The sequence below is a fragment of the Pseudomonas fluvialis genome, from assembly GCF_002835605.1.
GTDB classification, from domain to species: domain Bacteria; phylum Pseudomonadota; class Gammaproteobacteria; order Pseudomonadales; family Pseudomonadaceae; genus Aquipseudomonas; species Aquipseudomonas fluvialis.
The window spans coordinates 165,345-218,982 of record NZ_PIYS01000018.1 but is presented as its reverse complement, the minus strand read 5'-3'; the positions used below and the strand labels follow the sequence as shown (position 1 = coordinate 218,982).

The 53,638-nt window shown below is 64.7% G+C and carries 58 protein-coding genes and 3 pseudogenes (2 of these 61 only partly in view); 28 read left to right on the top strand and 33 right to left on the bottom strand.

Annotated elements, in window-relative coordinates; translation table 11 throughout:
- Both CW360_RS10780 and CW360_RS10775 read left to right on the top strand, forming a co-directional pair.
- Positions 1-138 carry the end of a SulP family inorganic anion transporter gene (locus tag CW360_RS10780; protein WP_093984448.1) on the top strand. 1,593 nt of this gene lie to the left of the window's left edge, so only the last 138 of its 1,731 coding nucleotides appear in the window; its start codon lies beyond the left edge, outside the window; the stop codon is at positions 136-138.
- Between the two features lie 87 nt (positions 139-225).
- Positions 226-1,218 carry a cytochrome-c peroxidase gene (locus CW360_RS10775; protein ID WP_101193705.1) on the top strand — a complete coding sequence of 331 codons (993 nt, stop codon included), beginning with the start codon at positions 226-228 and terminating at the stop codon, positions 1,216-1,218.
- 248 nt (positions 1,219-1,466) lie between these two features.
- Here CW360_RS10775 and CW360_RS17340 read toward each other — a convergent pair.
- From CW360_RS17340 to CW360_RS10755, 5 genes and pseudogenes are all read right to left on the bottom strand, one after another.
- A pseudogene (locus tag CW360_RS17340) lies at positions 1,467-1,904 on the bottom strand (methyl-accepting chemotaxis protein); the annotation flags it as partial.
- 105 nt (positions 1,905-2,009) lie between these two features.
- Positions 2,010-2,783, bottom strand: a pseudogene (locus CW360_RS17335) (PAS domain-containing protein); the annotation flags it as partial.
- A 201-nt stretch (positions 2,784-2,984) separates the two neighbouring features.
- On the bottom strand, positions 2,985-4,085 hold the full coding sequence (gene aguA / locus CW360_RS10765; protein ID WP_101193703.1) for an agmatine deiminase: 1,101 nt from the start codon (positions 4,083-4,085) through the stop codon (positions 2,985-2,987).
- Positions 4,086-4,157: 72 nt separating this feature from the next.
- Positions 4,158-5,039 (bottom strand): N-carbamoylputrescine amidase, encoded by an 882-nt coding sequence (aguB, locus tag CW360_RS10760; protein ID WP_101193702.1) that lies wholly within the window; start codon positions 5,037-5,039, stop codon positions 4,158-4,160.
- Positions 5,040-5,136: 97 nt separating this feature from the next.
- Positions 5,137-6,555 (bottom strand): NorM family multidrug efflux MATE transporter, encoded by a 1,419-nt coding sequence (locus CW360_RS10755; protein ID WP_101193701.1) that lies wholly within the window; start codon positions 6,553-6,555, stop codon positions 5,137-5,139.
- A gap of 115 nt (positions 6,556-6,670) precedes the next feature.
- Here CW360_RS10755 and CW360_RS10750 point away from each other — a divergent pair, with 115 nt between their 5' ends.
- Positions 6,671-7,591: a LysR substrate-binding domain-containing protein gene (locus CW360_RS10750; protein WP_101193700.1), complete on the top strand. Its 921-nt coding sequence runs from the start codon at positions 6,671-6,673 to the stop codon at positions 7,589-7,591.
- 11 nt (positions 7,592-7,602) lie between these two features.
- Here the strand turns inward: CW360_RS10750 and CW360_RS10745 are convergent, their stop codons facing one another.
- Both CW360_RS10745 and CW360_RS10740 read right to left on the bottom strand, forming a co-directional pair.
- Complete coding sequence (locus CW360_RS10745) at positions 7,603-9,087, bottom strand: YifB family Mg chelatase-like AAA ATPase (RefSeq protein WP_101193699.1); 1,485 nt, start codon at positions 9,085-9,087, stop codon at positions 7,603-7,605.
- A gap of 57 nt (positions 9,088-9,144) precedes the next feature.
- Positions 9,145-9,405, bottom strand: coding sequence for an accessory factor UbiK family protein (locus CW360_RS10740; RefSeq protein WP_101193794.1), 261 nt, complete (start codon positions 9,403-9,405; stop codon positions 9,145-9,147).
- Between the two features lie 380 nt (positions 9,406-9,785).
- Here CW360_RS10740 and glnK point away from each other — a divergent pair, with 380 nt between their 5' ends.
- From glnK to sutA, 4 genes are all read left to right on the top strand, one after another.
- A complete protein-coding gene (gene glnK, locus CW360_RS10735) occupies positions 9,786-10,124 on the top strand; it encodes a P-II family nitrogen regulator (RefSeq protein WP_093984456.1) in 339 nt (112 codons plus the stop codon).
- Between the two features lie 40 nt (positions 10,125-10,164).
- Positions 10,165-10,347, top strand: coding sequence for a hypothetical protein (locus tag CW360_RS10730; RefSeq protein ID WP_093984457.1), 183 nt, complete (start codon positions 10,165-10,167; stop codon positions 10,345-10,347).
- A gap of 67 nt (positions 10,348-10,414) precedes the next feature.
- Positions 10,415-11,665, top strand: a complete 1,251-nt coding sequence (locus CW360_RS10725; RefSeq protein WP_101193698.1) for an ammonium transporter — start codon at positions 10,415-10,417, stop codon at positions 11,663-11,665.
- A gap of 211 nt (positions 11,666-11,876) precedes the next feature.
- The gene (sutA, locus tag CW360_RS10720) at positions 11,877-12,209 is read left to right on the top strand and encodes a transcriptional regulator SutA (RefSeq protein ID WP_093984459.1); all 333 of its coding nucleotides are present in this window, start codon (positions 11,877-11,879) and stop codon (positions 12,207-12,209) included.
- Positions 12,210-12,270: 61 nt separating this feature from the next.
- Here the strand turns inward: sutA and CW360_RS10715 are convergent, their stop codons facing one another.
- The 6 genes from CW360_RS10715 to lptM all read right to left on the bottom strand — a co-directional run bounded on the left by CW360_RS10715 (position 12,271) and on the right by lptM (position 16,900).
- Positions 12,271-12,978 carry an HAD family hydrolase gene (locus CW360_RS10715; RefSeq protein WP_093984460.1) on the bottom strand — a complete coding sequence of 236 codons (708 nt, stop codon included), beginning with the start codon at positions 12,976-12,978 and terminating at the stop codon, positions 12,271-12,273.
- A complete protein-coding gene (gene xerC / locus CW360_RS10710; protein ID WP_101193697.1) occupies positions 12,975-13,880 on the bottom strand; it encodes a tyrosine recombinase XerC in 906 nt (301 codons plus the stop codon). The genes CW360_RS10715 and xerC overlap by 4 nt, the downstream gene beginning before the upstream one ends.
- A gap of 68 nt (positions 13,881-13,948) precedes the next feature.
- On the bottom strand, positions 13,949-14,644 hold the full coding sequence (locus CW360_RS10705) for a DUF484 family protein (protein WP_101193696.1): 696 nt from the start codon (positions 14,642-14,644) through the stop codon (positions 13,949-13,951).
- A gap of 20 nt (positions 14,645-14,664) precedes the next feature.
- Complete coding sequence (dapF, locus tag CW360_RS10700) at positions 14,665-15,495, bottom strand: diaminopimelate epimerase (protein WP_093984463.1); 831 nt, start codon at positions 15,493-15,495, stop codon at positions 14,665-14,667.
- A 10-nt stretch (positions 15,496-15,505) separates the two neighbouring features.
- Positions 15,506-16,753 carry a diaminopimelate decarboxylase gene (gene lysA, locus CW360_RS10695; RefSeq protein WP_101193695.1) on the bottom strand — a complete coding sequence of 416 codons (1,248 nt, stop codon included), beginning with the start codon at positions 16,751-16,753 and terminating at the stop codon, positions 15,506-15,508.
- A gap of 9 nt (positions 16,754-16,762) precedes the next feature.
- On the bottom strand, positions 16,763-16,900 hold the full coding sequence (gene lptM / locus CW360_RS10690) for an LPS translocon maturation chaperone LptM (protein ID WP_093984465.1): 138 nt from the start codon (positions 16,898-16,900) through the stop codon (positions 16,763-16,765).
- 135 nt (positions 16,901-17,035) lie between these two features.
- Here lptM and cyaY point away from each other — a divergent pair, with 135 nt between their 5' ends.
- The 3 genes from cyaY to rnk all read left to right on the top strand — a co-directional run bounded on the left by cyaY (position 17,036) and on the right by rnk (position 18,353).
- Positions 17,036-17,368: an iron donor protein CyaY gene (gene cyaY, locus CW360_RS10685; RefSeq protein ID WP_101193694.1), complete on the top strand. Its 333-nt coding sequence runs from the start codon at positions 17,036-17,038 to the stop codon at positions 17,366-17,368.
- A 144-nt stretch (positions 17,369-17,512) separates the two neighbouring features.
- Positions 17,513-17,773 (top strand): hypothetical protein, encoded by a 261-nt coding sequence (locus CW360_RS10680; RefSeq protein ID WP_101193693.1) that lies wholly within the window; start codon positions 17,513-17,515, stop codon positions 17,771-17,773.
- A 175-nt stretch (positions 17,774-17,948) separates the two neighbouring features.
- A complete protein-coding gene (gene rnk / locus CW360_RS10675; RefSeq protein WP_093984468.1) occupies positions 17,949-18,353 on the top strand; it encodes a nucleoside diphosphate kinase regulator in 405 nt (134 codons plus the stop codon).
- Positions 18,354-18,398: 45 nt separating this feature from the next.
- Here rnk and CW360_RS10670 read toward each other — a convergent pair whose 3' ends face one another.
- The 7 genes from CW360_RS10670 to CW360_RS10640 form a co-directional block, all read right to left on the bottom strand.
- Positions 18,399-18,803, bottom strand: coding sequence for an HPF/RaiA family ribosome-associated protein (locus CW360_RS10670; RefSeq protein WP_101193692.1), 405 nt, complete (start codon positions 18,801-18,803; stop codon positions 18,399-18,401).
- 145 nt (positions 18,804-18,948) lie between these two features.
- Positions 18,949-21,798, bottom strand: a complete 2,850-nt coding sequence (locus CW360_RS10665; RefSeq protein ID WP_101193691.1) for a class I adenylate cyclase — start codon at positions 21,796-21,798, stop codon at positions 18,949-18,951.
- Between the two features lie 50 nt (positions 21,799-21,848).
- Positions 21,849-22,742 (bottom strand): EamA family transporter, encoded by an 894-nt coding sequence (locus CW360_RS10660; RefSeq protein WP_101193690.1) that lies wholly within the window; start codon positions 22,740-22,742, stop codon positions 21,849-21,851.
- Between the two features lie 7 nt (positions 22,743-22,749).
- Positions 22,750-24,435: a putative 2-aminoethylphosphonate ABC transporter permease subunit gene (locus tag CW360_RS10655; protein WP_212633293.1), complete on the bottom strand. Its 1,686-nt coding sequence runs from the start codon at positions 24,433-24,435 to the stop codon at positions 22,750-22,752.
- A gap of 57 nt (positions 24,436-24,492) precedes the next feature.
- Positions 24,493-25,557: a putative 2-aminoethylphosphonate ABC transporter ATP-binding protein gene (locus CW360_RS10650; protein WP_101193688.1), complete on the bottom strand. Its 1,065-nt coding sequence runs from the start codon at positions 25,555-25,557 to the stop codon at positions 24,493-24,495.
- Positions 25,558-25,608: 51 nt separating this feature from the next.
- Positions 25,609-26,631, bottom strand: coding sequence for a putative 2-aminoethylphosphonate ABC transporter substrate-binding protein (locus CW360_RS10645; RefSeq protein ID WP_425439763.1), 1,023 nt, complete (start codon positions 26,629-26,631; stop codon positions 25,609-25,611).
- 210 nt (positions 26,632-26,841) lie between these two features.
- Positions 26,842-27,744, bottom strand: a complete 903-nt coding sequence (locus CW360_RS10640) for a LysR substrate-binding domain-containing protein (protein WP_093984476.1) — start codon at positions 27,742-27,744, stop codon at positions 26,842-26,844.
- A gap of 177 nt (positions 27,745-27,921) precedes the next feature.
- Between CW360_RS10640 and CW360_RS10635 the strand changes: the two genes are divergently transcribed.
- The 3 genes from CW360_RS10635 to phnX are packed head-to-tail and all read left to right on the top strand — an operon-like array spanning position 27,922 to position 30,613.
- The gene (locus CW360_RS10635) at positions 27,922-28,605 is read left to right on the top strand and encodes an HAD family hydrolase (protein WP_101193687.1); all 684 of its coding nucleotides are present in this window, start codon (positions 27,922-27,924) and stop codon (positions 28,603-28,605) included.
- 59 nt (positions 28,606-28,664) lie between these two features.
- Positions 28,665-29,783 (top strand): 2-aminoethylphosphonate--pyruvate transaminase, encoded by a 1,119-nt coding sequence (locus CW360_RS10630; protein WP_101193686.1) that lies wholly within the window; start codon positions 28,665-28,667, stop codon positions 29,781-29,783.
- Positions 29,780-30,613 carry a phosphonoacetaldehyde hydrolase gene (gene phnX / locus CW360_RS10625; RefSeq protein WP_101193685.1) on the top strand — a complete coding sequence of 278 codons (834 nt, stop codon included), beginning with the start codon at positions 29,780-29,782 and terminating at the stop codon, positions 30,611-30,613. The genes CW360_RS10630 and phnX overlap by 4 nt, the downstream gene beginning before the upstream one ends.
- Positions 30,614-30,621: 8 nt before the next feature.
- On the opposite strand, the gene CW360_RS10620 is transcribed toward phnX, so the two are convergent.
- The 6 genes from CW360_RS10620 to argH all read right to left on the bottom strand — a co-directional run bounded on the left by CW360_RS10620 (position 30,622) and on the right by argH (position 35,646).
- On the bottom strand, positions 30,622-30,864 hold the full coding sequence (locus CW360_RS10620) for a TIGR02647 family protein (RefSeq protein ID WP_093984480.1): 243 nt from the start codon (positions 30,862-30,864) through the stop codon (positions 30,622-30,624).
- A gap of 82 nt (positions 30,865-30,946) precedes the next feature.
- Entirely contained in the window at positions 30,947-31,741 is a 795-nt protein-coding gene (locus CW360_RS10615) for a substrate-binding periplasmic protein (RefSeq protein ID WP_101193684.1), read from the bottom strand.
- Complete coding sequence (locus CW360_RS10610) at positions 31,725-32,192, bottom strand: hypothetical protein (RefSeq protein WP_229727142.1); 468 nt, start codon at positions 32,190-32,192, stop codon at positions 31,725-31,727. The genes CW360_RS10615 and CW360_RS10610 overlap by 17 nt, the downstream gene beginning before the upstream one ends.
- A 50-nt stretch (positions 32,193-32,242) precedes the next feature.
- On the bottom strand, positions 32,243-33,385 hold the full coding sequence (locus CW360_RS10605; protein WP_101193683.1) for an NnrS family protein: 1,143 nt from the start codon (positions 33,383-33,385) through the stop codon (positions 32,243-32,245).
- Between the two features lies 1 nt (position 33,386).
- Positions 33,387-34,136, bottom strand: coding sequence for an endo alpha-1,4 polygalactosaminidase (locus CW360_RS10600; protein ID WP_170307382.1), 750 nt, complete (start codon positions 34,134-34,136; stop codon positions 33,387-33,389).
- A 115-nt stretch (positions 34,137-34,251) separates the two neighbouring features.
- Positions 34,252-35,646 (bottom strand): argininosuccinate lyase, encoded by a 1,395-nt coding sequence (gene argH, locus CW360_RS10595; protein ID WP_101193682.1) that lies wholly within the window; start codon positions 35,644-35,646, stop codon positions 34,252-34,254.
- Between the two features lie 200 nt (positions 35,647-35,846).
- Here argH and CW360_RS10590 point away from each other — a divergent pair, with 200 nt between their 5' ends.
- From CW360_RS10590 to CW360_RS10550, 9 genes and pseudogenes are all read left to right on the top strand, one after another.
- Entirely contained in the window at positions 35,847-36,914 is a 1,068-nt protein-coding gene (locus CW360_RS10590) for a sensor histidine kinase (protein ID WP_101193681.1), read from the top strand.
- Entirely contained in the window at positions 36,911-37,657 is a 747-nt protein-coding gene (locus CW360_RS10585) for a LytR/AlgR family response regulator transcription factor (RefSeq protein WP_093984485.1), read from the top strand. Before CW360_RS10590 ends, CW360_RS10585 begins: the two co-directional genes overlap by 4 nt.
- 89 nt (positions 37,658-37,746) lie before the next feature.
- Positions 37,747-38,685 (top strand): hydroxymethylbilane synthase, encoded by a 939-nt coding sequence (gene hemC, locus CW360_RS10580; protein ID WP_093984486.1) that lies wholly within the window; start codon positions 37,747-37,749, stop codon positions 38,683-38,685.
- Positions 38,682-39,464, top strand: coding sequence for a uroporphyrinogen-III synthase (locus tag CW360_RS10575; RefSeq protein ID WP_101193680.1), 783 nt, complete (start codon positions 38,682-38,684; stop codon positions 39,462-39,464). The genes hemC and CW360_RS10575 overlap by 4 nt, the downstream gene beginning before the upstream one ends.
- Positions 39,465-39,468: 4 nt before the next feature.
- Positions 39,469-40,575: a uroporphyrinogen-III C-methyltransferase gene (locus tag CW360_RS10570; RefSeq protein WP_093984488.1), complete on the top strand. Its 1,107-nt coding sequence runs from the start codon at positions 39,469-39,471 to the stop codon at positions 40,573-40,575.
- A complete protein-coding gene (locus CW360_RS10565) occupies positions 40,572-41,807 on the top strand; it encodes a heme biosynthesis HemY N-terminal domain-containing protein (RefSeq protein WP_101193679.1) in 1,236 nt (411 codons plus the stop codon). The genes CW360_RS10570 and CW360_RS10565 overlap by 4 nt, the downstream gene beginning before the upstream one ends.
- A gap of 85 nt (positions 41,808-41,892) precedes the next feature.
- Positions 41,893-42,384: a disulfide bond formation protein B gene (locus CW360_RS10560; RefSeq protein WP_101193678.1), complete on the top strand. Its 492-nt coding sequence runs from the start codon at positions 41,893-41,895 to the stop codon at positions 42,382-42,384.
- A 223-nt stretch (positions 42,385-42,607) separates the two neighbouring features.
- Positions 42,608-43,078, top strand: coding sequence for a sigma D regulator (rsd, locus tag CW360_RS10555; protein WP_093984491.1), 471 nt, complete (start codon positions 42,608-42,610; stop codon positions 43,076-43,078).
- A 76-nt stretch (positions 43,079-43,154) separates the two neighbouring features.
- Positions 43,155-43,757, top strand: a pseudogene (locus tag CW360_RS10550) (AlgP family protein); the annotation flags it as partial.
- Between the two features lies 1 nt (position 43,758).
- Here the strand turns inward: CW360_RS10550 and CW360_RS10545 are convergent.
- Positions 43,759-44,223, bottom strand: a complete 465-nt coding sequence (locus CW360_RS10545; RefSeq protein WP_101193676.1) for a TIGR02444 family protein — start codon at positions 44,221-44,223, stop codon at positions 43,759-43,761.
- A gap of 38 nt (positions 44,224-44,261) precedes the next feature.
- Between CW360_RS10545 and CW360_RS10540 the strand changes: the two genes are divergently transcribed.
- The 4 genes from CW360_RS10540 to CW360_RS10525 are packed head-to-tail and all read left to right on the top strand — an operon-like array spanning position 44,262 to position 48,133.
- Complete coding sequence (locus CW360_RS10540; RefSeq protein ID WP_093984494.1) at positions 44,262-46,172, top strand: ATP-binding cassette domain-containing protein; 1,911 nt, start codon at positions 44,262-44,264, stop codon at positions 46,170-46,172.
- Positions 46,172-46,711 (top strand): mechanosensitive ion channel family protein, encoded by a 540-nt coding sequence (locus tag CW360_RS10535; protein ID WP_101193675.1) that lies wholly within the window; start codon positions 46,172-46,174, stop codon positions 46,709-46,711. Before CW360_RS10540 ends, CW360_RS10535 begins: the two co-directional genes overlap by 1 nt.
- A 24-nt stretch (positions 46,712-46,735) precedes the next feature.
- Positions 46,736-47,485, top strand: coding sequence for a TerC family protein (locus tag CW360_RS10530; protein ID WP_101193674.1), 750 nt, complete (start codon positions 46,736-46,738; stop codon positions 47,483-47,485).
- 18 nt (positions 47,486-47,503) lie between these two features.
- Complete coding sequence (locus CW360_RS10525) at positions 47,504-48,133, top strand: LysE family transporter (protein ID WP_101193673.1); 630 nt, start codon at positions 47,504-47,506, stop codon at positions 48,131-48,133.
- A gap of 50 nt (positions 48,134-48,183) precedes the next feature.
- Here CW360_RS10525 and CW360_RS10520 read toward each other — a convergent pair whose 3' ends face one another.
- From CW360_RS10520 to CW360_RS10505, 4 genes are read right to left on the bottom strand one after another with little or no spacing between them, the layout of a single operon-like run.
- The gene (locus tag CW360_RS10520) at positions 48,184-48,921 is read right to left on the bottom strand and encodes a penicillin-binding protein activator LpoB (RefSeq protein WP_245874697.1); all 738 of its coding nucleotides are present in this window, start codon (positions 48,919-48,921) and stop codon (positions 48,184-48,186) included.
- A 1-nt stretch (position 48,922) separates the two neighbouring features.
- Positions 48,923-49,516 (bottom strand): penicillin-binding protein activator LpoB, encoded by a 594-nt coding sequence (gene lpoB / locus CW360_RS10515; protein ID WP_101193672.1) that lies wholly within the window; start codon positions 49,514-49,516, stop codon positions 48,923-48,925.
- An 11-nt stretch (positions 49,517-49,527) separates the two neighbouring features.
- The gene (locus tag CW360_RS10510) at positions 49,528-49,920 is read right to left on the bottom strand and encodes a YcfL family putative periplasmic lipoprotein (protein WP_101193671.1); all 393 of its coding nucleotides are present in this window, start codon (positions 49,918-49,920) and stop codon (positions 49,528-49,530) included.
- A 13-nt stretch (positions 49,921-49,933) separates the two neighbouring features.
- Entirely contained in the window at positions 49,934-51,322 is a 1,389-nt protein-coding gene (locus tag CW360_RS10505; RefSeq protein ID WP_101193670.1) for a COG3014 family protein, read from the bottom strand.
- A gap of 288 nt (positions 51,323-51,610) precedes the next feature.
- Between CW360_RS10505 and CW360_RS10500 the strand changes: the two genes are divergently transcribed.
- Positions 51,611-52,063 carry a YaiI/YqxD family protein gene (locus CW360_RS10500; protein ID WP_101193669.1) on the top strand — a complete coding sequence of 151 codons (453 nt, stop codon included), beginning with the start codon at positions 51,611-51,613 and terminating at the stop codon, positions 52,061-52,063.
- Positions 52,064-52,115: 52 nt separating this feature from the next.
- On the opposite strand, the gene CW360_RS10495 is transcribed toward CW360_RS10500, so the two are convergent.
- On the bottom strand, positions 52,116-52,586 hold the full coding sequence (locus CW360_RS10495; RefSeq protein ID WP_093984499.1) for a thioesterase family protein: 471 nt from the start codon (positions 52,584-52,586) through the stop codon (positions 52,116-52,118).
- A 39-nt stretch (positions 52,587-52,625) separates the two neighbouring features.
- A complete protein-coding gene (gene elbB / locus CW360_RS10490) occupies positions 52,626-53,285 on the bottom strand; it encodes an isoprenoid biosynthesis glyoxalase ElbB (RefSeq protein WP_101193668.1) in 660 nt (219 codons plus the stop codon).
- A 186-nt stretch (positions 53,286-53,471) separates the two neighbouring features.
- On the opposite strand from elbB, the gene hemB reads away from it, so the two are divergent.
- Positions 53,472-53,638, top strand: the start of a protein-coding gene (gene hemB, locus CW360_RS10485) for a porphobilinogen synthase (protein ID WP_093984501.1). The gene runs 850 nt beyond the window's last position; 167 of the gene's 1,017 nt are visible here — the first part of the coding sequence; it begins with the start codon at positions 53,472-53,474; the stop codon falls past the right edge of the window.

Genomic DNA, 53,638 nt, shown 5'->3' with positions numbered 1-53,638 from the left:
GACCGCCTGCAGCGTAGCCAGCTGCTGGAGCAGTTGGGCGGGCAGGTATTCGTCAGCCATTTCCAGGCGCTGCAGTGCCTTGACCCGCAGAGCGTGGCAAGGGCGGCACACAGCGCGGCAAAACCGCACGGGGAGTAATGACATTGATCGATGTCAATAACGCCCTGCGTCAGTGGGGCAAGCTGCAGTAACTAACCGTGTGCACAAGAAATGAGGAACAACACCATGCATAAATTGCCACTCCTCGCCGGCGGGCTCGCCTTGAGCTTCACCCTGATGGCCGCCGTACCCAACAACGAACCGGTGCAGCCGATCGAAGCAGCCAAGGCCACTGATCCGGCCAAGGTCGAACTGGGCAAGCAGCTGTTCTTCGATCCGCGCCTGTCGCGCTCGGGCTTCATTTCCTGTAACTCCTGCCACAACCTGAGCATGGGCGGTAGCGACAATCTGCCCACCTCGATTGGTCACAACTGGCAGCAGGGGCCGATCAATTCGCCCACGGTACTCAACTCCAGTCTCAACCTGGCGCAGTTCTGGGACGGCCGTGCCGCCGACCTCAAGGAGCAGGCAGCCGGGCCGATCGCCAATCCCAAGGAAATGGCCTTCACGCATACGCTGGCGCTGGACGTGCTCAACTCGATCCCGCAATACCGCGAGGCGTTCCGCAGCATCTACCAGAAGGATGAGATCACCCTGGATGCGGTCACCGATGCCATTGCCCAGTTCGAGGAAACCCTGGTCACGCCCAATTCGCGTTTCGACCAGTGGCTGAACGGCGATGCCAAGGCGCTGACGGCTACTGAGCTGGAAGGCTATCAGCTGTTCAAGAACACCGGCTGCGTGGCCTGCCATAACGGCCCGGCACTGGGCGGCAACTCGTTCCAGAAAATGGGCGTGGTCGAGGCCTACCAGACCGATAACCCGGCCGAAGGCGTAGCGGGGCTGACCGGTGCCGATGCCGATCGCTTCAAGTTCAAGGTGCCGACCCTGCGTAACGTCGAGCTGACCTATCCCTACTTCCACGATGGTGCCTACTGGAACCTCGAGGAAGCCGTCGATGTCATGGCGCGCCTGCAGTTGGGACGCAAGCTGCAGGATGAGGAAATCGCCAAGATCGTGGCCTTCCTCAAGACCCTGACGGGCGAGCAGCCGAGCTTCCAGCTGCCCATCCTGCCGCCCTCCACCGCGGCCACACCGCGCCCGCAGCCTTTCGAATAAACCGTCCGGGTGCTGCAGCAAGCGGCTGTGCGGGGTAACCCGCCCAGCCGCTTGTGCGTTGCGCAGGTTATAAGACGCCTGAGTGGGCATCGCCACTGCTTGAACGTGCTTGCGTAAGGCCCTGAAGGGGTGGGCGAAGCGAGTCAGCTACCCAGACAGCCCGGATAAACGGCGTTTCTGACTCGCGACGTTCGCCCTGCAGCCAGCCTGCGGCGGTTGCTGTGCTGCGCTGCGTTTTGCAGCGCCCGTTAGCGTTGCAGGGTCTCGGCGAAGTGACTGATCGCTTCGACGACCTGGCGCGCTTCACCCTGAATGGCCTGGATCAGCTGGCCAGCGTCCTGCACAAGATCCACACCCTGTTCGGCGCGCTGACGGTTATTGTCCATGCCGCTGACGGCCGTTTGTGCCAGTTCGTGGTTGCGCTTGACCACCTCGACGATTTCCTCGGTGGCCTGGCTGGTGCGTGCCGCGAGACTGCGCACTTCGTCGGCGACCACGGCAAAGCCGCGCCCCTGCTCGCCGGCCCGCGCTGCTTCGATCGCGGCGTTGAGGGCCAGTAGGTTGGTCTGGTCGGCAATGCCGCGGATGGTCCCGACAATGCTGCTGATCATGTCCGATTGCTGGCTGAGCGCGGAAATGTCGGCTGCGGCCTGCTGCAGTTCGCCGGCAATGCCCTGCATCACGCTCACCGTGCGCTGCACGACGCTGGCGCCTTTTTGTGCGCTGGCATCGGTTTGCTGGGCAATCTGGTAGGCCAGTTGGGCGGCCTCGCGCTCGGCGCGGGCTTTCTCCACCTGTTCGGTGACATCGGTAGCCAGCTTGATGATCTTGTAGGGGCGATTGTCGGCATCCACCACCGGGTTGTAGCTGGCGCGTAGCCACAGGGTTCGCCCGTGCTTGTCGACACGCTGGAACAGGCCGCTGATGAACTCGCCGCGATTCAGGCGCTTCCAGAAAGCCTGATAGTCGCTGTGTTCGCTGATCTCGCGCGAGCAGAACAAGCGGTGATGCTTGCCATGGATTTCTTCCAGGCGATAACCCACGGCATGCAGGAAGGTGTCGTTGGCGTGCAACACCTCGCCCTGCAGGTTGAACTCAATCAGTGCGGTGGAGCGGTTGATGGCGCTCATCAGGTCGCGTAGTCGCTGGGCCGCCTCGACGCGTTCGGTAATGTCCTGGGCCAGTTTGATGACCTTGTACACCTGGCCCTGAGCATCGCGTACCGGAATGTAGCTGGCCTCCAGCCAGATGTCCTGGCCTTGCTTGGTGAGGCGCGGAAACTTGTCACTGATGCTCTCGCCGCGCGCCAGGCGCTGCCAGAACTGTCCGTAGGCCGGGCTGTTGCTCAGTTCGCTGCGGCAGAGCAGGTTGTGTGGCTGGCCCTGGAGCTCCTCCAGGCGATACCCCACTACGCGCAGGAACAGCGGATTGGCATCGAGTATCCGGCCTTCCGGGCTGAATTCGATGAGTGCCATGGACTGGCTGAGTGCCTTGAGGATGTTCTGCAGTTGGTCGCGTTCCTGGCGACAGCTGGCGAGTTCACGCTTGATCCGGGTGTCAAACATGGCGCAATTCTCACTGTCAGGGGTGGCGCGTGGATGCCCGGCGGGCACACACGCGGATCTTGCCGAAGCTCCGGCAGGAAGTCATTGGCTATCGGCAAGGGGTGAAGAAACCTTAGCCTGATCAGGGCTTCTGGCTGGCCAGTCGCTCACGCTCACCGGCCAGTTGTGTGCAGTGTAGTGGCCGGCGAGCGATCTGCGCGTTTAGCGGGCGGCGGGTTGCTGCTGGGTGATGCAATGGATGTTGCCGCCACCCAGGAGGATCTCCCGGCCCGGCAGCATGACCACGCGATGCGCGGGAAACAGCTGCTGCAGCAGGGCCTGTGCTTCAGCATCGCGCGGGTCGTCGAAGCACGGTGCGATGATGCCGCCGTTGACGATAAGGAAGTTCACATAGGAGCCGGCCAGGCGAATCGACGGGCCACGCGGCTGGCTGCCTTCGGCGCGGTCGACTCCGGCGCATTCCTCGGGCGTGGCGTATAGCGGGCCGGGAATCGGCATCTTGTGTACCTGCAGGCGCCGTCCGCGGGCATCGCGGGCTTCGCTGAGTACCGCCATGGCAGCCTGGCAGCGTGGGTAGTTGGGGTCTGCGGGGTCGTCGGTCCAGGCCAGCAGGACCTCGCCAGGGCGGACAAAACAGCAGAAGTTGTCGACGTGACCGTCGGTTTCGTCGTTGTACAGACCCTGCGGTAGCCAGATCACCCGTTCCACGGCCAGGTGGCGGGCCAACTGGACTTCGATATCCGCCCGGCTGAGGCGCGGGTTGCGGTTGCGGTTGAGCAGACACTCCTCGGTCGTGATCAGCGTGCCCTGGCCGTCCACGTGGATTGAGCCGCCTTCCAGCACGAAGTCGGCGGTGCGATAGCGCGGGCAGCGCTCGATCTCGAGAATCTTGCGGGCCACCTGATCGTCGCGCTGCCAGGGCCAGTACAGGCCGCCGTCGAAGCCGCCCCAGGCGTTGAAGGACCAGTCCACTCCGCGCAGTTCGCCCTGTGCGTTGACCACGAAGGTGGGGCCGGTGTCGCGTACCCAGGCATCATCGTTGCTGATTTCCAGCAAACGGATCTGCGTGTGGTCGAGGTGCGCACGGGCGTTGTCGAACTGTGCGGCAGACACGCCGACACTCACCGGCTCGAACTCGGCGATGGCCTTGGCTACGGCCGCGAAGGCCGCTTGTGCGGGCTTGCCGCCGAGTCGCCAGTTGTCCGGACGCTCGGGCCAGATCATCCAGGTCTGGCTGTGCGGCTCCCATTCGGCCGGCATGTGGAAGCCGTCGTCGCGCGGGGTGCTGCTCAGGGTGGTCATCGCGTGTTCTCCCAGGGTGGCCTGGCGTAGCGCTCAGGTGGCACGCCGCCGGTTGCCGTACTGACGTGAGGGTTAGGCAGAGGGTGTTTCGCCGTCGAGGGTGGCGAGCGGCCAGTACAGGTTGGGCCGGCGATCACGGAATACCCCCCAGGCACTGCGGGTTTTCTCCAGGGCGTCGAGGTCGAAGCTGTGCACCAGGATGCCTTCCTCGCTCTGGTTCAGTTCGGCGACCTTGGCACCGAACTGATCGGCAATGAACGAGCTGCCGTAGAAGGTGATGTCGTAGCCGTCCTGTTCTTCCTTGCCGATGCGGTTGGAGGCAACCAGCGGCATCAGGTTGGCACCGGCATGGCCCTGCTGTACGCGCTGCCAGTGCTCGCGCGAGGTGATGCTCGGGTCATGCGGCTCACTGCCGATGGCTGTCGGGTAAAGGAGGATTTCCGCGCCCATCAGCGCCATGCTGCGCGCGCACTCGGGGAACCACTGGTCCCAGCAGATGCCGACGCCGATTTTGGCGTAGGCGGTATCCCATACCTGGAAGCCGGTATCGCCGGGGTTGAAGTAGTACTTCTCGTGGTAACCGGGGCCGTCGGGGATATGGCTTTTCCGATAAATGCCGAGGTTGCGCCCATCGGCGTCGATGATCGCGATGCTGTTGAAGCGTGCCCGTCCGGCGCGTTCGAAGAAGCTGATCGGCAGGACCACCTGGAGTTCCGCGGCGATCTTCTGGAAGTGCGCAATGGCGGCGTTCTCGTCCACCGTGCTGGCCAGCTGGGTGTAGTCGGCGTTGGGCTTCTGGCAGAAATAGGGAGTTTCGAACAGTTCCTGAATAAGGATGATCTGCGCACCCTGGGCTGCGGCCTGGCGTACCAGCTTCTCGGCCGTGGCGATATTGGCGGCGCGATCCCAGGAGCAGGCCATCTGGGTGGCGGCGACGGTAACGATACGCGACATGGAGCACCTCGCTGTGCCCGCTAGGGGCGTGGGGGAGTGAATGTTGTTCTTTATAGTCGATATAAATCGATATTTGAAGGGTGCGGATTCCTATTGATTAGCCTTTTAACGCTTTTCCCGAATAAAAATCGGTTTTTTGTCTGTGGGACAGTGCCGGGCGTAGGCGGCGTTCAAAGGCTAGCACCAGGCCGAGGGCCGTGCCGGCCAGTCCGGCCGCCATGCCCCACCACACACCGCTGGCACCCCACGGGGTACTGAAGGCCAGGTACCAGGCAAGTGGCGCTCCCAGCCCGAGGTAACCGAGCAGGCCAATCAGCAGGGTGCTGCGCCCTTCGCCAAGGCCGCGCAGACAGCCCATGGCGATGGTCTGCAAGCCATCGAACAGTTCGAACCAGGCGGCGATGGCCAGCAATGCCACGGCCTGACTGAGCAGCGCGGCGTGTTGCGTGGCATGCCGGTCGATATACAGGCCGACCAGCCAGGCCGGCGCCAGCCAGAACAGCAGCGCTATACCCAGCATGCACAGAGCGCCCAGGGCCAGGCCCAGGCGTCCGCTCAGGCGTGCCAGATGCAGCTGGCCGGCCCCCTGGTGCAGGCCGATCCGGAAGGTGCAGGCATAGGCAATGCCGGTGGGCAGCATGAAGGCCACATAGACCGTCTGTACGGCAATCTGGTGTGCGGCCAATTGCAGGTCGCCGAGGGCGCCCATGCACAGCGCGGCGACCACGAACAGTAGGGACTCCAGCGCATAGATGGCGCCGATCGGCAGGCCCAGGCGCAGGTTGGCGCGTAGCGCTGCCCAGCCGGGGCGCAGGATGCCGCGCAGCAAGGCGTAGCGCCGATAGAAGGGTTGCCAGGCGATGTACAGCGCCATCAGCAGGGCCATGCCGTTCATCACCAGCGCGGTGGCCAGGCCTATGCCGAACAGGCCCAGACGGGGTAGGCCGGCCAGGCCATGGAGCAGTGCATAGTTCAAGGCGATGTTGGCCAGGCTGCCGCACAGGGTGATGGCCAGTACCGGGCCGGGCTTGCCGAGGGCCGCGCTGTAGCCGCGCAGCACCGTGAACAGCAGGTAGCCGGGCAAGGCGAATCGCAGGGCTTGCAGGTACTGCATGGCGGCCGCCACATTGTGAGCCTGTTGACCCAGACCCAGCAGCAGGGGGGCCAGCATGGACAGCAGCAAGCCGGCCAGCAGGCCCATGACCAGCGCCAGCCAAAGCCCGGCCTGGGTGACCTGGCGAACGCCGCGCTGATCGCCGGCGCCCAGGCGCATGGCCACCAGGCTGCCGGCGGCCACGCTGACCCCTACGCAACTGATGGAGATGAACGAATAGCTGGCGGCACCCAGGCCGCCGCCGGCCAGGGCGGCGGGGCCGAGCAGGCCCATCATCAGGGTGTCGGTGAACACCATCAGCACCTGCACCAGTTGCGTGGCCATCAGGGGCACGGCCAGGCGCAGCAGGGCGCTCAGTTCGTTGCGCCAGCCTATGGGCTGGTGTTGTTGCGTTACAGGCATGTTTAGCGAGTATCCCCGGGAGACTAGGCAGACGATCAGACTCGCGTATTCTCTGGGCTTTCCCGGAGTACGGGAAAAGGATAAAAGCCAGCCATTACATGAGTTTTAGTCATCCATGAGTGACCGCCTGCCTGCCCTGTATGCCTTGCGCGCCTTTGAAGCGGCGGCCCGCCATCGTTCCTTCACCCTGGCGGCCCGCGAGTTGTCATTGACGCAAAGTGCGGTCAGCCGGCATATCCGCACCCTGGAAGCCGACTTTGCCTGCCGGTTGTTCGAACGCGAGGGGCGCGGCCTACGCCTGACCGATGCCGGTGAGCAATTGCTGCCGGGGCTCACGGCGGGGTTTACCGCCTTGCAGCGCGCCTGCGCCGACCTGCGCGGCAGTGAAGGCGTGTTGCGCCTGAAGGCGCCTTCGACGCTGACCGTGCGCTGGCTGCTGGCCTGCCTGTCGCGCTTTCGTCAGGCTCATCCGACGCTGGACGTGCAGCTGACCAGTGCCTGGATGAATGTCGATCGGGTAGATTTCCAGCAGGAGCCCTTCGATTGCGCAGTGCTGCTCAGCGATGGCCAGTTTCCTGGCGACTGGCACAGTGTGCGGCTCTTCGAGGAATGGCTGATCCCGGTGTGTGCGCCTTCTGCAGTGGCTGCGGGCCCCTGGGATCTGGCGCGCCTGCGCGCGGCGCAACAGCTGCACCCGACACCGGACCGCCGCGACTGGCGGCGCTGGCTGGCGGCCATGCAGCTGGAAGAGCAGGTGCCGCTACAGAGTGGCCAGCTGTTCGACATGCTGGAACTGGGCATCGTGGCCGCCGCGCGTGGTTATGGCGTGTCGATTGGCGATCTGCTGCTGGTCGCCGAAGACGTCGCGGCTGGCCGCCTGGGCCTGCCCTGGCCGGAGGCGGTGGCCAGTGGTGATAGCTACTACCTGGTATGGCTGCGCGCACGACGTGGCCAGCAGCGCTTCAGCCAGCTGGCGGCGTTTCTCCAGGCCGAAGTAGCAAGCCTGCCGTTGCCGGCGGTGGGTTACCGGCGCTGAAGACGGCCGCTTCAGGCCGGACGGTATTGCAGGGCCTCGGCCAGGTGCACCCTGGCGATGGCGTCGAGCTGCTCCAGGTCGGCCAGGGTGCGCGCCACCTTGAGCAGGCGGTGGGCGGCGCGCAGGCTCAGGCCAAGGCGCTCGCAAGCCTGTTCCAGCCAGAGACGGTCGCCTGACTCAAGGACGCAATGGCGCTGCACGCCGGCCAGATCGAGGCGTGCATTGCTACAGCCCTGGCGTTGCAGCTGGCGTTGCCGGGCCGCGGCGACCTGCGCGGCCAGCTCGGCGCTGCCCTGTGAGGGCGCGCCCGGCTGCAAGGCGGTTTGCTCGCGGGCCACGCTGACATGCAGGTCGATGCGGTCGAGCAGTGGTCCGGACAGCTTGCTGCGATAACGCTGCACCTGATCGCTACTGCAGCGGCAGCGGCCCGAAGGGTCGCCCAGGTAGCCGCAGGGACAGGGGTTCATCGCGGCCACCAGCTGAAAACGTGCTGGAAAGCGGATCTTGTCCTGGGCGCGGGCGATGACAATTTCTCCCGACTCCAGCGGTTCGCGGAGCACCTCCAGAACCTTGCGGTCGAACTCGGGCAGCTCGTCGAGAAACAGCACACCCTGATGAGCGAGGGTGATTTCGCCAGGCCGCGGGCGACTGCCGCCCCCCACCAGGGCGGGTCCCGAGGCGCTGTGGTGCGGTTGGCGGAACGGGCGCTGTGGCCAGGCCTGCAGTGGCTGGGCGCTGGCTACGGAGTGAATGGCTGCCACCTGCAGTGCTTCCTGTTCGTCCAGTTCCGGCAATAGCCCGGGCAGGCGGCTGGCCAGCAGCGTCTTGCCGGTGCCGGGTGGCCCGACCAGCAGCAGGTTGTGCTCGCCGCTGGCGGCTACCAGCAGCGCCCGCTTGGCAGTGAGCTGCCCCTGGACTTCCGCCAGATCGGCATAGGGTTGGCGCTGGCGCAGCAGCCCGGAAGCCTGGAAGGGTTCGAGGAGAACTCGGGCGGCACAGTGATTGACCAGCTGCAACAGGTTGTCCACCGCCAGCACCTGCAGTCCCGAGGCCAGGCTGGCTTCCTCGGCGTTGGCGCGTGGCACGACCAGGCAGCGTCCGGCCGCCCGGGCGGCCAGGGCGGCTGGCAATACCCCCTGTACCGGGCGAATGTCACCGGAGAGTGCCAGTTCACCCAGGCATTCCAGCGAATCCAGGCTGGCCTGGCTGAGCAGGCCACTGGCGGCGAGGATGCCCAGGGCGATGGCCAGGTCGAAGCGGCCGCCGTCCTTAGGCAGGTCGGCAGGGGCCAGGTTGAGGGTAATGCGCCGGTTGGGGAAGTCGAAGCCGCTGTTGAGAATGGCGCTGCGTACGCGGTCCTTGCTCTCCTTGACGGCGGTTTCCGGCAGGCCAACCAGCGCCAGGGCTGGCAGGCCGTTGGCCAGGTGGGCTTCCACGGTGACACTGGGTGCTTCCACGCCCACCTGGGCGCGACTGTGCACGATGGCCAGGGACATTGATCACTCCTTGATCGAGGGCGACGCGCCTCCTGGCGCGCGGGGTTCAGCGGTGACTCAGGACGGCTCGCCTTGCAGACGCGCTTCCAGTTCGGCCACGCGCTGCTCCAGGCTTTCCAGGCGGGCACGGGTGCGCTGCAGAACCACCATCTGGCTGTCGAACTCGTCGCGGCTGACCAGATCCAGCTTACTCAGGCCGCTTTGCAGGAGCATTTTCAGTTGGGCTTCCAGTTCCGCGCGGGGCAGCGGGCTGTCGGCACTGAACAGGCGCGACGCCTGGCTGGCGAGAAGGTCGATGACGGCTTTGGGCGGCAGCATGATCGGGTTCCACAGAAAAGTGGCAGGAGTGTAGCACGCGGCCTGCCTGGGCTGATGCGTTGCACGTGGCGCACGTTTTTGCAGCCAGCCGCTGGCGCTGTGCACCATTCTGGTGCTGCACCCCTTTGAGGGCTGCGAGGTATCTCTTTTGGGTGCATATAACTAATTGATTTATATTGTTTTTTAATAACTGGCAAGGAAACTGCAAATGTTCTGGCGACGACTGCAGATATGCAGATCGGCTGGCTCGGTGGTCGCTTGGCGACCCTCTACAGCAGGGCGGTTGCCCGGCTGGAGCGTTACAAAGCCAGGCACTGCGCTTAGACTTGTGCTGGGTTCGTTTTCCTGGGGCAAGTCCACCTTAATCGGGAGAGAGTTTCATGAAGCTAGTCACAGCCATTATCAAGCCGTTCAAGCTCGACGACGTGCGCGAGTCGCTGTCGGAGATCGGCGTTCAGGGCATTACTGTCACCGAGGTCAAAGGCTTTGGCCGGCAGAAGGGTCACACCGAGCTGTATCGCGGTGCTGAGTATGTGGTCGACTTCCTGCCCAAAGTGAAGATCGACGTAGCGATTGCCGATGAGCAGCTGGATCGCGTCATCGAGGCCATTACCAAGGCGGCCAACACCGGCAAGATCGGTGACGGCAAGATCTTCGTCGTGCCACTGGAGCAAGCCATCCGCATCCGTACCGGCGAAACCGGCACCGACGCGGTTTAAGCAACACCCAACGAACCCCCAACGCCCCAGGAGAAACACCATGACTCTGCGTCTCTGCGCAGGGCTGGACGCCCTTTTGCCTCTAATCAGCAGCGACCCGTCGGTCGCACAGGCGTCCCTGGTTTCTGTAGTCGGTGCCCGGCAGCACCGGCAGCAGCCCTGGGATGCGCTGGTCGTGGTTGTGCCTGCCTCCTGGCAGCACGGCCACAACCCCAGTCGCTGAGTCGTTCGCCGTTATGGCGAAACCCGGCACGAATGACGCCTGCGTGCGTCCCGGTATGAGGTGAAACATGGAAAACACAGCCCTGATTCCAGTTCTATACGGCCTGGATACCTTCTACTTCCTGATTTGCGGCGCGCTGGTCATGTGGATGGCCGCCGGCTTTGCCATGCTCGAGTCGGGCCTGGTGCGCAGCAAGAACACCACGGAAATCCTTACCAAGAACGTGGCGCTGTATGCCATCGCCAGCGTCATGTACATGCTGGTCGGCTACCACATCATGTATTCCAGCCCGGAAGGTGGCATCCTGCCCAGCCTGGGCCTGTTGCTCGGTGACGAGCATGCGGTGGATGTCGTGGCGGCGGGTGGCGAGGATGCTCCCTATTACTCCGCGCGTGCCGACTTCTTCTTCCAGGTAGTGTTTGCCGCGACCTGTATGTCGATCGTTTCCGGTGCCGTGGCCGAGCGCATGAAGCTGTGGGCCTTCCTGGCCTTCGCGGTGGTGATGACCGGTTTCATCTACCCGATTCAGGGCTTCTGGAAGTGGGGTTCGGGCTTCCTCAACGAAGCCGGCTTCCTTGACTTCGCCGGTTCTGGTGTTGTGCACATGGCGGGTGCGGCTGCCGCTCTGGCGGGTGTCCTGCTGCTCGGTGCGCGTAAGGGCAAGTACGGCCCGAACGGCCAGATCAATGCTATTCCGGGGGCCAACCTGCCGCTGGCTACGCTGGGCATGTTCATCCTGTGGATGGGCTGGTTCGGTTTCAACGGTGGTTCGCAGCTGAAGATCAGCACCATCGAGGATGCCAACGCAGTGGCTAACGTGTTCGTCAACACCAACATGTCTGCCGCCGGCGGCCTGATTGCTGCGCTGATTGTCGCGCGCATCCTGTTCGGCAAGGCTGACCTGACCATGGCCCTCAACGGTGCACTGGCTGGCCTGGTGGCCATCACGGCCGAGCCGCTGACGCCCAGTGCGCTGATGGCTAGCCTGATTGGTGGTGTAGGTGGTGTGCTGGTGGTGTTCTCCATCCTGGCGTTGGATAAGTTGAAGATCGACGATCCGGTCGGTGCCATCTCGGTGCACGGTGTAGTCGGCATTTGGGGCCTGCTGGCGGTCTGCCTGACCAACAGTGATGCCTCGCTGGGCGCTCAGCTGCTGGGTATCGGGGCAATCTTTGCCTGGGTCTTCGTGGCCAGCCTAATGGTCTGGAGCCTGATCAAGCTGCTGATTGGTCTGCGGGTCAGCGAGGAAGAAGAATACGAAGGCGTGGATATCGCCGAATGTGGCATGGAAGCCTACCCGGAGTTCACTCGCAAGTAAGCGGCCAGTGGCTTGGCAAGGGGCGCCTAAAGGCGCCCTTTGTTTTTTCCGGCGCCGCGCTAGAATGCGCGCCATCGAGCAGTCGCCCGTTGTCGGGCGACCTCATCGACAGCGCCTGGGAGCACCACTGAACGCCAGAGCCGGCAGGCCGGCGGCGGGTTTTTCCGGCTCTGCTATAACTAAGCTGCTTTGGCAAGCCATGAGGTAGAACATGAGCGACGATGATCTGGAACGCGACGAGCTGGAAGCCGGCGACGAAGACGAGGCGGAGGAGCTTGACGCCGCTGATGACGAGGTTGTCGAAGAAGAGGACGAAGATGGCCTGGTAGCAGCGCCAGCTGGCAAGCCTGCGAAGAAGGCCAAGGCGGCTGCCGTCGAGGAAGAGCTGCCGAGTATCGAGGCCAAGCAGAAGGAGCGTGATGCCCTGGCACGGGCCATGGAAGAGTTCCTGGCGCGCGGCGGCAAGGTACAGCAGGTGGATGACAACGTGGTGGCCGATCCGCCCAAGAAACCGGACAGCAAGTACGGCAGTCGCCCGATCTGAGCGGATGCTGGCTGACGGCCTGCCCATCGATCCCCTGTTCAGCCTGGCTGACAGGGGATTTTTATTGCCTGCTTAGCCCGCCTCGCAACAGGCCAGGCAGTTCGGCGAGGCGTCGTACCTGGGCAGTGGGCGGCGCTGTGCTTGCCTGCCACGGCTGGCCCTGCGGATTGAACCAGATGGCTTGCAGGCCGGCCTGGCGGGCTCCGGCGATATCGTCCAGTGGATGATCGCCGATATGTACGGCCTGGTTGGCGCTGATTCCGGCCAGACGCAGGGCTTCCTGAAACGGTCGCGGATCGGGCTTGCCGATGCCCAGCTGCTCGGCGCTGACCGCGAAACGGAAGTAGTCGGCCAGGCCCAGGCGGCGAATATCGGCGTTGCCATTGGTGATCACGCCCAAGGTGTAGTCACGGGCCAGCTGCTCCAGGGTGCTGTGCACGTCATCGAAGAAGCTGACCCGGTGGCGCGCGGCGAGAAACGCCTGGAATGCACCTTCGGCGAGGCTGGCTGCTTCCTCGTCGGGGTAACCGGCGCTGCGCAGGGCCTGCAGGAGGATACGCCGGCGCAGCTCGCTGAGACGAAAACGCAGTAGCGGCTCGGCTTCCAGCAACTGGCCGCGGATGGCCCAGAGCTGTTCGATGGGCAGTGGGCCAAGACGCGGTGCCTGGCTGGCCAGCCAGTCGCGCAGGGTCGCTTCCGCACCACGCATCACCGGGGCGACATCCCACAGGGTATCGTCAAGATCGAAGGTGACTAGCCGCGGCGTCATGACTTGTCGGGGTCCTTGCGTTGCCTGGCGCGCGGGTGGGCGCTGTCATAGACCTTGGCCAGGTGCTGAAAGTCCAGATGGGTATACACCTGGGTCGTGCGGATATCGGCATGCCCGAGCAGTTCCTGCACGGCGCGCAGGTCTTGCGATGATTCCAGCAGATGGCTGGCAAAGCTGTGGCGCAGCATGTGCGGGTGCAGGTGCTCGCCCAGCTCACGGATGCCGGCCTGGCGGACACGCAATTGCACCGAGCGGGCGCTGAGGCGTCGGCCGCGGCGATTGATGAACAGTGCCGGCTCGCTGGCCAGGCCCTGACGTACCGCGAGCCAGGCGCGCAGTGCGGCGCGTGCCGGTCGGCCGATTGGCACGATGCGCTCGCGGTTGCCCTTGCCGCTGACCCGTACCAGGCCTTCATCGAGGTCCAGCTGGAGCAGGTCGAGGCCAACCAGTTCGCTCAGGCGCAGGCCGCTGGAGTAGAGCAGTTCGAGAATGGCCTGGTCGCGCCGGGCGAGGAAGTCGTCATCCGTAGCTGTCGCAAAGAGTTGCTGGGCACGGTCGGCATCCAGGGCACGAGGCAGGCGCCGTTGCCCCTTGGGGGCGCTCAGCCCGGCGGCCGGATCATGGCGGCACAGGCCTTCGCGGCCCAGGTACTGGTACAGCCCGCGACAGGCCGAGAGCAGGCGTGCCAGGCTGCGGCTGGACAAGCCCTGCTGGTGCAGGTGGGCGATCAGCCGGCGCAGGCGCGCACTGTCCAGCGCCTGCCAGTCGGCCAGTTGTTCATCTTGGGCGAAGGCTCGCAGTTTATCGAGGTCGCGCCGGTAAGCGCTGAGGGTGTGCGCGGAGAGCTGGCGCTCGCTGCGCAAGTGTTCGAGGTAGGCGTCAAGGTCAGCTGCAAGCTTCAAGCGTTAAGCTCCAAGTACGCCAGGATGACAACAGGCACGCGCGCGCCAACTTGCAGCCTGTGGCTGTTCTAGCGCACCGAGCGCAGTGGTGTGGCGTAGCGCGGCAGTACGCGGGCCAGTACTTCGCCGATGTAGCCGAGGAACAGGGTGCCCAGCGAGCTCTTGTAATGCTGGGGGTCGCTGCTGCCGATGGCCAGTACGCCATGCAGGCCCTGGTAATGCAGTACGGCCAGTGCCGCGGAGCCGACCTGGCTGGCCGCCTGCTCGCCAAACAGGAAGGTCAGTTCCTCCGGGCGCAAGGCGCCGCACAGGGTCTTGTTACCGGCCAGCAGGCCGCCGATGGCCTGCTGTGCTTCGGCCAGGCTGACGCTGCGGCCGATGCCGTGGTTGTGTTCGCTGAACAGGGTGAGGCCGACAAAGGGCACCTGGAACTCATGGCGCAGGCTGTCTTCCACGGCACTGATGACTTCGTCCAGGCTGTTGGCATCGAGCAGGCTGAGCACCAGGCGGCGGGTCTTGTCGAACAGCCGGTCGTTGTCGCGGGCCACGTCCATCAAGTGGCTCAGGCGATGGCGCATATCGATGTTGCGCTCGCGCAACAGCTTGACCTGGCGCTCCACCAGCGACACGGCGGCGCCGGGTTGGTGGGGAATGCGCAGCTCGGGGATCAGCTCTTCGTGGTCGACGAAGAACTCCGGATGCTGGCGCAGGTAGGCCGCTACGCGTTCGGCATCCAGGGGGGGGTCTTGCGGCTGATCACTCATCGGGCGCTCCTCGGGGCCGCCTACAGGCGAATCTGTCCTTCATACACCCGCACCGCGGGCCCGGTCATCATAACCGGCTGGCCGGGGCCTGCCCACTCGATGCTCAGGCTGCCCCCCGGTAGCTCCAGCTGCAGCGGCGAATCCATCCAGCCCTGGCGGATGGCGGCCACGGCCGCGGCGCACGCGCCGGTGCCGCAGGCCTGGGTTTCCCCTGCTCCACGCTCCCACACGCGCAGGCGTGCCTGCTGGCGGTTGATGACCTGCAGGAAGCCGACGTTGACCCGCTTGGGAAAACGCGGGTGGTGCTCCAGTTTCGGCCCCAGGCTGTGCACCGGCGCGCTGTCGACGTTGTCGACACGCAGCACGGCGTGCGGGTTGCCCATGGACACGGCGGCCAGCTCATGCCGCTGGCCATCCACTTCCACGGTATAGCTGAGCGCCTCGGCGTCGGCCTGGAAGGGGATCTGCTCGGGGACCAGGCGCGGCGCGCCCATGTCCACGGTGACCTGGCCGTCAGGACGCAGGTTGAGCTCGATGATGCCGCCCTTGGTCTCGACGCGGATCTGCTTCTTCACGGTCAGGCGCTTGTCCACCACGAAGCGCGCGAAGCAGCGCGCGCCGTTGCCGCACTGCTCCACTTCCGAACCGTCGGCGTTGAAGATGCGGTAGCGGAAGTCCACGTCTGGGTTGGTCGGCGCCTCCACCAGCAACAGCTGGTCGAAGCCGACGCCGGTGTGGCGGTCGCCCCAGGCCTTGGCGTGCTTGGGCTGGATATGCGCGTGCTGGCTGATCAGGTCGAGGACCATGAAGTCGTTGCCGAGGCCGTGCATCTTGGTGAAGCGCAATAGCATGATCGCGCCCTCACTGCGGCAGCAGGCTTTCGCCGGCGTAGAGTTCGGCGAGGGTCTCGCGGCGACGCACCTCGAAGGCCTGCTCACCGTCCACCAGCACCTCGGCGGCGCGGCCGCGGGTGTTGTAGTTGGAACTCATGACGAAGCCGTAGGCGCCGGCCGAGCGCACGGCCAGCAGATCGCCTTCGGCCAGCACCAGCTCGCGGCCCTTGGCCAGGAAGTCACCGGTCTCGCAGATCGGCCCGACCAGGTCGTACTGGCGCGCCTGGCCGTCACGCGGCTGCACCGGGGTGACGTCCATCCAGGCCTGGTACAGGGCCGGGCGGATCAGGTCGTTCATCGCCGCGTCGACGATGGCGAAGTCCTTGTGCGCGGTGTGCTTGAGGTATTCCACGCGGGTCAGCAGCACGCCGGCGTTGGCCACGATGGAGCGGCCCGGCTCGAACACCAGGGCCAGCGCGCGGCCCTTGAGGCGCTCACGCACGGCGGCGATGTAGTCGCCGGCCAGCGGCGGCTGCTCGTCGCGGTACTGCACGCCGAGGCCGCCGCCGAGGTCCAGGTGCTGGATCTGGATGCCTTGCGCGGCCAGCTGGTCGACCAGCGCCAGCAGGCGCTCCAGGGCGTCGAGGAAGGGCGGCAGGCTGGTCAGCTGCGAACCGATGTGGCAATCCACGCCGACGATGCGCAGGTTCGCCAGTTCGGCGGCGCGGGCATACACGGCCGGGGCCTGCTCGATATCGATGCCGAACTTGTTTTCTTTCAGGCCGGTGGAGATGTACGGGTGGGTGCCGGCATCCACGTCCGGGTTGACCCGCAGCGAGATGCTGGCGGTCTTGCCCAGTTCGGCGGCCACCAGCTGCAGGCGCTCTAGTTCATCCACCGATTCGACGTTGAAGCAGTGCACGCCGACTTCCAGGGCGCGGCGCATATCGTCGCGGGTTTTGCCGACGCCGGAGAAGACGATCTTGCCCGGTTCACCGCCGGCGGCCAGCACGCGCTCCAGCTCGCCACGCGAGACGATGTCGAAGCCGGCACCGAGGCGCGCTAGGACGTTCAGCACGCCCAGGTTGGAGTTGGCCTTGACGGCGAAGCACACCAGGTGCGGCATGCCGGCCAGGGCGTCGGCATAGGCGCGGTACTGCGCCTCGATGTGGGCGCGGGAATAGACGTAGGTGGGCGTGCCGAAGCGTTCGGCAATGGCGGACAGGGCCACGCCCTCCGCGAACAGTTGGCCGTCGCGGTTGTGGAAGGCTTGCATGCGGACCCCTTAGAGGAAAACGTCTTTGTCGCGTTCTTTGGTGGTTTTTTCGTCGTCAGGCAGGTACAGCGGACCTTTTTGGCCACAACCGGCGAGGGCGCTGCACAGCACGGCGAGCGCGAGGAAGGGAAGCAGCAGGCGCTTCATGGCGTAATCCTTTGCAAAATCGGCGATTGGCGGGGAGTATACCGGCCACCCGGCGCCTTGCCTATGCGCCCGCGCCGCGTCCTTTGTGGCTTGCAGCCCGTCCGGGCATGGCCCTTTTTGTTGTGAGGAATGATGATGACTCTTAGCCCTGCACGCTTTCATGCGTTGGTCGATGCGGTTCAGGAAAGCGTGGAAAATGTCTTCGATGACAGCGACCTGGATATCGATCTGGAAAACAGCGGAGGTGTGCTGACCGTGCGTTTCGAGAATGGCAGCCAGCTGATCCTCAGCCGTCAGGAAGCCCTGGCCCAGCTGTGGGTGGCGGCACGTTCCGGTGGTTTCCATTTCGACTACGACAGCGACAGCCAGCGCTGGCTGTGTGACAGCGGTAGCGAGCCGTTGGGCGAGTTGCTGGCGCGGGTGGCTTTGGAGCAGGGTGGCGAGGCGCTGGACTTCGCCGGGTTGTGAAACCGACAGGTTGCTAGCCGGTGTGCGCGTCGGGCGCCTGCGCAGGGGTGGCTAACAAGTGCTTACATAGTCGTGCTGGTTATCGCCGGAGAGGCGCGCATACTGGCCGTCCATGCGCTGAGCAGGCCACGAGGGTCGGCATCGATGAATCATTTCTACCTGATCCCCTTCCTGTTGCTCTGCGGCCTGTTCTACGGCATGACCTTCGCGGTGCTCAAGCTCAATCGCTGGAAGGCCCTGCCGACCGAGGAACAGTACCTGGCCAGCCTGGCCGGCCAGCCTGCGCAGTGCAGCCACTGTGCCTCGGCGACCATCGAGGAGCGCGGCGAGTGGGGGCGCAACAGCCAGGAACGGGTGTTCGTCTGCCAGGGCTGTGGCCGCAAGCTGTACCGTAGCCAGCACTGACGGCGTGCGTTGTCCCGTGTCGTCGTGCGTCTTGGCCGGCAGGCATGCCTTGCCATTTGTCGTCGCTATGGTAGTGTCGACCTAACGAGCCAATCTGACCGCTCTGTCAAACCAAGCCCCGCCTGTCCCGGTGGGGCTTTTTGCATTTTTTGTTCAAGGGAGAACCTGTCACGCCATGAACGCCCAGCCGCCCATCATCATCACCCGTGTCGACCTGCAACGCCTGGAGCGCCTGCTCGACAGTCTGGAGGAGTACGGCCCTGGCGCCGAGGCGCTGGAGCAGGAACTGGCGCGTGCCCAGGTGGTTGGCCATGACGAAGTGCCGGCGGGCGTGGTGACCATGAATTCGCGCGTGCATTGCCGTGAAGAGGCCAGTGGCAAGGACTACCACCTGACCCTGGTGTATCCGCAGGATGCCGGTGGCGAGGGCCGCGTTTCCATCCTGGCACCGGTGGGCAGTGCCTTGCTGGGGCTGTCGGTCGGTCAGCACATCGACTGGCCGGCACCAGGCGGCAAGCAGCTCAAGCTGACTCTGCTGGCTGTGGAGTATCAGCCGGAGGCCGCCGGCGAGTTGCGTTGAGGTTCGCAGGGCTGCGGCAGGCCTGAGCCTGCCGCCGCGTGGGGGTTACAGGCTGCGCAGTTGTTCGGCAGCCAGAAAGTCTTCTTCGAGCAGGGCGTCCTGGCTGGCCGTGCTGTCCTCTACCGGCTGGCTGGTGCGGCGTGCCCGCAGCTTGCCGAACTGGTGCTCCAGGGCGTGATGCAGCTTTTCCGCGGCACCGTCGATGGCCTGTTCCAGGGCTTCGGCCTTGTGTGTGACGGAAATCGGCTGTAGGCCTTTGGGGCGTGCTTCGATCTGGCAGCGCTTGTCCTGCGCCCCGGTCTTGTGGGCGTTCTCGTCATTGAGGTGCACGACCACACGGGTCAGTTCGTCGTCGAAACGTTCCAGGCGGCTGGCCAGGGTGGCGCTGACCCACTCGGCCAGGCGCGCGCTACCTTCGATATGGTTGTCGCTGTGTACTTGGATTTGCATGACGCGTTCCTTCTTCAGCTCAAGATGCCGCCCATGCCGGGCGACACTTGCAGCCTACGCCTTTCTCGCTGCGACAAGCCAGCAAAGAAAAATCCAGACATCCTTTCTTTGTCTGTCTTGGTTGTTGGCGAGGGGGGCAGGTTGGTCAGGCTTGCTGCAGCGCGGCGTTCAGGCGGTCTTCCAGCTGCACTTTGTAGTGCAGGTAATGCACGGTCTGCATCTGCTGCTGCGGGTAGATGCGTGATAGATCGAGGTCGGTGATGTAGCAGGGATAGCGCCCGCCGGTACGCCGTTGGGCGAGGATGTGGCTGGCCACCACCTGGTAGAGCTGCGCGCCATATTCCAGCTCGGAGAACTCGCGGTGGTTGCAGTACAGGGTGACGTGCTGGCGAGCGTGGTCATCCGGTTCGACGATCGCCTGTACGTCGTAGAACGCCTGGTTGACTGCCGCGGCGGGGGCAGCGCGGCGCTCCAGGCGCTGGGCGCGACCGGGCAGGGGCGGGAGGATTTCGTAGTAGAGAATCTCCAGACTGTTGCCGGGGAGTTCCAGGTTCAGTGGTAGCAGCGCGTTGTGGCGGTATTGCAGGGATTGCAGAAAGCGCTGCAAGGGCGTCAGCAGGGTCTGCTCGTCGTGAAAGGGCAAGCGTTGCCGCCACAGCGCGTTGTGCTCGTCGAGCAGGCTGACCTCGGCCATGTCGCCATCCAGCCGGTAGAACAGTTGCAGGCAGTCGGGACGCCCGCAGGGCAGGAGCAGGGCCAGGTCGTGTCCTTCCAGGGCATGTCGGTCGAGGTGCAGCGGGCTGTACTGCGGCAGCTCTTCGCCCAGTGCGCTGACCAGACTGGGCAGGTCGGGCAGGCTCTGGTGGCGTACCTGGCCGGCCTGCAGTTGCAGCAGGTGGTAACGCTGCTGGATCTGCAGAAGCAGACGGCTGGGCGGCTGTTCGGCAAGACGCTGCAGGGCTTCGCGGAACAGTTCCTCGACGCGCTGGGCAATCGCGCTGGCCCGGTTGCGACAATAACAGCGCACCAGCAGCTCGGGGTGCGGTCCCTGGGCCGGCAGGCTGTTGAGGTAATCGCGCAGGCAGTCGAGCAGCGCATCCGCACCGCTGTAGCGACTGACCAGCAGCTCGTTCCAGCTGTTCAGGGTGACCTGGTCGAGGCTCAATACGAGATTTTCACGCACCCCGGAATAGCCCAGTGCGTCGGTGCGCGCACTGGTCAGGTGGACATTCAGCTGGCTGTGCGCCTTCAGTGGGTCGCAGCCGACATTCACCAGCAGCAGCACCCGACGCGGCTGGCTGGCCTGCAGCAGGGCGCTTTCCGCGACGCTGGGCAGCGGCAGGGGGAAGGCTTGCTGCAGACTGCCGATCAGGTTGTTCAGCTCGTAGTCGCCCAGATCACTGTCGCCCGGGTGGATGGTCAGGCGTGTACCGGCATCGATCACGGCGTTTCGCTGGCACCAGGCCAATAGCTCGATGAGCTCGCGACTGCGCTTGAGTGGCGCGTAGTCCGGCCATTCCTGCGCATGCAGGTTGCCGGAGAACAGTGCCCACTGGCTGTCCTGGTTATCGTCTTGGGCGGGCATATGCACCAGGGTCAGGCTGTCTTCGGCGATGTCCGGGGCAATGCCGGGGTTGATGTACTCGACCTTGCCGGCCTTGCGCTCGAAGGCGGCATACAGACGCCGGCCGAGCACTCCCAGGTCGCGGCTGCTCAGCGAGCTGCCGGCCTCGCTGAGGCGGGCAAACTGGGAGAGAAAGCGGTAGCTGAAGGTCAGTTCGTTGACCAGCGCGCGGCGCTCGCCGACGACCTGGCGTACCTTCCACTGGCTGCGGCTGTCGAGCAGGGCCAGTTGCCGCTCGTGCCACTGCCAGCTGGCGGTGAGCCGCTCGAACAGCAGGCGTTGCCAGCTTTTGCTGCGCCCGCGCGGTGGCACGCTGAGTTTCTTGCCGATCTTCAGGTACAGGCAGCGGCGGATCAGTTCCAGGCGCTCCTGCTCGCCGCGCTCCAGCAGGTACTCTTCGAGGCGGCGATAGACGACGATGTACGGGTCGAGCTCGTCGAGGTCGAGCTGGTTGGCGAATACCGCCTGCTTGAAACGCAGGGCCAGGCAGCGCACCTGCGGGTGTTCGCTGGCATAGACCTCGGTAAGCAGCAGTTTGAGCACCGACTTGAAGGGCGACTCGATGCCCTTGTACAGCTGCCACATGCCGGCGCCGATGAACTCATGGGCGGGGATACGCGCCAGGTGGCCGAGGTCGAGCACCTCGTCGGCACGCACGAAGCGCTTGTTCAGCAGGGTCTGGGTGTACTGCGGGTAGCGGGCTTCCTCGTACACCGGCACCAGCCACCAGAGTGGTGTGCGTCCGCCCAGCCAGATGGCGGTGCGGTAGAACTCGTCGAGCAGCAGGTAGTGCTGGGTGGTACCGCAGTCGTCGGAGGTCAGCTGGCCGTCGCGTTCGCCACGGCTGAAGCGTTGCGGATCAATCAGAAAGCAGTGCACCTCGGCACCCTGGGTCGCCGCCCAGGCTTCCAGCAGGCGGCATTTGCGCTGCAGTTCGAGGATGGCAGCGGCTGGCAGCTGCGGGTCGTGGCAGACCCACAGGTCCATGTCGCTCTGCTCAGCCTGCGCCACGGTACCCAGGCTGCCCATCAGGAACAGGCCATGCAGTGGCGCCTCGCTCTTGCCGCGCGCCGGCTTGTAGACGAAGGAGCGGGTCAGGCGCTGTGCTTCGGCGAGCAGTGACTCATCCGGCTCGAAGCCGGACAGGCCGGCCGGCGTGGCAGCCGAGACATAACCGGGGAGCAGCGGATGATTGACGTGGAACAGCAGTGGCAACAGGCGCAGCACCAGTTGCTGGCGGCTGGACAACGCCAGCATGGCGCGCTGCAGGCGCCCGGCATTGACCTTGAGAAAGCGCGCACGCAGCTGCGCCAGCACCTTGCGGTCGATGCCGTCGTCGATATCCGGACGAATTTCCTGGTTTCTGCTCATGGCGCAGAGCCTAAGCATATTCTCCGGTTGGCGCCAGTTGTCGGCGTTGCTCAGTCCAGCAGTACCAGGCCGAGCCCGCCCAGTACCAGGGTGACGCCGAGCAGCTTGGCCCGGCTCAGCGGTTCGCCCAGCAGCCAGATGCCCAGCCCGACGCCGATCGGAATACTCACCTGGCGTAGCGCTACCACGTAGCTGACATGACTGGCATAGGCCATGGCCCAGACGACCAGGACGTAGGTGAGCGGCATCATGATTCCGGTGAACAGGCTGCTCCGCCACTGGCCGGCGAGGTGGCGCCAGGCCTGGTGGCGCAACAGTGGCAGGCCTAGCCAGGCGGCCGCGGCCAGCGACTGCAGGAGCACGTAGAGCAGGGCTACCTCGGCGGCGCTGTGCGCACCGGGTAACCCGCGCAGAGCCCGGGTGGCGATGTCGTCGACCAGCGAATAGCCGGCGGTGGCCGTGGCGGCGAGCAACGCAAAGGCGCTGGCTGGGTTGAGGTAGTGGCGCAGGCGCAGGTCGCCGAAGTGCCGCATGGGCAACAGCAGGCAGCCGAGCACGATGAGCAGGATGCCGGCCAGTGCCGCGTGGCTCAACGGATTACCGGCCTGCCAGAGCAGGCCGGCCAGCATCAGCAGGAGCAGCGGCACGGCGCGGATCAGTGGGTACAGGCTGGACAGTTCGCCACGTTGGTAGGCCTGGCCCAGCCCCCACAGGTAGAGGGCCTGACATAACCCGGACAGCCCCACCCAGGCCCACAGTGTGGCGGGCATGCTCTGGAGTAGTGGCCAGGTGAAGGGCAGGATCAGCGGTGCGCCGAGCAGAAAGCCCCACAGGCTTGCGAGAAAGAAGAACGCCAGGTCCGGGCGGGCCTGCTTGCCCGCCAGGTTCCAGGCTGCATGGGCGATGGCCGAAAGCAGGACCAGCAGTAGGCTCAGGCCGCTCATCGGGCGCTCAGGCCTGGCCGCGCCAGGCTCCCTGGCGACGGACCAGGTACAGGCCGAGCAGGCTGTGCAGCAGCTTGGCCAGGGCGCAGGTGGCCATGATGCAGACCGCCATGGCGGCCGCACCGGCGGTTTGCCCGGCGTCGTCGAGGTTAAGCACGCTGATCGCCGCCAGGTTGCTGTCCGGGCCATAGAGGAAGACCACTGCCGATACCGTGGTCATGGCGTTGACGAAGAAGTACAGCGCCACGTCGAGCAGTGCCGGCAGGCTCAGCGGCAGGGTGACCCGGCAGAGAATTTGCGCCCGCGAGGCGCGCAGCGACTCGCCGACCGCCTCGAACTCGCTGTCCAACTGCTTGAAGGCAGTGAGCAGGTTGAGGTGCGGTACCGAGTAAAAGTGCACCAGGGTACAGAGCACCAGCAGGGTCATACCGCCGTACAGGCCATTGAGCGGGTTGTCGGGGTGGTTGAAGAAGAAGATGTAGCCCAGGCCGAGGGTCATCCCGGGAATCGCCAGTGGCAACAGGGCGAGCAGCTGGAAGACCCCGAGCAGCGGCTTGGGCTGCGGGGTACGCTGGCTCAGCCAGGCATTCAGGAACACCAGGCTGGTGCCGGCCAGCAGGGTCAGGCCGGCCAGGCGCAGGGAGTTCAGGTAGCTACCCCAGCCATCGCCGAGCAGGCGTTCGAACTGGTAGTTGGCCAGGCTCAGTTGCAGGTTGTAGGGCCAGTACCTGACCAGCGAGGCATACACCGCCATGCCGATCACGGCGAGGATGAACAGCAACGGCGGGGTCAGTAGCAGTGCGCCGCGCAAGTCGCGCAGGCGGTCGGGCTTGGGCGTGAAGGGTACGGCGCGGGCGGTCAGGGTGGCGGCCTGGCGCTGCTGCACCCAGCGGTCGGCGAGAAACGCCAGCAGCGCCGGCAACAGCAGCAGCACGCTGACCACGGCGCCCATTTCGAAACGCTGCTGGCCAATGACCTGTTTGTATACATCGGTGGCCAGCATGTCGTAGTTGCCGCCGATCACCTTGGGTACGCCAAAGTCGGTGAACACCAGAATGAACACCACGAAGGCGGCACTGACCAGACCGTAGCGAGCGTTGGGCAGGGTGACGCAGAAGAAGGTGCGCCAGGACGAGGCGCGCAGGACCTCGGCGGCTTCGTAGTGACGGGCATCAGCCTGCGACAGCGCGGTGAGCAGGATCATCAGCGCATGCGGGAACGTCCAGAAACACGAACCCATGACGATGCCCAGCGGCCCGTAGATCGACTGGCCAGCCAGCCAGCTCTTCAACAGACCCTGTTCGCCGAACAGGTAGATCAGGCTGATCGCGGGCAGCAGCGAGGGGGCGAGGATCGGCAGCAGCAGTGCCGCGCGGATCCAGCCGCGCCCCGGCAAACGGGTACGGGTCAGCGCCCAGGCGGCGGCAAAGGCGCTACTGATGACGATCAGCGTGCTCAGCCCGGCCACCCATAGCGAATGACCAAGGGCGCGCTGCAGGGCGCCACTGTCCAGGTAGGCGCGAAAATTGGCCAGGCCGACATACTGGCCCTGGGCGTCTGCCAGGCTCCGGCTGAGCAAGCTAAACAGCGGGGCCGGCAGGACCAGCAGCAACAGCAGCAAGAGGATGACGAACAGCAAGCTGAGCAGGCGGCGCTCCTGGCGAACCAGCAGCGTGGGCAAGGACAGGGACATCTGGGACATCTTCAACACTCGGGCAGGGCCGGCGCAGTCGCCGGCGGTGCGGGCTGGTCAGGCGGCGTAACAGCGCAGGTTGACGGTGGGCAGGTGGGCGTCCAGTTGCTGCCCGACATGCAAGTGCAAGTGCAGGGCGCTGCGAGGGTCGACATCCACGGTCAGCAGGGGCTCCAGGCCAGCGACTCGCACGCGGGCGCGCAGGAAGGTGCCGAGAAACTCCAGTTGCTCGATGCACGCCGGCAGGCCGCCGCTGTGGCGTGGTAACAGCTGAACCTCCTCCGGGCGGAACGCCAGGCGAACCCGCGCGCCCTGGCTGGCGGCCTGCGGCATGTCCAGCAGGGTAGCGCCCAGACGGACCTTGCCGTCGGCCTGGCAGGGACTGTCGATGAAGTTCATCGCGCCGATGAACTCGGCAACGAAGGGGGTGGCCGGCTGGCGGTAGATCTGTTCGGGCGTGCCGACCTGTTCGATCACGCCATGATTCATCACCACCACACGGTCGGCCATGGTCAGCGCCTCTTCCTGGTCATGGGTGACGAGAATGCTGGTTACCCCGAGTTGTTGCTGCAGGCGACGGATTTCCTTGCGCAGGTGGCCGCGCACGCGGGCATCGAGGGCCGATAGCGGTTCGTCGAGCAGCAGCAGGCCGGGGGCCGGGGCCAGCGCGCGGGCCAGTGCCACGCGTTGTTGCTGGCCGCCGGAAAGTTGCGCGGGGTATTTGCCGGCCTGGTCGGCGAGGCCGATCAGCGCCAGCAACTCGTCGACACGCTGCTTGATCTGCGCTTTCGGCTGGCCGAGGCTGCGCAGGCCGAAGGCAATGTTGTCCTGCACGCTGAGGTTGGGAAACAGCGCATAGGACTGAAAGACGATGCCAAAGTCGCGTTGCCGTGGAGGCAGCATCGAGATGTCGCGGTGGCCCTGCAGCAGGCGGCCACTGCTCTGCTGTTCGAGACCGGCAATGATGCGCAGCAGAGTGGTCTTGCCGCATCCGGAGGGGCCGAGGAAGCACACCAGTTCGCCGGGCTGGATGTCCAGGTGAATGTCGTCCAGGGCGGTGAAGTGGCCGAAGCGCTTGTGGATGGCCTGTAGTTGCAGGCGGCTGCCGCAGTTCTGCTGCATGGGGAATGCTCCGTGGCAAAGGCCCCGGCCGCCGGCCGGGGCGTGGCAGGGTTACTGGGCTTCGGCCTTGCCTTCGTAGCGTTTCTGCCACTCGGCGAGGATGCGCTCGCGGTTTTCCGCAGCCCAGTCGAAGTCGTTGTCGATCAGCAGTTGTTCCGGCTCGGCAGGGAAATGCTCCACCGGCCGGGCGATCCCGGGCATGGCGACGATGGCGTAGCCCTCGTTGTACAGGCGGTTGGCTTTTTCGCTGGCCGCCCAGTCGAGCAGGGTCTTGGCGGCTGCCAGGCGCTGGCTGCCCTTGATGATGGCGGCGGCTTCCATTTCCCAGCCCAGGCCTTCGCTGGGGAAGATCAGCTCCAGCGGGGCGCCGGCACTTTTTTCCTTGGCGCCACGGTAGGCGAAGGAGATGCCGATCGGCGCTTCGCCAGTGGCGGCCATCTTGCAAGGCTTGGAGCCGGAATGGGTGTAGCTCTTGATGTTCTGGTGCAGGCCATCCATGTAGGCCCAGCCCTGCTCTTCACCGAAGGTCTGCAGCCAGGCCGAGACATCCAGGTAGCCGGTGCCCGAGGAGGCCGGGTGCGGCATTACCACGTGGCCACGGTAGACCGGCTTGGTCAGGTCCTGCCAGCTGGCCGGGATGGGCAGTTGGTGCTTTTGCGCTTCCACGGTGTTGAAGCAGATGGCGGCCATCCAGGCATCCATGCCGATCCACTGCGGCGGCTGCTGATTGTCCACGTAGCGTGGGTTGAGCTTGTCCAGGCCCTTGGGCGCATAGGCTTCCAGCATGTCCTGTTGCTGCAGCAGCTTCAGGCTGGTGGCGGCCAGGCCCCACACGGCATCGGCTTTGGGGTTGTTCTTTTCGGCGAGCAGGCGTGCCGTGATCACCCCGGTGGAGTCGCGGACCCAGTTGATCTTGATGTCCGGATGGTCGGCGTTGAAGCGGTCTGCATATTTCTTCAGGTCTTCCGGTTCCAGCGCGGTATAGACGGTCAGCTGGTCGGCGGCAACGGCCGCGCAGGACAGGCTGGTCAGGGCGGCGGCGAGCAGGTGGCGCAAGCGGTTGGACGGTTTCACGAAGCATCTCCTGGGGCGGCAACATGCCGCGACGGGTCGGGTTGGCAGGGAGCGGTACGCATAACCTGTGCTTATGGCGCAGGCCGGCTCACCTGGGGCGATGCTAGGCAGGACCTGTTGCGTCTTTGTGACGAGGTGGCGGCGAATGCCCTGGATTTTCTGGGGCTTGCACCCGGGTGGGCTTGGCCTGCCGGGCTGGCCGGCATCGGCTCAGCCAGCCAGTCCGGCCTGGTGAATGCGCAGTTCGCGGCGCAGCCAGTCGCAGAAGGCCAACACCTTGGGGCGCTGGTCGCCCACCTGGCTGACCAGATAGTGGCCGCCACGGGTTTCCAGGGTGCCGGCATGCGGGCGCACCAGCTCGCCGCGTCGTAGGGCATCGCCGACCAGGAAGCTGCGTGTCAGCAGCACCCCATCGGCATGACGCACGGCCTGCATGGCCAGGGTGGTGGTGTCGAACTCCAGGCAGGGCGGCGGAGCGAGCAGGCTGACCTGCTGCGCGGCCAGCCACTGGCTCCAGCTTTCGCGGTAGCCGAGCACGCTGAGCAGCGGCCACTCCAGCAGCTCGCGGGCCGAGCCCGGCGTGCCGCGCCGGGCGAGGGTCTGCGGACTGCAAACGAGCAGCCAGTGCTCATGGGTGAGACGCTCGACCTGGCGATTGGTCCAGTCGCCATAGCCGTTGCAGATCTCCACGTCGGCATTGTTCGGCTGGTCGAAAACGGTCCAGGGCGAGGAACTGACCCGCACGCGAAAGCGCGGATATTCGGCCAGAAAGCGATGCAGGCGGGGGGCCAGGAAATGTTCGGCAAAGGAATTGGAGGCCTGCACGTTGAGTTGGGTACGGCCGCGCTCGCCGAACAGTTCGGCGGTGCTGCTGCGCAGGGTATGGAACGCCTGGGTCAGCGCCGGCAGGTAACTGCGCCCCTGCTCGGTGAGGCGCAGACCCTTGGCTTCGCGGATGAACAGGCGTGCGGCCAGGTGTTGCTCCAGTTGCTTGACCTGCTGGCTGACCGCCGCCTGGGTGACATGCAGCTCTTCGGCTGCGCGAGTAAAGCTGCCCAGGCGCGCGGAAGCCTCGAAGGCGCGCAGGGCATTGAGTGGTGGCAGGCTGGACATGGCTGGCCTTATGCGATGCACGGGTGGCTGGGCTTGGCAGTTAAGCGCTGCGACGTGACAGCGCGATGACAAGTCATAAGAAAAGCTGGGGCATTGGCCAAGCCCAGGGCGCTGGGCGAGCGGCAGGGGCACGTCGATACTGCGCCAGGTCTTTCACCTGGCAGGCAAAGGTGCCCCATGCAGGAACTTACGCTGGCGATTTTCGACCTTGACCATACCCTGCTGCCGCTGGATTGCTCGGCGCAGTGGGCCGCGCGCATGCAACAGCTGGGTTGGGTGGCCGGCGCGCAGTTTCGCGCCCGGCATGCTGCGCTGATGGCTGAATACGGCGAGCGCGGGCTGGACATGCAGGCCTACCTGCAGCTGACCCTCGAACCGCTGCGCGGACGCTGCGCGCAGGCTGTGGCCGAGGCAGTACAGCAACTGGTCGATGAGCACCTGCTGCCGGCGGTCTATGCCCAGGCCTGGCGCTTGTTGCAGACGCACGGCGAAGCCGGACACAGCCTGTTGCTGGTGTCGGCCAGCGAGGACTTCCTGGTCGAGCCGATGGGCCGGGCGTTGGGCTTCACGCATATCTTTGGCGTGCCCTGCGCTCGCCAGGACGGCTGCTTCACCGGCGCGCCGGGTGGCCCGGCTACCTATGCCGAGGGCAAGGTGCGCTGTGTCGAAGCCTGGCTGGCGGGCCAGCAGGCGCGTGTGCGGCGTAGCTATTTCTACAGTGACTCGCACAACGACCTGCCGCTGCTGCACTGGGTCAGCGACCCGCGTCCAACCAACCCCAACGCGCGCCTGCAGGCCGAAGCTCAGCGCCTGGGTTGGCCATGCCTGTGGCTCGATCCGCAGCAGGCCGCCAGCGCCTGATCCCAGGCTTCCTTAGTTCCCATCAAGGGTGCCGCCTGGGCGGCGCCAGGAGTACTTTCATGCGTGAACCCGTACTGCTTACCCCCGGCCCGCTGACCACCAGCCTGGCTACCAAGACGGCCATGCTGCGTGACTGGGGCAGCTGGGATGCAGCCTTCAACCAGCTCAGCGCATCCGTGTGCAGCGACTTGCTGGCGATTGCCGACGCCGGTGACAGCCATGTCTGCGTACCCTTGCAGGGCTCCGGGACCTTTGCCGTAGAGGCCGCCATCGGCACGCTGTTGCCGCGCGACGGCACGCTGCTGGTGCTGGTCAATGGTGCTTATGGCGAGCGTATGGCGCGCCTTACCGAAGTCATGGGACGGCGTGTGGTGCGTCTGACCTTTGCCGACCACCAGGCGGTTTGCCCGCGCCGCCTGGCGGCCGCCCTGGCCGCGCACCCGGAATGCAGCCATGTCGGGGTCATCCATTGCGAAACCAGCACCGGGCTGCTCAACCCGCTGGAGCAGATCGCCGGTGTGGTAGCGGCCGCTGGGCGCGCGCTGATCATCGACAGTATGAGTGCCTTTGGTGCCTTGCCGGTGCTGGCCCGCCAGGTACCCTTTGCCGCGCTGGTTTCTTCGGCCAACAAGTGTCTGGAGGGTGTGCCGGGCATGGCCTTTGTCCTCGCCGAGCGCCAGGCGCTGCTGGCCAGCGCCGCTAACAGCCATTCGCTGGCGCTCGACCTGCATGACCAGTATGTCTATCTGCAGCGCAGCGGACAGTGGCGCTTCACGCCGCCAACCCATGTGCTGGCCGGCTTGCGTGCGGCGCTCGACCAGTACCTGGCCGCGGGTGGCCAGCCGGCGCGCCTGGCCCGTTACCAGGCCAACGCCGCACGGTTGCGCGACGGTCTGCGGCGCCTGGGGCTGCGCAGCTATCTGGCCGAGGACGTGCAGGCGCCGATCATCTTCACTGTGCATGCGCCACCCCTGCCGGGCTATCGCTTCGCCGCGCTCTACCAGGCGGTCCGTGCGCGCGGTTTCATCCTTTATCCGGGCAAGCTGACCTCGTGCGAAACCTTCCGCATAGGCTGCATTGGTGCGCTGGATGGCGCGGAAATCGACCAGGCCCTGGCCGCCCTGGCGGCGGCGCTTGATGAACTGGGCTATCTGCCCGCGGCGGAGGTGGCGGCATGAGCTATCGCTACCAGCGTCGTTACTGTGCCCCGCTGCAGGCGGTGATCCTCGACTGGGCAGGCACGGTGGTGGATTTCGGCTCGTTTGCCCCTACCCAGGTGCTGATCGATGCCTTCGCGGCCTTCGGCATCAGCGTCAGCCTTGACGAAGCACGCGTGCCCATGGGCTTGGCCAAGTGGCAACACATCCAGGCGCTGGGGCGCCTGCCGACGGTGGCGGCGCGCTGGCAGGCCCGCTATGGCAAGGCGATGAGCGACGCCGATGTGGATGCGCTGTATGCACGCTTCATACCCCTGCAGATCGAACGCGTCGGGCAGTATTCGGCACCTATTCCCGGTACCTTGGCGGCGGTTGCCGCGCTGCGCCAGCGTGGCCTGAAAATCGGTAGCTGCTCCGGTTATCCGCGTGTGGTGATGGACGCGCTGTTGCCGATTGCCGCGGCGGCGGGCTATCAGCCTGACCATACGGTGGCCACCGACGACCTGCCGGCGGGCGGTCGCCCGGGACCCTGGATGGCGCTGGAGAATGTGCTGCGTTTGGGGGTGAGCGACGTGGCGGCGTGCGTCAAGGTTGACGATACCCCGCCGGGGATTGCCGAAGGCCTGGCGGCCGGCATGTGGACAGTCGGCCTGGCGGCTTCGGGCAACGAAGTGGGTGTCGACTACGCGCAGTGGCAGGCTCTTGACCCGCTAGCCCGCGAGCAGCGCCTGCAGGGCGCCCGCCAGCGTCTCTATCAGGCCGGTGCCCACTATGTGCTGGACAGCCTGGCTGAGTTGCCGGCGTTGCTGGACGAGATTGACGCCCGCCTGGCGCGCGGCGAGCGTCCCTGAGTGGAGGCTCAGGCGTGTTGCGGCTGCAGGATGCGCAACAGTGCCTGGGCGTGCTCGGCGGCGTCCAGGCCCAGGCTGGTCAGGTAGCCGCCATCGGCCTGACTGATCAGTCCCTTGGCATGCAGGCGCTGGGCGGCGGCAACGGTGGCGGGGGCGGCGCTGTGGTGCACCTTGAGGCCTTCCTGGGTGTTGTCCAGGTTGAACAGGGCGAGCAGTTCGGCTTCGGCAATCAGTTCGGCGGTGTAGGCCATGGGAACTCCAGAGGTGGGGGTGTGCCAGCAGTCTAGACCCTGTGGCGTTGCCACGGGGCGTGGATAAAGGTCGCAGGTAGTTTTACGGGCCGCCCAGCTTGAGCAGGGCCGGCTGGGCATGCGCGGCCGTGGGCGCCCAGTCGCGCAGGATGGCTTGATAGCGCCCGCTGCTGTGCAACGCGCGCATGCCACGGTCGAAGGCGGCGAGCAGCGCCGGTGCCTGTGCATGCTGGCGGGAAAAACTGAGGTACAGGCTGGGACGGTGTACGGTGGCCAGGGCATGGAACTGCCCGGCCAGCTCGGGGTGTTCGCTGAACAGCACGGCAGCTGTGCCGCGGTAGGCGACAAAGAACGCCACGCGGCCGCGCTGCAGCATGCGGAAGCCGTTGAGGTCCTGGCGTACCGGGACACGCAGGATCGCTTCCCGGCTGTCGAAGCGGCTACCGTATTCGTAGCCGATGGTCACCGCTACCCGGCGGCCGTCGAGCTGTTGCAGGTGCTGGATCTCACTGTATTCGCCCTGGCGCGCCCACAGCAGGATGTCGTCCTGGAACAGCGGTTGTTCGGGCAGCAGGTAGTCGCGGGCGATCTGTGGGTTGGGTGCGGTATTGAAGCAGCCGGCCAGCTCGCCTTTGCGGGTCATCTGCATGCAGCGCGCGTAGGGATAGGCGAGCAGCTCGACTTCCACCCCGGCAGCGGCAAATGCGGCGCGAACGATATCTACCGACAGGCCACGTATTTCACCCTGGCGCACGGCGCTGTAGGGATACCAGTCGTCCTCGACGCCGATTCGCGGCACGTCGGCCTGGGCTGTGCCCAGTGCGCCAAGCAGCAGGGCCAGCAGTGCACAGGCGAGGAGCTTACTGCGCGGCTTCATCCGCCAGCTCCGGCAGCGTCGGCAGTTCACGGAGCAGGCGCTCGTAGCCGGGCATGTCGAAGGGCTGGCCGCTGTCGAGCATCTGCTTGATGCTGTAGGCCAGTACCTGGCTCATCAGTTCGATGATCTCTTCGCGTGCATAGCCCACCAGGCTGAGCTTGTTGAAGCTGGCCTGAGCGGCTGGCGGTTTGCCGGCGGCGAGCTGGTTCTCCACCGCTTCGGCGAGCATGGCCGCGGTGAACTGCTCTTCGTCGTCGTCATCATCGTGTGGCGCGTGTGGTTCGGTATGCATGGCGGAATTTTCCAGTGAGGTGGCCTGTTCCAGTTGGCACAGCTGGCAGTCATCGGGGTCACCCAGGGTGCCTTCCTGATAGCGCACCCGGCGTTGTGCGGACTGACGGTCGGCACTGAAGCGAAAGTGCGCCGGTCGCTTTGGTGATTGTTCTGGCACGGCGGGCTCCACAAGGCGCAGGTCAGGTTGGACAGTGTACGCCAGCCCGGTTAGCGAGAAGACTGACGCGGGTCAGCGCGCTGACTGTCGCGCAGTTGCCAGAGCAATACCAGCAGGCCGGCAAAGGCCAGGCTCCACAGGCCAGCAGCCAGCGCCAGGCAAAGGGCGGGAGGCAGTCCCGGCAGCCCGGCGAGCAGGCGAGCCAGGGCGGCCAGGCTGGGCAGCAGGGCGATCGCGTGGATCCAGGGCCGGGCATTGGCGTTACGCCAGCATAGCAGCAGGCGGGTGCGCGCCATCACCGCCAGGCTCAGCGTGCCCAGTGCGCCGATGCTCAGCGCATGCAGGGCGGCATTGCCGCCTGGCAGCGGCCAGAGCAGGTGCAGGCCGTACAGGGCCAGACCGATGACCAGCCAGGCATAACCCAGCAGCAAGATCAGCAAGTCAGCCCGTTGCCGGTAGCGCCAGGGTTGCCAGCGTAACCAGCGCAGCAGAACCAGCAGGCTGGTCAACAGCAGTGCCAGGCCGGCGAGGGGCTGGCTGAGCGGCTGCAGGCCAAGCAGTAGGGCCGCAGCCAGACCAAGCAGCCCGGCACCTTCCAGGCGCGGTTGCACACGGTGCTGCAGCGTCCAGCCCTGCTGCTGTGCGTGGCCGGCCAGTGCCGGGGCAATGATCCGCCCGCCCATGAAGAACAGCAGGCCAGCCAGCAGCAAGAGTGCACTGCGTGCCTGCGCCGAGCTATCGAGCAGCCCTGTGCCCGTGGCCGGCAGGCTGCTGAGCAGGGCGAGCAGGCCGACCATCGGCGCTACGCTCTGGTTGCGCCACTTTTTCGCCGCGCCGAGAAAGCGCGGCAGCACCTGCCAGGCCAGGCCGGCGGCGAACAGCGCGGCGGCCAGCCCCGCCAGCAGGCTGCCGGGATAGGCGAGGAATAACAGGCGCGCGGCCAGCCAGCAGCCGAGCAGCGCCAGGCAACGCGGTTGTGGCTGTGGGCCAAGCAGGTAGCCGGCGACCACTGCCAGGGCATAGCCGAACAGCAGCTCGTGGGCGTGTCCCAGCGGCTGGGCGAGTCCCGGTGGCATCGGTAAAACACCCAGCAGGCCGGCCACGCTCAGCGGCAGCAGCAGGGTGGCGTACAGCGCCGCCGCGGGAAAGAACCAGGCATGCGCCATGGCTGGGCGTGGGCGCTGCATGGTCATGTCAGCGGCAGGCCCGGCCTATGCCACGCAGATTGCGACGGAAGAACTGCAGCTGATAACCGGCCTGTCGTGCCTGGCGACACAGCGTGCGGCTATAGGGACGGTATTCGGCAATGAACACCGGCTTGCCCTGGCTGCGCATCAGCTGGTAGACGGCGCACTCGCTATAGCGGTAGCAGCTTTCGTTGACGGCAAAGTCGAAGGCGTCATGCAGCTCATCCAGCAGCTCGACGGCATTCTTCAGACCGACCGCCAGGTCGCGGGCATGCGCCTGCTCGGCCAGCCAGCGGTTGAACAGCAGTTGCTCGCTGCGCGTGAGCGCCAGTCCGTTGCGGTTGGCATAGCCGTCGACATTGTCGGGATCCACGCCGTCACAGCCCTTGTCGCGGGCCAGGTTCAGGCGCGCGGCCAGCACTGTGCGTACCTGTGGGTGGCGATAGTCCAGCCAGCGCTCACCGGGCCAGTCCGCCAGGGGCAGGCCCAGACTGTCTGGCGGGAATTGCCCGGCATCTGCGCGCCAGTCTTCCCAGGTGCCGGCACTGAAATAGCACAGCACGATGTGCCCGCGGGCCTTGAGGTGGGCGATGCGCGGCGCGCTGTGATCGAACAGATCGATGATGTACACCTGGCGGTGCGCCTGGCGCAGCGGGCCATCGAGTTGCAGATGCCAGCTGCTCTGCGCGGGAATCACCAGGGGTGTGGCCAGTGTTGGTGTGGCCAGCAGCACAAGCAGGAAAAATAGTGCACGCATGGCGATCTCCTTGAGCCTGTGCGAAAGCCGGTGGCTGGCTACTGCCGTGCGCGTAGCGCCTGTCCGGGCAACATGACCGGCGGGCCGGCCGGACTGAGCCGGCCAGGCCAACCTGTTAGCGGCTTGCCAGCAGCGCGCGGCCGCGTGCTACGGCCGCGCGCACCTGATTCGGCGCGGTGCCGCCGATATGATCGCGGGCGTTCACCGAGCCTTCCAGAGTCAGCACGGCGAACACGTCCTGTTCGATCTGCTCGCTGAACTGGCGCAACTCGTCGAGGCTCATTTCGGCCAGGTCCTTGCCGGTTTGCACGCCGTACTTCACCGCGTGGCCGACGATCTCGTGGCAGTCGCGGAAGGGCAGGCCCTTGCGTACCAGGTAGTCGGCCAGGTCGGTGGCGGTGGAGAAGCCGCGCAGCGCTGCCTCGCGCATGATTTCGCGCTTGGGCTTGATCGCCGGCACCATGTCGGCAAACGCCCGCAGCGAATCGCGCAGGGTATCGGCGGCGTCGAACAAGGGTTCCTTGTCTTCCTGATTGTCCTTGTTGTAGGCCAGTGGCTGGCCCTTCATCAGGGTCAGCAGGCCGGTCAGGGCGCCGAATACGCGGCCGGACTTGCCACGCACCAGCTCCGGAACATCCGGGTTCTTTTTCTGCGGCATGATCGAGGAACCGGTGCAGAAGCGGTCCGGTAGGTCGATGAACTGGAACTGCGCGGAAGTCCACAGCACCAGCTCTTCGGAGAAGCGCGACAGGTGCATCATCGCCAGCGAGGCGGCGGCGCAGAATTCGATGGCGAAGTCGCGGTCCGACACGCCGTCCAGCGAGTTGCCGCCGACCTGATCGAAGCCGAGCAGTTCGGCGGTGATCTCGCGGGCAATCGGGTAGGTGGTGCCGGCCAGCGCGGCCGAGCCCAGCGGCATGCGGTTGGCCCGCTTGCGGCAGTCGACCAGGCGCTCGTAGTCGCGCGACAGCATCTCGAACCAGGCCAGCAGATGGTGGCCGAAGGTCACCGGCTGGGCGGTCTGCAGGTGGGTGAAGCCGGGCATGATGGTGTCCGCTTCGGCCTCTGCCAGCTCAAGCAGGCCCTGCTGCAGGCGGGTGATCTCGCCGAGGATGATGTCGATCTCGTCGCGCAGCCACAGGCGGATGTCGGTGGCCACCTGGTCGTTGCGCGAACGGCCGGTGTGCAGTTTCTTGCCGGTGACGCCGATGCGCTCGGTCAGGCGTGCCTCGATGTTCATGTGCACGTCTTCGAGGTCGACGCGCCAGTCGAACTGGCCGGCTTCGATCTCGCTCTGGATCTGCTTCAGACCGGCCTCGATGGCGTCGCGTTCCTCGGCGGTCAGTACGCCGACCTTGGCCAGCATGGTGGCGTGGGCGATCGAGCCCATGATGTCGTGGCGATACAGGCGCTTGTCGAAATCGACGGAGGCGGTGAAGCGGGCGACGAAGGCGTCGACGGGCTCGCTGAAGCGGCCGCCCCAGGACTGGTTGGTTTTCTCGCTGCTCATGCTGGACTCGTGCAGTTAAGGCCGGAAAAAGTGGCGCGATCATAGCAGGCTGGCGCGCCCCGCGCAGGGCTGTGGCCTGCCGCGGGTAACTGTCGGCTGGTTCACGCAATGACGTTTTGCCAGGCCTTTGACGCCGGCAAAATGGCCGGTCGGCGTCTGCCCCGCTTGTCGCCAGGCGGGGGCTGGTCAACACTGCGCAGATGCACAAGACCACGCCTGCCGCGCCGCCTGCGCCCGCCACCGATGATTTCTTCGTTCCCGAGCTGTGTCAGTCGGAGGCGCTGCTCGCCCTGGTGTTGCTGGCCGAGCTGCTGGTGCTGGTGCTGGTGCTGGCCGAGCCGATGAATGGCAGCTTCGATTGGCTGCGCTTGGCGCTGACTTCACTGTTTGTGCAATGGATCGTCCTGCTCTCGGCGGCCCTGACCTGCCGTCTGCGTCCCTGGCTGGCGCGCTTGCCGGTGGCTCTGGCCGGCGTGCTGTGCTGCCTGCTGGTGGTGCTGCTGACGCTGCTGTGTACCTGGATTGCCGACTATTACCTGTTGCTGGACGAGCCGCAGGCCGACTTGTACCTGCGCCATGCGTTGATTGCCCTGATTATGTCGGCGTTGCTGCTGCGTTATTTCTACCTGCAGAGTCAGTGGCGCCGCCAGGAACAGGCCGAGCTGCGCGCGCGCATCGAGTCGCTGCAGGCGCGTATCCGCCCGCACTTTCTGTTCAACAGCCTGAACAGCATTGCCAGCCTGGTGGCTGTCGACCCGCACAAGGCCGAACAGGCCGTACTGGATCTCTCCGACCTGTTTCGCGCCAGCCTGGCCCGTCCCGGTACGCTGGTGCCCTGGCGTGACGAGCTGGCGCTGGCGGAACGCTACCTGTCGATCGAACGCTATCGCCTAGGCGAGCGCCTGCAACTGCATTGGGACATCGCCGGTGTGCCGGATGACTTGCCGATTCCCCAGCTGACCCTGCAGCCGCTGCTGGAAAACGCGCTGATCTACGGTATCCAGCCGCGTATTGAGGGAGGGCGGGTGGATATCCAGGCACGCTATGCCGATGGCCAGTTCAGCCTTTGCGTGAGCAACCCGTGTGACGTGGACGAGGTGCCGACCAACAGTCGCGGTACCAGGCTCGCGCTGGGCAATATCGAGGCGCGCCTGGCGGCGCTGTTCGGTCCGGCGGCGCGGCTTAGCCAGGAGCGCCGCGACGGTCGCCATTTTGCTTGTCTGCGCTATCCTTGTGCCAGACCCCTGCAGGAAGCCGGAGCACCATGAATGTTCTGATCGTCGATGACGAACCGCTGGCCCGCGAACGCCTGATCCGCCTGTTGAGCGAGATCGAGGGTTGTCGGGTGCTGCAACCCTGCGCCAGTAATGGCGAAGAGGCGCTGACCCTGATCGACAGCCTCAAGCCCGACGTGGTGCTGCTGGATATCCGCATGCCCGGGCTGGACGGCCTGCAGGTGGCGGCGCGCCTCTGCGAGCGTGATGCACCGCCTGCGGTGATCTTCTGTACCGCGCACGACGAGTTTGCTCTGGAAGCCTTCCAGGTCAGTGCGGTGGGCTATCTGGTCAAGCCGGTGCGTGTCGAGGCCCTGGCGGCGGCCCTGAAGCAGGCCGAACGGCCCAACCGCGTGCAGCTGGCCGCGCTGACGCGCCCGCCGCAGACGCCCGGACAGGGGCCGCGCAGTCACATCAGTGCGCGTACACGCAAAGGCATCGAACTGATTCCGCTGGAACAGGTGATCTATTTCGTGGCCGATCACAAGTACGTGACCCTGCGCCATGAGGGCGGCGAGGTACTCCTCGACGAACCGCTCAAGGCTCTGGAAGACGAATTTGCCGCACGCTTCGTGCGTATCCACCGTAATGCCCTGGTGGCCCTGGAACGCATCGAACGCCTGCAGCGCACACCGCTGGGGCACTTCCAGTTGTACCTGCGTGGCCTGGGTGATGAAGCGCTGACGGTCAGTCGGCGACACGTCGCCGGGGTGCGCAAGCTGATGCAGAGCCTCTAGCGTTCCCGGGCAATTTCCTTGATCCCGGCCAACCGGTGGCCTCTGCCTGCCTGTTATGATCGCCACCAGTTCAGCCTGTGGAAGTCATCATGTCCCGCGAAATCCGTATTGCCACCCGCAAGAGCGCCCTGGCCCTGTGGCAGGCCGAGTACGTCAAAGCCGCGCTGGAGCGTGCCCATCCCGGCTTGCGGGTGAGCCTGGTGCCGATGGTCAGTCGTGGCGACAAGCTGCTCGATGCGCCGCTGGCAAAAATTGGCGGCAAGGGCCTGTTCGTCAAGGAGCTGGAAACGGCCCTGCTGGAAAACGAAGCCGACATCGCCGTGCACTCCATGAAGGACGTGCCGATGGATTTCCCGGAAGGCCTCGGGCTCTACTGCATCTGCGAGCGTGAAGATCCGCGCGACGCCTTTGTGTCCAACACCTACGACAGTCTCGACGCGCTGCCGCCAGGTAGCGTGGTGGGCACTTCCAGCCTGCGCCGCCAGGCGCAACTGCTGGCGCGCCGTCCGGATCTGAACATTCACTTCCTGCGCGGCAACGTCAACACGCGGCTGGCCAAGCTGGATGCCGGCGAGTATGACGCGATCATCCTCGCCGCCGCCGGGCTGATCCGCCTGGGCTTTGCCGAGCGCATCCGCAGCTCGATCAGCGTCGAGGACAGCCTGCCGGCTGGTGGCCAGGGTGCCGTGGGTATCGAATGTCGCAGCGCCGATAGCGAAATCCACGCGCTGCTGGCGCCCTTGCACCATACCGCGACGGCCCTGCGGGTCAGCGCCGAACGGGCGCTCAACAAACACCTGAATGGCGGCTGCCAGGTGCCGATTGCCTGCTATGCCCTGCTGGAAGGTGATCAGCTGTGGCTGCGCGGCCTGGTCGGCCAACCCGATGGCGGCCTGCTGTTGCGTGCCGAAGCGCGTGCTGCGGCCAGCGCTGCCAGCGAGCTCGGAGTACAAGTGGCCGAGGCGCTGCTGGCCCAGGGTGCCGACCGCATCCTGCAGGCGGTGTATGGCGAGACCGATCCGGCGTGAATGACTGGCGTCTGCTGCTGACCCGGCCGGCGCAGGAATGCGCCCGTCAGGCGGCGCAGTTGGCCGAGGCCGGGGTGTTTGCCTGCTGCCTGCCGATGCTGGAGGTCGAGGCCCTGCCTGATGACCCGCAGCAGCAGCGCTGCCTGGAGGCTCTGCCCGAGTACAGTGCGCTGATCGTGGTCAGCAAGCCGGCAGCCCAGTTGGGCCTGGCGCTCTACCAGCGCTACTGGCCCGGGGCCGTGCAGATGCAACCGTGGTTTACGGTCGGCGCCGCCACTGCCGGGGTGCTGCGGGATGCTGGCTTGCAGGTGCACTGCCCAGCGCAGGGTGATGACAGCGAGGCCCTGCTGGCGCTGCCCAGCCTGGCGCAGGCGTTGGCGGTGCGCACGCCGCGGGTGTTGATCCTGCGTGGCACCACGGGGCGCGATTACATGGCCGAGCAGCTGCGCAGCCAGGGCGTGCAGGTCGACTATCTGCCGCTGTACCGGCGCCTGGCGCCGATCTATGCCGAAGGCCAGGTGTTGCAAACCTGCCGGCAACACGGCTTGAATGGCCTGGTGGCCAGCAGTGGCGAAGGCCTGGCCAATCTGTGTGCCAGCGCCGCGGCAGACTGGCCGCAGCTGGCTGAGCTACCCTTGTTCGTGCCCAGCCCGCGAGTGGCCGAGCAGGCGCGCCAGGCCGGTGCGCGGCAGGTCATCGATTGTCGGGGGGCTAGTCTGCAAGCGCTGCTACAGGCCTTGCAGAAACACGCCCCGGACTCTTCTCGAACCACAGGATGAACGTGTGAACGAAGCCCAGACGCCCGAAACCCCGCCACTCGACGCCCCTGTTACGACCCCGCCCAGTGCCGCGCCGAAGCCCAGGCCGGCCGGGCGTGGCCTGGCTGGGCTGGCTGTTTTGCTGGCCCTAGCGGCTGTGGCGGGTACTGCCTGGCAAGGCTGGCAGCAGCGCCAGGCGCTGCACGAGCAGCAGACTTGGCAGCAACAGCTGGACAGCAGTCAGGCGCAGTTGGCGGCGCTGCTGGCGGCGCAGGCGCAACTTGGTACGCGCCTGGAACAGCTGCCTAGCGCGGCGCAGTGGCGCGAGCGTGAGCAACTGCTGGCCAGCCTGCAGGGTGAGCAGCAGCAACAGACGGCCCGTCTTGATGCGCTGTTCGGCAAGAGTCGTGAAGACTGGCGGCTGGCCGAGGCTGAGCACCTGTTGCGCCTGGCTGCGCTGCGCCTGAGTGCTCTGCAGGACATCAACAGTGCCGAAGCGCTGCTGCAGGCCGCGGATCAGATTCTCCACCAGCAGGATGACCCGGCGGCCTTTGCCAGTCGCCAGCAACTGGCGCGCGACCTGGAAACCCTGCGCACCCTGCAGCGCCCTGATCGCACCGGACTGTTCCTGCGCCTGGCGGCGCTGCGCCAGCAGGCCGAACAGCTCACCCCGCTGCAACCTCTGGCAGAGGGGCAGGGTGGCGTACTCCTCGATCTGGCTGAGCAGGAGGCCCCGGACAGTCCCTTCAAGGCGTGGCTGCAGACGCTGTCGGGTTACTTCCGCATTCAATTCGATGCGCAGGAAGAAGTGCGTCCGCTGCTGGCCGGGCAGGGCCTGCAGCAGGTGCGTCTGGCTCTTTCGCTAGCGCTGGAGCAGGCGCAATGGGCGGCACTGCACGGTTATAGCGCCGTCTATCGACAGGCCTTGGGCCAGGCCGAGGAGATCCTCGCGGCGCATTTCAATGCCGAGGACCCGGCTGCCGCCGGCCTGCGCCAGCGTCTCGGCGAGCTGGCTGATCTGCCAGTCGAGGTGCAGGTGCCTGATCTCAGCGATAGCCTGGCTACCCTGCAGGCCTACCTGGCGCGCCGTGCCGGGTTGCGTGAGGCGCCGGCCGCGGAGGAGCAGCCATGAAGCGCCGCCTGCTGTGGGGCCTGGTGCTGCTGGCTGGCCTGCTCGGCCTGGGCTATGGGCTGTGGTGGCTGATCAGCCAGGACCCCGGTTACGTCCTGCTGGCGTTCAAGGGCTTTCGCTACCAATCCAGCCTGTGGGCGTTCCTCGCCCTGCTGCTGGTGACCGGCCTGCTCGGCTGGGCGCTGCGCCGGGCTCTGCGCTTGTTGCTGCTGTCGCTGGGGGTGGTCAATCCCTGGTCGCGCCTGCATCGCGGACGTCGCCTGCGCCTGGCCTGCGAGCAAGGCCTGCTGGACCTGGCCGAGGGGCGCTGGCAGCCGGCCTTGCGCCATCTGCGGCGGGCCGCCGAGGGTAGCGCCCAGCCGTTGCCCTACTACCTGGGGGCTGCCAGGGCCGCCGAGGAAATGAGCGACAGTGCCAGTGCCGAGCAATTGCTGGCGCGGGCGCGTGAGCGGCAGCCCAAGGCGGAGCTGGCCATTACGCTGACCCAGGCTGACCTGCAGGCCGAGCGCGGCGACTGGGCAGCCGCACAGGCTACCTTGCAACAGTTGCGCGACCAGTATCCGGCACATCCGCAGTTGTTGCGCCAGCTACAGCGTGTACTGACGCAACGTGCCGACTGGTCGGGATTGCTGGGCCTGCTGCCAGACCTGATCAAGGCCAAGGCCCTGCCGGCAGCCCAGCTGCAGACGCTGCAGGAACAGGCCTGGCAAGGCCGCCTGCTGGCGGCTGGCCAGGCCGGTGGCGAGGCGCTGGCGACGGTGCAGGAAGCCTGGCAACAACTGCATGCCCGCGAGCGGCAGAATCCTTTGCTGCTCAAGGCCTATGCCAGCCAGCTGCAGGCCCTGGGGGCTGATGAAGAGGCTGAGTCTGTGCTGCGTACGGCGCTCAAGCGCAGTTACACCCCCGAGCTGGTCGGCCTGTATGGGCAGCTGCGCGGGCGTGACCCGGGCAAGCAACTGCAGCTGGCCGAGAGCTGGCTCAAGCAGACACCGCAGGATGCGCAGCTGCTGTTGTGCCTGGGGCGCCTGTGCCTGCGCAATCAGCTGTGGGGCAAGGCGCGCGAATACCTGGAGGCCAGCCTGCAGTTTGCTCGTCAGGCCGACACCTGCATCGAACTGGCCCGCCTGCTGGCCAGTCAGGGTGACCTGGCGCGTAGCAACCAGCTGCTGCAGGAGGCCGTGCAGCTGCGCGGCGGGCAGTGGCCGAGCCTGCCCCTGCCGTCAGGTCACTGAAGCCATCCAGCCGCCTGTGCCTTGCTGGGCTGGGCGGCTTTCCTCTACCGTAGCGGCCTTTGCCGATTATCACCCTGGAGCCATCATGCCGTTGCCCAGTTCCCGTCTGTTGAATGCCCTGGCCTTCTTGGGCTGTCTGCTGCTCATGCTGGCGGCTTTGTACCTGGAGCATGTCGAGGGTCTGGAGCCCTGCCCGCTGTGCATCGTGCAGCGTATCTGCGTGCTGCTGTTTGGCCTGCTCTGTCTGGCGGCGGCGCTGCATAACCCGCAAGCCCTGGGCCGTCGTTGCTATGCGGGGTTGGCCGGACTGGCTGCTGCGGGTGGCCTGGCGGCAGCCTGGCGACAGATCTGGCTGCAAGGTATCCCGCCGGAAGAGTTGCCGGCCTGTTTGCCCAGCCTGGAGTACATGCTCGAAGCGCTGCCCTTCCAGGACATCCTGCGCCTGGTACTGCACGGCACCGCCGAGTGCGCCGAGGTCAAATGGACCCTGCTGGGCATGAGCATCCCCGAGTGGAGCCTGTTGGGCTTTATCGGCATGCTGCTGTTGGTTGCCGTGCAGTTGCTGCGCCGCGATTAATGATTTGCGGCAAGTACCGGGTTGCACCGGGCGCGCAGAATGATCACGGATGATTAAACGCTTGTATTAAATTTGTCCGGGCGCTGGCTTGAAGGCGTTATGCCAGCGGCATACTCTGGCGCTGCACAGTGCCGGAAAACTGCCGTTGCGGCGCTGCGCCGCCAATCCCTCTCCCACGTGAGAGCCTGGACAGTACAAGAAAATCAAGGGAAGCGAGGCTGCCATGCTCGAGAAATGCCGAAATGCCCAGGAGCGCTGGGGTGGGGTGCATCAGCTGATTGATCGCTGGTTGCAGGAACGTCATGAGCTGATCAGTGCCTACCAGCAGCTGCAAAGCCAGCTTGATCGCTGCAGCCGTGAAACGCTGCAGGTGTTTTGCCAATGGCTGGTCGACTATGCGTCGGCAGGACATTTCGAGGTCTACGAGCAACTGCTCCGCGAAGCCCAGGATTTCAATGATCAGCGCGGTCTGGAACTGGCCCGGCAAATCTATCCGCGCCTGCAGGTCATCACTCAGCTGGCGCTCGACTTCAATGATCGTTGCGATGCCCAGTTGGCGCGTGGCGAGCAACCGCAGCTGGCCAGCGAGTTAGCACCTTTGGGGCAGTTGCTGCACGAGCGTTTCGAGCTGGAAGACTGCCTGATCGAGGTGCTGCATACCGCTCACCAACAGCAGGCCATGCAGGCGGTATAGGACGCGCAGCGCGCTAGCCAGGGCCTTGGCCTTGTGGCTAGTATGGCTGGCACATTTGTCAGCCAGGAGGCTCGTCATGTCATCGAAGAAAAAGCCGGTAACCACTCCCCTGCATTTGCTGCAGCAGCTTTCCCACAGCCTGCTGGAACACCTGCAGGATGCCTGCAGTGCAGCCCAGGCGGATGCCGAGAAGCTGCTGGCCAAGTTGGAGAAGCAGCGCGGCAAGGCCCAGGACAAGCTGCATGATGCGCGTGGCAAGCTGGAAGCCGCAGCGGCTGCCGGCAAGCAGAAAGCGCAGAGCAAGGCACGTGCCGCCATCGATGAGTTGGAGACGCTGCTGGAAAGCCTCCAGCAGCGCCAGGCCGACACCCGTCACTACATCCTCCAGCTCAAGCGCGATGCCGAGGATAGCCTCAAATTGGCACAAGGCGTCGGCAAGGTGCGCGATGCCGCCGCCAAGGCGCTGGGTGCCCGCGAAGTGGCGGCCCGCCAGGTGTCGGCCAGCGCGGCTAAGCCCGCTGCCAAGCCCAAGACGGCGCGTCGGCCTGCAGCATCGACCAGCAAAACGGTCAGTAAAACCCCGGCTGGGCAAGCTGCGCCACGCAAACCGAGCGCCAGCAAAGCAGTGGTCGCTAAGCCGGCGGCAGTCCCTGCCAGCAAGGCCGCTGACGCCGCGCAGGTCAGCTGATCTCTGTCTGCTGCAGGGCCTGTTGCAGGCGCTGCAGCAGGGGCCTGTTAGTGGCGTTTTGCAGCACTGGCAGGGCAGTCAGCCACGCGGCGGGCTGCCCTGCCGGCCATGTCTCACAGGCGGCCTGCAGGCGCTGCAAAAGTGTCTGCTCGGCGTGCAGTTCCAGCTGCTTGAGCTGGTCGCGCAGTGCCGTCAGTCGTTCGTCGCGCTGTGCGGCGTCACGCCATTGCTGGCGCAGCAGGCGCAGTGGCGTGATCACCTCGTTTTGCCAGGGGCTGGCCAGCTCGCGCAGTTGCTCTACGGCGCGCGTGCTGCGGGCTATGCCGCGTCGTTCCAGCCAGCACAGACACAGCAGCAGGCAGACATCCTCGCCCTGTGCCTGCAGTACCAGGCAGTCATCGGCGACTCCCGGCAAGGCATAGAGATTCAGGGCAAACTCCCACAACGCATCACGCATGCTGTTCTCCCGGGCGAACTGCTAAACTCCGCCGCCTTATGATCAGACTGCAAAATCTTACCCTGCAACGCGGCCCGCAGCGCCTTCTCGAAGGTGCCGAGCTGACATTGCACGCCGGCCACAAAGCCGGTTTGATCGGTGCCAATGGCGCTGGTAAATCCTCCTTGTTCGCCCTTCTGCGAGGTGAGCTGGCTGCCGACGGAGGTGACTGCCAGTTGCCTCCCGACTGGCGCATTGCGCACATGCGCCAGGAGGTCGACACCCTCGAGCGTCTGGCCGTCGACTATGTGCTCGATGGTGACGTGGCGTTGCGGGCGATCCAGCAGGCACTGCGCGTTGCCGAGGCGGCCCACGACGGTGCGGCCATCGCCCGCCTGCACGTGGAGCTGGACAATGCCCAGGGCTACAGTGCCGATGCCCGGGCGCGCAAGCTGCTGGCCGGACTGGGGTTCAGTAACGAGCAGATGGAACGCCGGGTGGGCGACTTCTCCGGTGGCTGGCGGATGCGTCTGAACCTAGCCCAGGCACTGATGTGCCCGTCCGACCTGTTGCTGCTCGACGAGCCGACCAACCACCTCGACCTGGATGCGATCCTCTGGCTGGAAGACTGGCTGAAGAGCTATCCGGGTACCTTGCTGCTGATTTCCCACGACCGTGACTTTCTCGATGCGGTGGTCGACCATGTGGTGCATCTCGAACAGCAAAAGCTGACCCTCTACCGGGGTGGCTACTCGGCGTTCGAGCGTACCCGCGCCGAGCGACTGGCCCAGCAGCAGCAGGCCTTCGAGAAGCAACAGGCGCAGCGTGCGCACATGGAAGACTTCATTCGCCGCTTCAAGGCCAAGGCCAGCAAGGCGCGCCAGGCACAGAGCCGTATCAAGGCTCTGGAGCGCCTGGAAGAGTTGGCGCCGGCGCATGTCGACTCGCCGTTCGACTTCCGTTTCCGCGAGGCGCTCAAGGTTTCCAGTCCCTTGCTTGACCTGGCCGAGGGCGTGCTGGGCTATGCCAGCCAGCGCGTGCTGGAGCAGGTCAAGCTGCAACTGGTGCCGGGCGCGCGCATCGGCCTGCTCGGTCCCAATGGGGCGGGCAAGTCGACCCTGATCAAGACCCTGGCGGGTGAGCTGGCGCCGCTGGCGGGGCGCCTGGCGCGTGGCGAGAACCTGGCCATCGGTTATTTCGCCCAGCACCAGCTGGACGGGCTGGACGCCAAGGCTAGCCCGCTGTTGCACCTGCAGCGCATTGCCAGCGGTGAGCGTGAGCAGACCCTGCGCGACTTCCTCGGTGGTTTTGATTTCCGTGGCGCGCGCTGCGACGAGCCAGTGGTCAATTTTTCCGGGGGTGAGAAGGCCCGCCTGGCCCTGGCCTTGATCGCCTGGCAGCGCCCCAACCTGCTGCTGCTCGACGAGCCGACCAACCATCTCGATCTGGAAATGCGCCTGGCCCTGACCCTGGCCCTGCAGGACTTTGCTGGCGCGGTACTGGTGGTGTCGCACGACCGTCACCTGCTCAAGAGCACCACCGATGAGTTTCTGCTGGTGGCTGATGGCCGCGTGCAGCCCTTTGCCGGCGACCTCGACGACTATAGCCGCTGGCTGGTCGATTACCGGGCCCGCCAGCAGGCGCCGCAGACGAGCGCGCCGGCTGCCGACAAAACCGACAAGCGTGCGCAGCGCCAGGCCGCGGCGGCACTTCGCCAGCAGCTGGCACCGCATCGCAAGCAGGCCGACAAGCTGGAACAGGAACTTGGCCAGCTGCATGAACAACTGGCCGTCGTTGAAGCCCAGTTGGCGGATAGCAGCCTCTACGAAACCGCGCGCAAGGATGAACTGCGTGAGCGGCTCGCCGAGCAAAGCCGCCTGAAGAGCCGCGAGGCGCAGTTGGAAGAGGCCTGGCTGAATGCCCTGGAGCATCTGGAACAGCTCCAGCAGCAACTGGAGGACAGTCTCTGATGGATTACCTTGGGGTACTGCATGAGTGGCGCGAGCCGTTATTGGTGGCCGGGCAGGTACTGCTGATCCTGTTGCTGGCCTGGCTGCTGCAAGGTTTGCTGGTGCGTGCGATCAGTCGCCTGGGCGATCGCTACAGCTTGGTGCCTCGCGAGGTATTGCTGCTGTTGCGCGGGCTGTTGCGCTGGTTGGTGATCGGCAGTGCACTGATGCTGGTGCTGGAGCGTCTGGGTGTGTCGGCCAGTGTGCTGTGGGCTGCCCTGACCGGCTTTGCCGCGGTAGCTGCCGTAGCCTTCTTCGCCATCTGGAGCGTGCTCTCCAACATGTTTTGTGCCTTGCTGATCTTCGCCCTTGGGCCGTTTCGCCTGGGGGATCTGGTGGAGATCATCGAGACAGCCGACAAGCCTGGAGTGAAGGGCCGGGTGCATGCCATCAACCTGTTCTACACCACCCTGGAGGATGTCAGCGACGAGCATGCCGGCGCGCTTCTGCAGGTTCCCAACAGTCTGTTTTTTCAAAAGTCCGTGCGCCGCTGGCGTTGAGCGGCTACCTAGGAGTCCTGTGTTATGGAGTGGTTGAGCAATCCGGAAATCTGGGTGGCGTTCTTCACCCTGACTGCCCTGGAAATTGTCTTGGGCATCGACAACATCATCTTTATCTCCATCCTGGTTTCCCGCCTGCCGGTTGCCCAGCAGCCACGCGCGCGATTCTTCGGCCTGGCTTTGGCGATGGGCACGCGCATCCTCCTGCTGCTGTCGATTACCTGGGTCATGCAGTTGACCACCGACCTGTTCCAGGTGTTCGAACAGGGTATCTCCGGGCGCGACCTGATTCTGCTCGGTGGCGGCCTGTTCCTGTTGTTCAAGAGTACGCTGGAGATCGGCCATAGCCTGGAAGGGGCCGCTGATGAATCAGGCAGTACGCCGCGTAGCTATGGTTTCATGGGCATCATCCTGCAGATTGCGGTGATCGATATCGTGTTCTCCCTCGACTCGGTGATCACTGCGGTAGGCCTGGTGCAGAATGTGCCGGTGATGGTGGCGGCGATTGTCATCTCGGTCGTGGTGATGATGCTCTCGGCCAGTACCATCAGCGAGTTCATCGACAAGCACCCGAGCCTGAAGATGCTGGCGCTGTCGTTCCTCATGGTGGTGGGCACCATGCTGGTCGCCGAAGCGTTCGAGGTGCATGTGCCCAAGGGCTACATCTACTTTGCCATGGCGTTCTCGCTGGCGGTGGAGACTCTGAACATCCGCATGCGCGTGCGTCGTGAGCGGCGCATGCAGCCGGTCCAGCTGCACAAGAACCTGCCGTAACCGACAAGGAGGCAATCCATGACCCTGGAAACCTGGTTGGCATTCTTCGTGGCCTGTTGGCTGATCAGCCTGTCGCCGGGGGCCGGCGCTGTCGCCTCGATGTCGGCAGGCCTGCGCTATGGCTTCTGGCGTGGCTACTGGAATGCTATTGGCCTGCAACTGGCCCTGCTGATGCAGATCGGCATCGTCGCGGCAGGCCTGGGGGCGGTGCTGGCTACTTCGGAGCTGGCCTTTGCGGCCATCAAGTGGTTTGGCGTGGCATATCTGCTCTACCTGGGCTGGCGGCAGTGGTGCGCGGCGCCCGAACCGCTCGACGGAGGGGCGTCTGAGCGGCCGTTGGGTCGGCCGCTGAGCCTGATGTTGCGGGGCTTCCTGGTCAATGCCAGCAACCCCAAGGCCATCGTTTTCATTCTCGCCGTGCTGCCGCAGTTTCTCGATCCGCGCCAACCGCTGCTGGAGCAATACCTGGCCATGGCCCTGACCATGGTGCTGGTGGACCTGGTCGTCATGGCCGGCTACACCGGCCTGGCGGCCCGGGTACTGCGCAGCCTGCGCTCACCTCGCCAGCAGCGCCTGCTCAACCGCAGCTTCGGCGCACTGTTCATGGGCGCCGCCGGCCTGCTGGCCAGTGTGCGGCGCGCTGGCTAATAAGGTTCGCACCTCCGTCATAACTGGGGAGGTGCGTTCACGCTGGAAACTCAGCGCAGGATCATCGGTGCCTGATCGGCCTGTCCTTGGCCTGTCGCCGGCTGGCCAAGCCCTTGAGACTGATCTATGAGCTGCTGCTGAAGCTGTGCTGCCACGTCTTCACCAAGGGACTTGGAGACTTCGCGAATCACCCGGCCTCTATTGGGGGTGACGCGTACATCATGACCATTGACCAACTTGGTATCTTGCGCTTCTCCCATAGCGGTAAATGCCGAAGAGATTTCAAACGTGCGTGTGTTGATCAGGCTGAAGTCAGCTACCAGGGTCAGCCCAAGCACTTTCGAGTAGCTATCCGTATTGGCGATGTCGTTGAAATCTTCGCGGAAATCGATGTCCGACAAGGTGCCGAACAGGACGTAGTCAGCCCCTTGAAAATGTCCTTGCTTGATTCGCGAAATGACGTCGTACAGACCTTCGTTTTCCTTGGCGGTGTAGGGTTTCCCCTGAATCAACTGGAACATCCTGGATTTGAGGATTTCCCCTTTGATATCGCCGGTAAACTTGCGTAGTTCTCCACGATCGATGTAGCTGTAAGTGCCCTCGAACTCCTGGTAGCTGGCCGAGGCACTGGCCGAAAAACCAGTGGCCTGAGCCTGCTGGTGTGCGTTGACTACACGAATGTATTCATTGACGCGCTCTTCGTAGGCCAAGTCGGTTACCGCCACCTTGGGAGCTGCCTGACTGAGGCTTGCTACGCCAACAAGCAGAATTGCCAGTAGATATCGCATATTAACGCTCCGTTGTTTTGCGAATTTCTTTCTCATCCATCCATTCGGCCAGGCCGCTTTCTACGTCGATCAGTTGCAGGCTGAATTTGTAGAAGACGTCTTTGTAATCGCTGCTGCGCTTGATGATGGAGCTGATCGAGCCTTCCAGGCGGTATTTGGCAGCCACCATGTTGCCGGTTTTGGCGATGGTGGAGTTCTTGTACAGGCCACTCTGGTTTTGCAGCTTGAGCTGGTCGACCTGGCTCTGCATGTCGACGTTGTCACTGGCAAAGCGCGCTACACCACTCTTCATCAGTTGGGTTTTGATCGAGGTGGTGATTTCGCGTGTGTCGATATATTCGCTGGTTTTGTTTTTGACATCGTATACCTGCACAACCGGCCGACCTTGCAGTACACCGGACTGCGCCAGAGAGCGTGTCATTGACTCTGCAATCATTTGCAGGTCGGTTGAGCCGAATTCGTTGGTGATCAACTCGATGGCTTTGCTATCGCCATAGCTGATATTGCCGCCACCGAGCACTGGGGAAGACGTCGATGCGCAGCCACTGACCAGCAGGGCAAGGGTGGCAATGCAGGACAAACGGGTGAAGAGCATGATGATTTCTCTTAGCGGAATAGATTGACGTTGTTTTCGGGCGTTTGTACTTCTAGGCGGAAGTCGGTGGCTTGGGGAACCGGGGCAATAGCCGGTAGGTAGCTGGTTTGCGTGCCATACAGCGTCAGACTTTTCCAGCTCTCCTCATCGGCCACCGGAAAACCGTCATCGCCGAGCCAGGCAAAGCGGTAGTACATGGATTTGTTCTTGTGGCTGCTGTTGGTCAGTTGCACCTTTACAGTGAGGAAGCCGTTTTCACGTGCAACCCGCATGGCGCCAACTTCAATATGTTCCATGCTGCCTAGCGAGACAATTTTGCTGGCGGCACTGCCGGGGGCTGGTGCGGTAGTCGTGCAGCCTGCCAGGAGCGATAGGGCAATTGCGAGGGTTAATGGGCGTAGCATTCTGAAACTCCTTTTATAAAGTGCTGGCCTGGGCCAGGCTTTGTTCCGCTGCGGGCACGATGATTTGCGCAGCATCGCTGCTGCTGAAGACCTGGTTGCCGATCAGGCGCAATGGTATGACTTCATGGTCCTGCTCGATAGCCAGTTGAATTTGCTGGCCGCTCTGCAGTGTCAGCTGGTGTTCGCCTTTCTTCAGGCGCAGACGAACGATCTGCGTGCTGTCGGGCAGGGTGCGCCAAGTACGTTCGTCGGCGCCCTCGGTGACCGCAGAGGCCAGGCCCATGGCCAGACCGGCCAGCGGGTTGACGTCGTTTAGCTGCTTTTGCGCCACGCTGCGGGTTGCTGCACGGATACTGGTGCGCAGGATGATGCCGGGCATGTCATCCAGCAGTGCGCGTTTTGACATTTGGGTAGTGTTGTTCAGTTCAGTGAGAGTAAACGCCTGATCATTTATGTTGATCGACCCTTGGGGGGCGGTTGATTGATCTGCTTCTATCACTGGGAAGGATAGGGGGGCGATGATTAGGCCATTACTGGTGGGTATGGGGAGTGGTATGCGAATCGAATTGCGCGCCGGTGCCAAACCGGTCTGCACGATCAGCAACACATCACTTTCTTCGGTATCGCGCTTATCAGATGCGTCCAGATCAAGTAATGCCTGCTCAAGCATGGGTGACTCAGGGCGCAGTTCGATCGCTTTGCGATAGCCGGGGGCTGCCAGGCCTGGTTCGCCTAGCGCTTCATAAACAAAGCCGGACAAGTAGTGGCTGAAAGCGCTCTGGTAGCTGTTCTTGAGGTTTACAACTTCCGGCGCATTGAGTGACTCGACGGGGTAGCCCTGCAGGTCTTTTAACTGAGCAGTAATACCCTGCTTTTCTGCTTCTTCTTCGCGCTGCAGGTATTCCTTGTCACGCAGTTCGGCGATGACCGCTTCGCGCTCATGCGTTTTTTTAATTTCTATGCGTGCAGCTTCAAAATCGCCTTGCGCGAGATGATTGACCGCCATTTGCGTGGTGAGCATGACTTTTTCATAGTCATAACCTTCGTAGCGCCGTACGCGATCGTTTACCAGCAGGCTGCCAAATTCGCTGAGGTACTTGCCTGGGTCGGCGCGTACCGATTCTTCCCATTCAACCACGGTGCGGTCAGCCTGGCTCCAGGTTGTCAGGCTGCCCTGAATATCACCCTTGCTCCGCAGCAGTTCGCCTTTTTCCAGAAAGTAGAGAAGATCCTTGTCTTCACCGCTGTTGTTTTTTTCGAGTAAGGCGATTGCCGAGTCCACATCACCGGCTTGCAGATACTGGTTGGTTTGCGTCAGCTCGCTTTCATAGCTACGGAAAGCAGCGCAGCCGTTGAGAAGCAGTACGCCACACATGAGTGCCGTAATGGGCAAGAGTTTCATAAGCCGAATACCTGTCCAATAACAAAGGGCTATGCCAGGCATGTTGCCTGGTATCACGAAGGTTCATTGGCATGTATGGCTTGTGGCTACCCTGCCAACCTGAAGCTTTCGCCCAGGCCAAAATACCGTTTAGGTAAAAATGGTGAGATGCGCATTATAGATTGTGGGCAGGCAAAATGATGGCCGTTTGTCATCGTTTTGCCGCCATGGTTGTCGGGTAGATAATGCCTCTTGATTTGTGTGTCAGCCTGCTCTGCAGGCTGCTTGCTGCTTTTTTAGGTGATTTTCATGCGTGTCTGGATCGATGCCGATGCCTGTCCGCGGCTGGCCCGCGATCAGTTGGTGAAGTTTGCCCTCAAGCGCGGCCTAGAGGTGGTGCTGGTGGCTGGCCAGGCGGTAGCCCGGCCGAATTTCGCCTGTGTGAAGCTGGTGGTGGTGCCGAGTGGCCCCGATGCGGCGGATGACTACCTGGTGGAGCATGCCGCCCCTGGCGAACTGGTGATCTGCAGCGATATTCCGTTGGCTGCGCGGCTGGTGAAGAAGGGGGTGGCGGCGCTCGATCCGCGGGGCCGTGAGTTCGACGAGCGCAACATGGCCGACAAGCTGGCCACGCGCAATCTGTTCACCGAGTTGCGTGAGCAGGGGCAGATGGGGGGCGGTCAGGCCAGTTATAGCGACAAGGACCGCCAGGCTTTTGCCAATGCGCTGGATCGCCTGCTCACCCGCCTGAGTCGCCGCTAGCGAACAGCACGGTGCTGCCTGGCGTCATGCCACACGCGACGCGCTGCACGGCTTAGCCGCACAGGTAGGTTCCGGTGCCTACGGCGACCAACAAACCTTCCTCGTTGAATAGTTCGCTGCGCACCACGGCGACCTTGTTGCCCGAGCGCAGCAGGCTGGCGCAGGCGGTGAAACGCTGGCCGCGACCGGGACGCAGGTAATCGACGCGCAGGTCGATGGTGCCGAGCTTGGCCAGCTTGCTCATGCGCTCATGAGTGCTCAGGTGCTGGTGCCGGTCCATGGCGCCAATCAGCGCCATGGCACCGCCGGTGACATCCAGCAGCGTGGCGATGACGCCACCATGCAGGATGCCTTGCACGTAGTTGCCGATCAGCTCGGGCTTCATCGGCAGGTGCATGGTCACCCGTTCCAGGCTCAGTTCGTCGATCTCGATATCGAGGAACTGGTTGAACGGGATGCGGGTGAAGAAGGCCCGCACCGCCTGCTGGATGTCCTCGGTCAGCACAAAGTGATTCTGGGTCATGCTGCTCTCCTGTCTGCACGGCCCGCAGGCGGCGCTGCCTTACTGCTGGGTGAGTTCCAGTACGCGGTCGACCAGCTTGTTGATGCCGGCGGCGGCCTGGCTGATCGACTGGGCGAGCATGTAGGCCGGGGTGCTGACCAGCTTGTGCGTGCTGTCCTCGACGATCTCGTCGACCGGGCACTCCTGGTGCACGGCGCCCATCTGGGCGATGGCCGCGGCGGTGTCATGGTCGTTGCCGATGGTGCAGGTGACACCCGGGCCGAACAGTTTGGCGGTCAGCGCCGGGGCGATGCAGATCAGGCCGACCGGCTTGCCGGCCTTGGCAAAGGCCTGCACGGCCGCCTGTACATCGGCCTGGACCTGGCAATGCACGCCGCTGATGGCAAAGTCCGAGAGGTTCTTCGCCACGCCAAAGCCGCCGGGCATGATCAGCGCATCGAACTCGCCAACGTGCAGTTCGCGGACATCCTTGATGTTGCCGCGGGCAATGCGTGCGGCTTCCACCAGGACGTTACGCTGCTGGTCCATTTCGTCGCCACTGCAGTGGTCGACCACGTGCAGTTGCGGCACGTTGGGCGCGAAGCACTGTACCTGCGCGCCGCGTTGATCGAGGCGCAGCAGGGTGATCACGCTTTCATGGATTTCCGCGCCGTCATAGACGCCGCAGCCGGAGAGAATCACGGCGACTTTCTTGTGCATGCTAGGCTCCTCAGCAAAGGCATGATGAACCCCGCTGTTTTACTCCCTGCGCTGGCCAGCGTCGAGCCTTGCACGAGGCGGTCGGCTGTTGAGTTGTTCCTGATCAGGTCACGCCTGTCACCAATTGGTCATAATGCCCCGGTATAACCGTCAAACTCGCCCGCCTCGCGGGTTCTGGAGCCTGTTGTGAGCATTACTCCCGCCAATCGCCTGTTTCCTGCCACCCGCCTGCGTCGCAATCGTCGTGATGAGTTCTCGCGCCGCCTGGTACGCGAGAACGTGCTGACCTGCAATGACCTGATCCTCCCGGTGTTTGTCCTCGACGGTGAGAACCGCCGTGAAGCGGTGCCCTC

Bases quoted from the DNA above. Each gene is read 5' to 3' on its own strand.
- CW360_RS10670 (WP_101193692.1), bottom strand. From the start codon at position 18,803: ATGCAAATCCAAGTACACAGCGACAACCATATCGAAGGTAGCGCGCGC.
- CW360_RS10705 (WP_101193696.1), bottom strand. From the start codon at position 14,644: ATGAGTGATCAGCCGCAAGACCCCCCCCTGGATGCCGAACGCGTAGCG.
- dapF (WP_093984463.1), bottom strand. From the start codon at position 15,495: ATGCTATTGCGCTTCACCAAGATGCACGGCCTCGGCAACGACTTCATG.
- CW360_RS10725 (WP_101193698.1), top strand. From the start codon at position 10,415: ATGGAAAACACAGCCCTGATTCCAGTTCTATACGGCCTGGATACCTTC.
- CW360_RS10530 (WP_101193674.1), top strand. From the start codon at position 46,736: ATGGAGTGGTTGAGCAATCCGGAAATCTGGGTGGCGTTCTTCACCCTG.
- rnk (WP_093984468.1), top strand. From the start codon at position 17,949: ATGAACGCCCAGCCGCCCATCATCATCACCCGTGTCGACCTGCAACGC.
- CW360_RS10655 (WP_212633293.1), bottom strand. From the start codon at position 24,435: ATGTCCCTGTCCTTGCCCACGCTGCTGGTTCGCCAGGAGCGCCGCCTG.
- CW360_RS10620 (WP_093984480.1), bottom strand. From the start codon at position 30,864: ATGGCCTACACCGCCGAACTGATTGCCGAAGCCGAACTGCTCGCCCTG.
- rsd (WP_093984491.1), top strand. From the start codon at position 42,608: ATGCTCGAGAAATGCCGAAATGCCCAGGAGCGCTGGGGTGGGGTGCAT.
- glnK (WP_093984456.1), top strand. From the start codon at position 9,786: ATGAAGCTAGTCACAGCCATTATCAAGCCGTTCAAGCTCGACGACGTG.
- lysA (WP_101193695.1), bottom strand. From the start codon at position 16,753: ATGCAAGCCTTCCACAACCGCGACGGCCAACTGTTCGCGGAGGGCGTG.
- CW360_RS10745 (WP_101193699.1), bottom strand. From the start codon at position 9,087: ATGTCCCTGGCCATCGTGCACAGTCGCGCCCAGGTGGGCGTGGAAGCA.
- CW360_RS10590 (WP_101193681.1), top strand. From the start codon at position 35,847: ATGCACAAGACCACGCCTGCCGCGCCGCCTGCGCCCGCCACCGATGAT.
- CW360_RS10560 (WP_101193678.1), top strand. From the start codon at position 41,893: ATGCCGTTGCCCAGTTCCCGTCTGTTGAATGCCCTGGCCTTCTTGGGC.
- CW360_RS10505 (WP_101193670.1), bottom strand. From the start codon at position 51,322: ATGAAACTCTTGCCCATTACGGCACTCATGTGTGGCGTACTGCTTCTC.
- CW360_RS10615 (WP_101193684.1), bottom strand. From the start codon at position 31,741: ATGAAGCCGCGCAGTAAGCTCCTCGCCTGTGCACTGCTGGCCCTGCTG.
- phnX (WP_101193685.1), top strand. From the start codon at position 29,780: ATGAGCTATCGCTACCAGCGTCGTTACTGTGCCCCGCTGCAGGCGGTG.
- argH (WP_101193682.1), bottom strand. From the start codon at position 35,646: ATGAGCAGCGAGAAAACCAACCAGTCCTGGGGCGGCCGCTTCAGCGAG.
- sutA (WP_093984459.1), top strand. From the start codon at position 11,877: ATGAGCGACGATGATCTGGAACGCGACGAGCTGGAAGCCGGCGACGAA.
- CW360_RS10510 (WP_101193671.1), bottom strand. From the start codon at position 49,920: ATGCTACGCCCATTAACCCTCGCAATTGCCCTATCGCTCCTGGCAGGC.
- CW360_RS10635 (WP_101193687.1), top strand. From the start codon at position 27,922: ATGCAGGAACTTACGCTGGCGATTTTCGACCTTGACCATACCCTGCTG.
- CW360_RS10680 (WP_101193693.1), top strand. From the start codon at position 17,513: ATGAATCATTTCTACCTGATCCCCTTCCTGTTGCTCTGCGGCCTGTTC.
- CW360_RS10520 (WP_245874697.1), bottom strand. From the start codon at position 48,921: ATGCGATATCTACTGGCAATTCTGCTTGTTGGCGTAGCAAGCCTCAGT.
- aguB (WP_101193702.1), bottom strand. From the start codon at position 5,039: ATGTCGCGTATCGTTACCGTCGCCGCCACCCAGATGGCCTGCTCCTGG.
- CW360_RS10715 (WP_093984460.1), bottom strand. From the start codon at position 12,978: ATGACGCCGCGGCTAGTCACCTTCGATCTTGACGATACCCTGTGGGAT.
- CW360_RS10500 (WP_101193669.1), top strand. From the start codon at position 51,611: ATGCGTGTCTGGATCGATGCCGATGCCTGTCCGCGGCTGGCCCGCGAT.
- aguA (WP_101193703.1), bottom strand. From the start codon at position 4,085: ATGACCACCCTGAGCAGCACCCCGCGCGACGACGGCTTCCACATGCCG.
- CW360_RS10600 (WP_170307382.1), bottom strand. From the start codon at position 34,136: ATGCGTGCACTATTTTTCCTGCTTGTGCTGCTGGCCACACCAACACTG.
- hemC (WP_093984486.1), top strand. From the start codon at position 37,747: ATGTCCCGCGAAATCCGTATTGCCACCCGCAAGAGCGCCCTGGCCCTG.
- CW360_RS10565 (WP_101193679.1), top strand. From the start codon at position 40,572: ATGAAGCGCCGCCTGCTGTGGGGCCTGGTGCTGCTGGCTGGCCTGCTC.
- CW360_RS10650 (WP_101193688.1), bottom strand. From the start codon at position 25,557: ATGCAGCAGAACTGCGGCAGCCGCCTGCAACTACAGGCCATCCACAAG.
- CW360_RS10605 (WP_101193683.1), bottom strand. From the start codon at position 33,385: ATGACCATGCAGCGCCCACGCCCAGCCATGGCGCATGCCTGGTTCTTT.
- lpoB (WP_101193672.1), bottom strand. From the start codon at position 49,516: ATGCTCTTCACCCGTTTGTCCTGCATTGCCACCCTTGCCCTGCTGGTC.
- elbB (WP_101193668.1), bottom strand. From the start codon at position 53,285: ATGCACAAGAAAGTCGCCGTGATTCTCTCCGGCTGCGGCGTCTATGAC.
- CW360_RS10740 (WP_101193794.1), bottom strand. From the start codon at position 9,405: ATGCTGCCGCCCAAAGCCGTCATCGACCTTCTCGCCAGCCAGGCGTCG.
- CW360_RS10755 (WP_101193701.1), bottom strand. From the start codon at position 6,555: ATGCCTGTAACGCAACAACACCAGCCCATAGGCTGGCGCAACGAACTG.
- CW360_RS10545 (WP_101193676.1), bottom strand. From the start codon at position 44,223: ATGCGTGATGCGTTGTGGGAGTTTGCCCTGAATCTCTATGCCTTGCCG.
- CW360_RS10665 (WP_101193691.1), bottom strand. From the start codon at position 21,798: ATGAGCAGAAACCAGGAAATTCGTCCGGATATCGACGACGGCATCGAC.
- CW360_RS10750 (WP_101193700.1), top strand. From the start codon at position 6,671: ATGAGTGACCGCCTGCCTGCCCTGTATGCCTTGCGCGCCTTTGAAGCG.
- cyaY (WP_101193694.1), top strand. From the start codon at position 17,036: ATGACTCTTAGCCCTGCACGCTTTCATGCGTTGGTCGATGCGGTTCAG.
- CW360_RS10535 (WP_101193675.1), top strand. From the start codon at position 46,172: ATGGATTACCTTGGGGTACTGCATGAGTGGCGCGAGCCGTTATTGGTG.
- CW360_RS10640 (WP_093984476.1), bottom strand. From the start codon at position 27,744: ATGTCCAGCCTGCCACCACTCAATGCCCTGCGCGCCTTCGAGGCTTCC.
- CW360_RS10775 (WP_101193705.1), top strand. From the start codon at position 226: ATGCATAAATTGCCACTCCTCGCCGGCGGGCTCGCCTTGAGCTTCACC.
- CW360_RS10525 (WP_101193673.1), top strand. From the start codon at position 47,504: ATGACCCTGGAAACCTGGTTGGCATTCTTCGTGGCCTGTTGGCTGATC.
- lptM (WP_093984465.1), bottom strand. From the start codon at position 16,900: ATGAAGCGCCTGCTGCTTCCCTTCCTCGCGCTCGCCGTGCTGTGCAGC.
- CW360_RS10660 (WP_101193690.1), bottom strand. From the start codon at position 22,742: ATGAGCGGCCTGAGCCTACTGCTGGTCCTGCTTTCGGCCATCGCCCAT.
- CW360_RS10495 (WP_093984499.1), bottom strand. From the start codon at position 52,586: ATGACCCAGAATCACTTTGTGCTGACCGAGGACATCCAGCAGGCGGTG.
- CW360_RS10630 (WP_101193686.1), top strand. From the start codon at position 28,665: ATGCGTGAACCCGTACTGCTTACCCCCGGCCCGCTGACCACCAGCCTG.
- CW360_RS10585 (WP_093984485.1), top strand. From the start codon at position 36,911: ATGAATGTTCTGATCGTCGATGACGAACCGCTGGCCCGCGAACGCCTG.
- CW360_RS10540 (WP_093984494.1), top strand. From the start codon at position 44,262: ATGATCAGACTGCAAAATCTTACCCTGCAACGCGGCCCGCAGCGCCTT.
- CW360_RS10730 (WP_093984457.1), top strand. From the start codon at position 10,165: ATGACTCTGCGTCTCTGCGCAGGGCTGGACGCCCTTTTGCCTCTAATC.